The 57,671-nt window shown below is 62.3% G+C and carries 47 protein-coding genes and 3 pseudogenes (2 of these 50 running past the window's edge); 15 read left to right on the forward strand and 35 right to left on the reverse strand.

The features are described from left to right. The 6 genes and pseudogenes from IPM84_00535 to IPM84_00560 all read right to left on the reverse strand — a co-directional run. Positions 1 to 431: the 5' portion of an FAD-dependent thymidylate synthase gene (locus tag IPM84_00535; GenBank protein ID MBK9091282.1), read on the reverse strand. Its footprint begins 34 nt before the window's first position; 431 of the gene's 465 nt are visible here — the first part of the coding sequence; the start codon lies at positions 429 to 431; its stop codon lies beyond the left edge, outside the window. Positions 432 to 625: 194 nt separating this feature from the next. After that, positions 626 to 1,098 (reverse strand): annotated as a pseudogene (locus IPM84_00540) (CBS domain-containing protein). Between the two features lie 300 nt (positions 1,099 to 1,398). After that, positions 1,399 to 2,289 (reverse strand): glycerophosphodiester phosphodiesterase, encoded by an 891-nt coding sequence (locus IPM84_00545; protein MBK9091283.1) that lies wholly within the window; start codon positions 2,287 to 2,289, stop codon positions 1,399 to 1,401. Positions 2,290 to 2,320: 31 nt separating this feature from the next. Then, a pseudogene (era, locus tag IPM84_00550) lies at positions 2,321 to 3,252 on the reverse strand (GTPase Era). 55 nt (positions 3,253 to 3,307) lie between these two features. After that, a complete protein-coding gene (locus IPM84_00555) occupies positions 3,308 to 4,048 on the reverse strand; it encodes a queuosine precursor transporter (GenBank protein ID MBK9091284.1) in 741 nt (246 codons plus the stop codon). 25 nt (positions 4,049 to 4,073) lie between these two features. After that, on the reverse strand, positions 4,074 to 4,523 hold the full coding sequence (locus IPM84_00560; protein MBK9091285.1) for a phosphopantetheine adenylyltransferase: 450 nt from the start codon (positions 4,521 to 4,523) through the stop codon (positions 4,074 to 4,076). 421 nt (positions 4,524 to 4,944) lie between these two features. Between IPM84_00560 and IPM84_00565 the strand changes: the two genes are divergently transcribed. From IPM84_00565 to IPM84_00595, 7 genes are all read left to right on the forward strand, one after another. Further along, a complete protein-coding gene (locus IPM84_00565; protein MBK9091286.1) occupies positions 4,945 to 5,865 on the forward strand; it encodes a cellulase family glycosylhydrolase in 921 nt (306 codons plus the stop codon). After that, positions 5,862 to 6,026, forward strand: coding sequence for a hypothetical protein (locus IPM84_00570; protein MBK9091287.1), 165 nt, complete (start codon positions 5,862 to 5,864; stop codon positions 6,024 to 6,026). The genes IPM84_00565 and IPM84_00570 overlap by 4 nt, the downstream gene beginning before the upstream one ends. Continuing rightward, positions 6,008 to 6,355 carry a hypothetical protein gene (locus tag IPM84_00575; protein MBK9091288.1) on the forward strand — a complete coding sequence of 116 codons (348 nt, stop codon included), beginning with the start codon at positions 6,008 to 6,010 and terminating at the stop codon, positions 6,353 to 6,355. The genes IPM84_00570 and IPM84_00575 overlap by 19 nt, the downstream gene beginning before the upstream one ends. An 8-nt stretch (positions 6,356 to 6,363) precedes the next feature. After that, positions 6,364 to 6,927, forward strand: coding sequence for a hypothetical protein (locus IPM84_00580; GenBank protein ID MBK9091289.1), 564 nt, complete (start codon positions 6,364 to 6,366; stop codon positions 6,925 to 6,927). Between the two features lie 38 nt (positions 6,928 to 6,965). Then, on the forward strand, positions 6,966 to 7,427 hold the full coding sequence (locus tag IPM84_00585; protein MBK9091290.1) for a YqhA family protein: 462 nt from the start codon (positions 6,966 to 6,968) through the stop codon (positions 7,425 to 7,427). 137 nt (positions 7,428 to 7,564) lie between these two features. After that, positions 7,565 to 8,449 carry a Dam family site-specific DNA-(adenine-N6)-methyltransferase gene (locus tag IPM84_00590; GenBank protein ID MBK9091291.1) on the forward strand — a complete coding sequence of 295 codons (885 nt, stop codon included), beginning with the start codon at positions 7,565 to 7,567 and terminating at the stop codon, positions 8,447 to 8,449. An 87-nt stretch (positions 8,450 to 8,536) separates the two neighbouring features. Beyond that, on the forward strand, positions 8,537 to 11,047 hold the full coding sequence (locus IPM84_00595; protein MBK9091292.1) for a M28 family peptidase: 2,511 nt from the start codon (positions 8,537 to 8,539) through the stop codon (positions 11,045 to 11,047). A 166-nt stretch (positions 11,048 to 11,213) separates the two neighbouring features. Here IPM84_00595 and IPM84_00600 read toward each other — a convergent pair whose 3' ends face one another. Both IPM84_00600 and IPM84_00605 read right to left on the reverse strand, forming a co-directional pair. Continuing rightward, positions 11,214 to 11,525 carry a hypothetical protein gene (locus IPM84_00600; GenBank protein MBK9091293.1) on the reverse strand — a complete coding sequence of 104 codons (312 nt, stop codon included), beginning with the start codon at positions 11,523 to 11,525 and terminating at the stop codon, positions 11,214 to 11,216. Between the two features lie 66 nt (positions 11,526 to 11,591). After that, positions 11,592 to 12,077, reverse strand: a complete 486-nt coding sequence (locus tag IPM84_00605) for a PaaI family thioesterase (protein MBK9091294.1) — start codon at positions 12,075 to 12,077, stop codon at positions 11,592 to 11,594. Positions 12,078 to 12,319: 242 nt separating this feature from the next. Between IPM84_00605 and nadC the strand changes: the two genes are divergently transcribed. Genes nadC through nadB form a run of 3 tightly spaced genes read left to right on the forward strand, consistent with a single transcriptional unit; the run spans position 12,320 to position 15,837 of the window. Then, on the forward strand, positions 12,320 to 13,192 hold the full coding sequence (gene nadC, locus IPM84_00610; protein ID MBK9091295.1) for a carboxylating nicotinate-nucleotide diphosphorylase: 873 nt from the start codon (positions 12,320 to 12,322) through the stop codon (positions 13,190 to 13,192). A gap of 29 nt (positions 13,193 to 13,221) precedes the next feature. After that, positions 13,222 to 14,265: a quinolinate synthase NadA gene (gene nadA, locus IPM84_00615; protein MBK9091296.1), complete on the forward strand. Its 1,044-nt coding sequence runs from the start codon at positions 13,222 to 13,224 to the stop codon at positions 14,263 to 14,265. Between the two features lie 3 nt (positions 14,266 to 14,268). Further along, positions 14,269 to 15,837, forward strand: coding sequence for an L-aspartate oxidase (gene nadB, locus IPM84_00620; protein ID MBK9091297.1), 1,569 nt, complete (start codon positions 14,269 to 14,271; stop codon positions 15,835 to 15,837). A gap of 2 nt (positions 15,838 to 15,839) precedes the next feature. On the opposite strand, the gene IPM84_00625 is transcribed toward nadB, so the two are convergent. The 11 genes from IPM84_00625 to galK all read right to left on the reverse strand — a co-directional run bounded on the left by IPM84_00625 (position 15,840) and on the right by galK (position 28,711). Next, positions 15,840 to 16,847, reverse strand: coding sequence for a branched-chain amino acid ABC transporter permease (locus IPM84_00625; protein MBK9091298.1), 1,008 nt, complete (start codon positions 16,845 to 16,847; stop codon positions 15,840 to 15,842). 60 nt (positions 16,848 to 16,907) lie between these two features. After that, complete coding sequence (locus tag IPM84_00630; protein MBK9091299.1) at positions 16,908 to 18,293, reverse strand: branched-chain amino acid ABC transporter permease; 1,386 nt, start codon at positions 18,291 to 18,293, stop codon at positions 16,908 to 16,910. Positions 18,294 to 18,321: 28 nt separating this feature from the next. Continuing rightward, positions 18,322 to 19,053 carry an ABC transporter ATP-binding protein gene (locus IPM84_00635; protein MBK9091300.1) on the reverse strand — a complete coding sequence of 244 codons (732 nt, stop codon included), beginning with the start codon at positions 19,051 to 19,053 and terminating at the stop codon, positions 18,322 to 18,324. 32 nt (positions 19,054 to 19,085) lie between these two features. Then, positions 19,086 to 19,865 (reverse strand): ABC transporter ATP-binding protein, encoded by a 780-nt coding sequence (locus IPM84_00640; protein ID MBK9091301.1) that lies wholly within the window; start codon positions 19,863 to 19,865, stop codon positions 19,086 to 19,088. 174 nt (positions 19,866 to 20,039) lie between these two features. Then, entirely contained in the window at positions 20,040 to 21,353 is a 1,314-nt protein-coding gene (locus IPM84_00645; protein ID MBK9091302.1) for an ABC transporter substrate-binding protein, read from the reverse strand. A gap of 114 nt (positions 21,354 to 21,467) precedes the next feature. After that, on the reverse strand, positions 21,468 to 22,268 hold the full coding sequence (locus IPM84_00650; protein MBK9091303.1) for an alpha/beta fold hydrolase: 801 nt from the start codon (positions 22,266 to 22,268) through the stop codon (positions 21,468 to 21,470). A 50-nt stretch (positions 22,269 to 22,318) separates the two neighbouring features. Further along, positions 22,319 to 23,110 carry an alpha/beta hydrolase gene (locus IPM84_00655; GenBank protein MBK9091304.1) on the reverse strand — a complete coding sequence of 264 codons (792 nt, stop codon included), beginning with the start codon at positions 23,108 to 23,110 and terminating at the stop codon, positions 22,319 to 22,321. Then, on the reverse strand, positions 23,101 to 23,829 hold the full coding sequence (locus tag IPM84_00660) for an HAD hydrolase-like protein (protein ID MBK9091305.1): 729 nt from the start codon (positions 23,827 to 23,829) through the stop codon (positions 23,101 to 23,103). Before IPM84_00660 ends, IPM84_00655 begins: the two co-directional genes overlap by 10 nt. A 182-nt stretch (positions 23,830 to 24,011) precedes the next feature. After that, positions 24,012 to 25,706, reverse strand: coding sequence for an AMP-binding protein (locus IPM84_00665; protein MBK9091306.1), 1,695 nt, complete (start codon positions 25,704 to 25,706; stop codon positions 24,012 to 24,014). Positions 25,707 to 25,789: 83 nt separating this feature from the next. Further along, positions 25,790 to 27,529, reverse strand: a complete 1,740-nt coding sequence (locus IPM84_00670; GenBank protein MBK9091307.1) for a hypothetical protein — start codon at positions 27,527 to 27,529, stop codon at positions 25,790 to 25,792. A gap of 12 nt (positions 27,530 to 27,541) precedes the next feature. Beyond that, positions 27,542 to 28,711, reverse strand: coding sequence for a galactokinase (gene galK, locus IPM84_00675; GenBank protein MBK9091308.1), 1,170 nt, complete (start codon positions 28,709 to 28,711; stop codon positions 27,542 to 27,544). Positions 28,712 to 29,014: 303 nt separating this feature from the next. On the opposite strand from galK, the gene fabF reads away from it, so the two are divergent. The 3 genes and pseudogenes from fabF (at position 29,015) to IPM84_00690 (ending at position 32,454) form a co-directional block, all read left to right on the forward strand. Continuing rightward, a complete protein-coding gene (gene fabF / locus IPM84_00680) occupies positions 29,015 to 30,274 on the forward strand; it encodes a beta-ketoacyl-ACP synthase II (GenBank protein ID MBK9091309.1) in 1,260 nt (419 codons plus the stop codon). 92 nt (positions 30,275 to 30,366) lie between these two features. Further along, positions 30,367 to 31,745, forward strand: a pseudogene (locus IPM84_00685) (RsmB/NOP family class I SAM-dependent RNA methyltransferase). A 196-nt stretch (positions 31,746 to 31,941) separates the two neighbouring features. Then, a complete protein-coding gene (locus IPM84_00690; protein ID MBK9091310.1) occupies positions 31,942 to 32,454 on the forward strand; it encodes a divergent PAP2 family protein in 513 nt (170 codons plus the stop codon). Positions 32,455 to 32,715: 261 nt separating this feature from the next. On the opposite strand, the gene IPM84_00695 is transcribed toward IPM84_00690, so the two are convergent. The 11 genes from IPM84_00695 to IPM84_00745 form a co-directional block, all read right to left on the reverse strand. Beyond that, complete coding sequence (locus tag IPM84_00695; GenBank protein ID MBK9091311.1) at positions 32,716 to 32,901, reverse strand: hypothetical protein; 186 nt, start codon at positions 32,899 to 32,901, stop codon at positions 32,716 to 32,718. A 35-nt stretch (positions 32,902 to 32,936) separates the two neighbouring features. Further along, entirely contained in the window at positions 32,937 to 33,383 is a 447-nt protein-coding gene (locus tag IPM84_00700) for a hypothetical protein (GenBank protein ID MBK9091312.1), read from the reverse strand. Next, on the reverse strand, positions 33,380 to 34,483 hold the full coding sequence (locus tag IPM84_00705) for an RHS repeat-associated core domain-containing protein (protein ID MBK9091313.1): 1,104 nt from the start codon (positions 34,481 to 34,483) through the stop codon (positions 33,380 to 33,382). The genes IPM84_00700 and IPM84_00705 overlap by 4 nt, the downstream gene beginning before the upstream one ends. 59 nt (positions 34,484 to 34,542) lie before the next feature. Then, positions 34,543 to 35,802, reverse strand: a complete 1,260-nt coding sequence (locus IPM84_00710; protein ID MBK9091314.1) for a M23 family metallopeptidase — start codon at positions 35,800 to 35,802, stop codon at positions 34,543 to 34,545. Positions 35,803 to 35,815: 13 nt separating this feature from the next. Next, a complete protein-coding gene (locus IPM84_00715) occupies positions 35,816 to 36,955 on the reverse strand; it encodes a PD40 domain-containing protein (GenBank protein MBK9091315.1) in 1,140 nt (379 codons plus the stop codon). A gap of 364 nt (positions 36,956 to 37,319) precedes the next feature. After that, positions 37,320 to 37,499 (reverse strand): hypothetical protein, encoded by a 180-nt coding sequence (locus IPM84_00720; protein ID MBK9091316.1) that lies wholly within the window; start codon positions 37,497 to 37,499, stop codon positions 37,320 to 37,322. A 78-nt stretch (positions 37,500 to 37,577) separates the two neighbouring features. Beyond that, on the reverse strand, positions 37,578 to 38,018 hold the full coding sequence (locus IPM84_00725; GenBank protein ID MBK9091317.1) for an RHS repeat protein: 441 nt from the start codon (positions 38,016 to 38,018) through the stop codon (positions 37,578 to 37,580). A 113-nt stretch (positions 38,019 to 38,131) separates the two neighbouring features. Then, entirely contained in the window at positions 38,132 to 38,794 is a 663-nt protein-coding gene (locus tag IPM84_00730) for a hypothetical protein (GenBank protein ID MBK9091318.1), read from the reverse strand. 5 nt (positions 38,795 to 38,799) lie between these two features. Continuing rightward, positions 38,800 to 44,283 (reverse strand): RHS repeat-associated core domain-containing protein, encoded by a 5,484-nt coding sequence (locus IPM84_00735; protein MBK9091319.1) that lies wholly within the window; start codon positions 44,281 to 44,283, stop codon positions 38,800 to 38,802. Between the two features lie 18 nt (positions 44,284 to 44,301). Further along, the gene (locus IPM84_00740) at positions 44,302 to 44,982 is read right to left on the reverse strand and encodes a DUF11 domain-containing protein (GenBank protein ID MBK9091320.1); all 681 of its coding nucleotides are present in this window, start codon (positions 44,980 to 44,982) and stop codon (positions 44,302 to 44,304) included. Positions 44,983 to 45,444: 462 nt separating this feature from the next. Beyond that, a complete protein-coding gene (locus tag IPM84_00745) occupies positions 45,445 to 47,934 on the reverse strand; it encodes a tetratricopeptide repeat protein (GenBank protein MBK9091321.1) in 2,490 nt (829 codons plus the stop codon). Positions 47,935 to 48,230: 296 nt separating this feature from the next. Here IPM84_00745 and IPM84_00750 point away from each other — a divergent pair, with 296 nt between their 5' ends. Both IPM84_00750 and IPM84_00755 read left to right on the forward strand, forming a co-directional pair. Continuing rightward, complete coding sequence (locus IPM84_00750; GenBank protein MBK9091322.1) at positions 48,231 to 49,178, forward strand: ribonuclease Z; 948 nt, start codon at positions 48,231 to 48,233, stop codon at positions 49,176 to 49,178. 238 nt (positions 49,179 to 49,416) lie between these two features. Continuing rightward, positions 49,417 to 50,400, forward strand: coding sequence for a class I mannose-6-phosphate isomerase (locus tag IPM84_00755; protein MBK9091323.1), 984 nt, complete (start codon positions 49,417 to 49,419; stop codon positions 50,398 to 50,400). Positions 50,401 to 50,443: 43 nt separating this feature from the next. Here IPM84_00755 and IPM84_00760 read toward each other — a convergent pair whose 3' ends face one another. The 5 genes from IPM84_00760 to IPM84_00780 all read right to left on the reverse strand — a co-directional run. Then, a complete protein-coding gene (locus tag IPM84_00760) occupies positions 50,444 to 52,120 on the reverse strand; it encodes a methylmalonyl-CoA mutase (protein MBK9091324.1) in 1,677 nt (558 codons plus the stop codon). A gap of 461 nt (positions 52,121 to 52,581) precedes the next feature. Further along, on the reverse strand, positions 52,582 to 54,063 hold the full coding sequence (locus IPM84_00765; protein MBK9091325.1) for a phosphoenolpyruvate kinase: 1,482 nt from the start codon (positions 54,061 to 54,063) through the stop codon (positions 52,582 to 52,584). A gap of 11 nt (positions 54,064 to 54,074) precedes the next feature. Further along, positions 54,075 to 55,235, reverse strand: a complete 1,161-nt coding sequence (locus IPM84_00770; protein MBK9091326.1) for an acyl-CoA dehydrogenase family protein — start codon at positions 55,233 to 55,235, stop codon at positions 54,075 to 54,077. Between the two features lie 26 nt (positions 55,236 to 55,261). Next, a complete protein-coding gene (ccrA, locus tag IPM84_00775) occupies positions 55,262 to 57,154 on the reverse strand; it encodes a crotonyl-CoA carboxylase/reductase (protein MBK9091327.1) in 1,893 nt (630 codons plus the stop codon). 193 nt (positions 57,155 to 57,347) lie between these two features. Then, positions 57,348 to 57,671 carry the 3' portion of a hypothetical protein gene (locus tag IPM84_00780; GenBank protein MBK9091328.1) on the reverse strand. The gene runs 1,824 nt beyond the window's last position, so the window shows 324 of its 2,148 coding nt (coding positions 1,825–2,148); its start codon lies beyond the right edge, outside the window; its stop codon occupies positions 57,348 to 57,350.

The raw sequence follows: 57,671 nt of genomic DNA on the forward strand, positions 1-57,671 counted from the left end.
ATGGGCCACGTCTGCGCGGCCAGGATCAAGAGCTGGCGGGCCAGCTCGGAATCAGAGTGCCTGATGATGTCGCGCAGCGTGCGTGCGTTCATGCTGAGGATGACCGACTGCGGACGCCGCGTGAAACGCAGACCGTGAGCCACTTGGTAGGCATGCAGAATCTCCGCATCCGGCACCTCCCAGGCCTCGAAAACCATCTGCAGATGTTCGATGATGTCCTCGTGCCCTTCACGGACGCGGGCGCTGATGAAGCCCGGCGCCGTGCCCATCTTGTCGGTGGAACGATAGCAGACGCGGCCCGCATATTCGATCAGGGCCGGCCCAAAAGCCTGCGTCCCTTGCGCCACCAGGTAACGCACATCGCTCGCAGCCAAATCCTGTGTCAACAAATCGGGGTTCACCTGGGTCGCCGCCAGTAATGTCACGCGCATGTCGAAATCCGTCCTCGGGGGCGCACGTCTACGCTTCCCGAATGTCAATGATCTCGCCGCTCAAGCGTTCCAGGGTGTCTCGCACCGTGGCCATGTCCAGGTCGGTTTTCATCATCACCTCGAAGGTGCCGGGCTTGATGCCCTCCAACGTGGCGAGGGCCATGATGTTACCGCCCTGACGGCAATGGCCGAGGTCAGCGTGCCAACTCACCCTTGACGTCGGGCACAACCACGGTGACGCGCACGCCGGGCTTGCGCGCGCCAATAATTCCACAAAAATCTTGAAGAGGTCCGATTCGGTGATGATGCCAACCAGGCTGTTTCCTTCGATCACCGGCAGGCCACCGATCTTCTTGTCGGCCATGATACGGGCCGCCTCTTCCAGTGGCGTCTTGGGGGTGACGGTGATGACCGGGGTGGACATGATCTTCTCGACATTCAAACGGGAGAGAAGATAGCGCAATCTAAAAATGTCCAGCGACGTCGCCGGTGAGGGAGAGGCCAGGTAGAGGTCCTTATCTGAGACAATACCTATCAGGCTGCCGTTGCTGTCCACAATGGGCAGGCGACGGACGTTCCTGTCACGCATCAGACGCAGGGCATCATCAACGCCTGTTTCACGGGTGATCACGACGGGGTTCTTGGTCATGCGCTCGCCGACTAACATGGTATCCTCCTTCGTACGTTGGTGTCCAACTGTAGAAAATGCGTCGCCACTCCAGAGGTGCGACCCACGAAAAACGACTTTAGGGTTCAGACCCTCACCCCCTACCCCCTCTCCCGACGACGGAACTGCTGTCGTCGGGGAGAGGGGTGCGCCTTCCCTCTCCCGTCGGCTTTCCACGACGGGAGAGGGGGCCGGGGGGTGAGGTGTGGCCGCTCCCCCTCTCCCGTCGTGTGCTTTTCCACGACGGGAGAGGGGGCCGGGGGGTGAGGGCCTGAACGCTTACCTTTTACGAACCCTCAGCTAGGGGGCCTTGCGTCCCAACACCTCCAGCGCCAGGTCGGGCCGGTCGGTGATAATGCCATCCACACCCATGTCAATCAGGCGGCGCATGGTCTCGGCATCGTTGATGGTCCAGGCATGAACAGCCACCTCCCGCGCGTGCGCGGCCTGCACGAAGTGCGGCGAAAGCACCTGGATGTTACCAAAATACTCTGGCACCTGCAAAGCGTCGGCCGTGGGGCGATAGAAGGCCGAGACGCGCACGGTTTGCGCGTAGAAAAAGCCGCGCACTTCGCTCTCGGAGGCGCCTGTCGCCACGGCCGACCGCAGCGCCCGGAAGCGTTCGATCACGTCGTTGTTGCTGGCCACCACCAGCACTCGCTCCTGCGCGCCGGTCTGCTGAATGAGGTCTGCCACAGCCTGCTCCATGGGCGGATCAGCCTGTTTGATTTCGATGTTGATGCGCAGCGCGGGAAAGGCCGCCAGTACCTCCTGCAGCGTGGGGATGACAACACCCTGACCGCGGAAGGGGTAGGTTTGGCCGTTGTCGTTGCTGAACTGATAACCGGCGTCCAGGGCTTGCAGCTCAGGCAGGGTGAAGTCATGCACATGCCCGTAGCCGTTGGTGGTGCGGTCTACGGTTGCATCGTGAATGATGACCACCACGCCATCTTTGCTGGTGTGTACGTCCAACTCCAGCACGTCAACGCCCATCTGCGCGGCGTTGCGAAACGCGACCATCGTATTGCTGGGCGCCAGGTCGGCGCCACCTTGATGGGCCATCACCAGGGGCCGCGAGGTCTGCAAATAGGCTTTGTAGGGCCGCGGCTTGATTGTGAGCAGGCGATAGATGGCGAAGAAAACCACTACCACGAGCAACGTCAAGGCGATGCGGCCGATGATACGCTTCATATTCACCTCTTCCCCTCTTCACCTCTTCACTTTACTCGGCGGCGTAACCAAAGCGGCGCAGATAGGTCAGATCGCGGCGCCAGTGCGGAACGACCTTGACCCACAACTCCAAATAGACCTTGGTCTCAAGCATCTCTTCGATACCCACACGAGCCTGTTGGCCGATCTGTTTCAACATGCGCCCGCCCAGGCCGAGTACGATGCCCTTCTGCGACTCGCGCCCACGTAGACGGTGGCCGCGATGTAGGTCATCTCCGGCCCGCGCGTCTTGAACTCATCCACCACGACCGCGACGGCATGCGGCACTTCCTCGCGCAGATGATGAATCACCGCTTCGCGTACTAACTCCGCGGCAATGAAACGCTCCTGCACGTCGGTCACCTGATCGGCCGGGTAGTAGGGTGGGCTGAGCGGCAGCAAAGGCCGCAGCACGGCAATCAAGTCATCTATGCCCTGGCCCCTGGCGGCCGCCAACGTCACTAGCGCCGTAGGTGCGACCAGGGCACTGAACACAGCCTGGCGTTCAGCCAACGTAGACGCATTGACCAGGTCAACCTTGTTGCAGCCGATCACCACGGGGCGGCCGGCGGCTTTTTGGGCCAGGAGGAGTGCAATCTGTTCATCCTCGGCAAAGGGCGGCTCTGCGATATCCACAATCCACAGAATCACGTCGGCGTCGGGCAGCGCCATGACCGCCTGCTGCACCATGTATTCGCCCAGCTTGTGGCGTGGGCGATGAATGCCAGGGGTATCCACGAAGACGATCTGGGCCTCGGCCAGCGTCAGAATACCCAGCAAACGGCTGCGGGTGGTCTGCGGCTTGGGCGCGGTAATGGCGATCTTCTGGCCCAAAATGGCATTGAGCAGCGTTGATTTACCCACATTGGGGCGACCAATGATCGCTACAAACCCGGCGCGGTGTTCAGGCGCCGCGCTGCTGTGGTCATGCCCGGCTGTTTCCACGGGCAACGGTTGCTTGTCGGCGTCGCTTTGATTCTGGCTCACAGATTACGTCCCATCATCCAGCCTGTGCTTCGAGATGAAATGGGTTGAAATTGGTGTTGATGTCGTAATAGTCCTCGTTTTCCAGGCGCTTGAGCAGGCTGACGATTTGGTAGGTCAACGGCGTGAAGAGCACCTCGATGCCCACCTTGAAAAGATAGTTAGTGACCACCAGGGTCAGTGCGATGGCCCAGGGAAAGACTCCGGCCAGGCAGGCGATGGCCACGAAGAGCAGCGAGTCAACGCCTTCGCCGATCAACGTGGAGCCAATCGTGCGTAGCCACAGCCAGCGCCCGTGAGTCAGCACCTTGAGGCGCGCCAGGGTGTAAGAGTTAGAGAATTCGCCGGCAAAATAAGCGAGCAGGCTGGCCACAATGATCCCTCCGCTGCTCACGCCGCCGAGGATGGCATCGTACGCGCCCTGACCCACGCTCTGCTGCCAAAGTGCTTCGCCGGGCATACGGCTCACCAGCCACAGGGTGGCACTCAGCAACGCCGCGGCGCCGAAGCCCACCCAGATCACACGCCGGGAGCGCTGGTAGCCATAGACTTCGGTGAGCACGTCGCCGAAGATATAGGAAATGGGGAAGAGCAGCGTGCCGGCATCGAAGGCCAACGGCAACCCGCCCAGCCACGCCGGCAGGGAAACGCCCCAATCTACGATTTTGGCTGAAGAAGCGATGTTGCTGGTCAGCAAAACGGTGACAAAGAGCACCATGACCAGGTCCAAGAAACGATACGTCCGTGCAAAAGTCATGCCAACATCCTATGCCGATCTGTCCCTAGCTGACCAGGTGTCCATATTCATCAATTTCCCCCGCCCAGATGCGTGTGCTGCTGATGGGATGGCCGTCTTCGGCCAACACCCAGGCAATCTCAGCGATGCGCAGCGGGGGCTTGCCTGCCTCGCGGCGTTTGATGTTGATGCGTTGAGCGCCGACCAGTGTCTCTGGCGAGACGACAAGCAGGTCATAATCCTCACTCACGGTGTGCCCGTACGTGTCATGCAGGGGGGCAATCGTCACCGGGAGATCGGGAGTCAGGGTACGCACAAAGTCCAAAACACCCTCGACCCGCTCGGCGAAAGGAGCAATGGGGTGCTGTTTGCCCTGCACCATGCTGTTGACCGTGACGCCAATGACTAATTCGGTGGCCTGACTGGTTGCGTAGCGCAGCAGTGCCCGGTGGCCGTCATGCAGCGGAGAGAAAGTCCCGCCGAGTACCACTCGCATCTGTTAGTTCACCTCACTTTCAGCCCTGCAGCCGGCCATCCGTTCACACAACCTGACACCGGGATGCGGCATAAGCGGTCTGCTCGCTGCCAGGGGCGAATCCAGGCGTAAGTGCGGAGATTTTACTCGATTTAGATGCAAATGACAATTGCGACTCACGAGATTTGACTACTTACTGAAGGGGCAGAACGGCTCGATGGACATTTTGTCAGCAACCTGTTAGGGTTGCGCGGCGGGCGGCTGTGTTATACTGTCAACATGTTATTTGGATCTTATGAGTTGAATTTTTGTACAGGCAGCGAGGGTTAGACCGCCAAGACGCGAAGGTCGCGAAGTTTTTTTCTTGGCGCTCTTGGCGTCTTCGCGGTTCCTGTCTCTCTGTTTGGTTCCGGCATGCCCGGGTTAGGAGACGATCACCAACTTGCTCGAACTCAGAAATTTGTCCCAATTCTGCGCTCTGCTCCTCATTCTTACGGCTGCAGCCAACGTCTCTCCTCGCCTGCAGACTTCCGAAACTGCCCGGCAAGCGCCAACGATGACCGCCAGCGCTGCGGGCGCTGACGTGCCGACCGGGGAAACAAGGATCGCCGGCCGCCAGGCGCTGCCGATTTGGCCGGCGGGGCCGCTATCGCCCGCCTTTTTTGGTATGCACATTCAGCGGCCGGACATTGCCTGGCCGAAAGTGAACGGCGGCCTGGGCGCGGTGCGCATCTGGGACGCCGGCGCACAGTGGGCTGACATCGCCCCGGCCAAGGGGGTTTTCAACTGGGATGCGCTGGATGCCCATGTCAGCCGGGCGCGAGCCAACGGCGCCGATGTCATCATGAACCTGGGGCGCACGCCGCGTTGGGCCAGCGCCCGGCCAGCTGAGCCGAGCGCGTATGGCCCCGGCCAGGCCGCGGAGCCGGCGCTCGATCAGTACTGGCAGGATTGGGTACGCGCGGTTGCGACCCGTTACCAGGGCAAAATTCGCTATTGGGAGGTTTGGAATGAGCCAAACGACACGGCGTTCTTTTCGGGCAGCGCCGAGAAACTGGTTGACCTGGCGCGCCAGGCCTACTTCATCCTGAAGACGAGCGATCCAGACAACCAGGTGCTCAGCCCCAGCCCCTACAATGTCAACTATCTCGATTACTACCTGTCGCTGGGCGGCGGTGACTATGCCGACGTGATCGGTTACCATTTCTACCTGGCCGAAGCGCCGGAGGCGCTGGCGACCTGGTATATTCCGAGCGTCCGGGCCGTCCTGACGCAGCGTGGTCAGGCGGACAAGCCGCTGTGGAACAGCGAGGGCGGTTATCTGCGGCCCGCAGGTGCCCGGCCCCAAGACGCTGAGCGATGAGACGGGCGCGGCCTACCTGGCGTGCTTATCTGCTCAACTGGGCGGGCGGCGTCAGCCGGTTCTATTTCTATGCCTGGGACAACCACACAGCGACCAACATCGAATTGACCGCGGCCGACAACACGACCTTGACCGCGCCGGCGTGGCCTACCGCGAGCTGAGCGGCTGGCTGCTGGGCGCACAACTGAGCGAACTGCGCGTGGATGAGGCCGGCGTCTGGATCCTCGCCTTCGATCATCCAACTCACGGCCAGGCGTACATCGTCTGGCATCCAACCGAAACGATCGTGTTCGACTTGCCCGCGGCGTGGCAGGTGCAGGCCATGCGCTCCCTGGCTGGCGCCCACATGAGCCTGAGCGGGCAAAGCCAGCTCGCGGTGGGGCCTGCTCCCTTGCTGCTGGAATCGTCCCCGGTACACAGCCTGTACCTGCCGACCGTCAGCGGGCCGACGCAATCAGGGGCTTTGGGCTGCCAGGAATGGGGGAGATGACAGGCGAGATGTTGACAAGATGGGTGAAAGCGGCGGCTCTCATGGTGGGGCCTGTGCTCTGGCTGGCGCTGCCCTGGGTTTTGACTGCCTGCCAGGCGTCGCCGGCGCCAGCGGTCGTGACAGCCACGCCGAGCCGGCCCGATGCGCAGATTGCAGTGACGCAGACGCCCACGCAAACCGTGTTGGAGGTGGTCAGCCAGGGCGGTATTGGCGCAGCAGATGTCGAGATGGGGCCGGGTGCGCGGCCTCCGCGCCTGGTCATTCGCCTGCACCTGGCGGGTTTGGAGCAATTTCGCCTGATCTACGGCGACACGATCATCACGGCCGCGGTGGCGAGCGTGGGCCAGCCCATCGTCAGGCAGCAGCGCAGCCTGCTCAGCGCGCCGGCGACCGAAGAAACGCTGACGGACGCCAGCCGCTTCTGGCTGCCGCTGCGCCTGGTGACCGACACGGCGACCGCGGCCCAGATTCCCCTGGAAAACGGCGCCTTCGAACTGGAGCTTTCGCCCGATTTCTGGGCCAGGGACTACCGCAGCTTTCATTTCGAGTGGATAGATTTTTTCCGCGGATAAGCAAATTTAGTATAATAGCCGCATCGAGGTACATCAATATGCTGGCCAAACTACTGCAAAGCGTGCGCTACGTAAACCTGGTGGGAGTGGTCGCCCTGCTGCTGGCGGCGATGGCGGCCCTGGGCTGGGCGTCACTCAAATCGTTGACCACCATCATGCTCATCATCAACAGCGGCGCCCAGGACGCCAAGATTCCCATCGCCCTCATCGAGGTGGTGGACAGTTTCTTGATCACCACGGCGCTCTTCGTCTTTGCCTTCAGCCTGTATGAACTGTTCATCGGCGGGCTGAAGGTGCCGGGCTGGATGCTGGCGCATAACCTGCAAGAGCTGAAAGCGAAGCTGAGCGGCGTCATCGTGCTGGTCATCGTGGTCAAATTCGTCGAACGCCTGGTCAAGTGGGAAAATCCCAGCGACACCCTCTTCTTTGGTCTCGCGGTTGCCGTCGTGTCGGCCGTCCTGATTGCCTTGACGAACGTGGGCGCCAGCGGCAAGGATTAGTGACGATCCCGAACTGCAACAGACGAATTCAAGAAGTAGAGGAACGATGCAGGCGTGTGGCTTCTACCCATTCGGAGACTAATAGCGGCAGCCGCTCGATCACCTCATAGCCAAAAAGAGCTTCATCGAGATAACCCATGCAAAAGCAATTTAGTTTGTTCGATAACATCCCCGTTGCCCCGGTTCCGCCGTTCACGAGGCAGTTGCTCAAATGGGTCGGAAACAAGCAGCGCTTTGCGCACGAGATTGCTTCGTATTTCCCGGCTGAACTCGGAACCTATTTCGAACCGTTCCTCGGCAGCGGCGCTGTCTTGGGAACGCTTGCTCCGCGCCGAGCGGTGGCATCCGATGTTTTTCGCCCATTGATGGAAATCTGGCGGACCTTGCACAACGATCCGGCCTTATTGAAACATTGGTACGCTGAACGTTGGCAACAGATGGCAAACGGCAACAAGGTTGAAAAATACGAACGAATCAAAGCCGCGTATAATGCCAACCCCAACGGTGCGGATTTGTTGTTTCTGTGCCGATCATGCTATGGGGGCGTCGTGCGTTTTCGTCAAGCTGATGGGTATATGTCTACGTCATGTGGGATTCACACCCCCATTCCTCCAGCTAAGTTTGCACAAAGGGTGAATGAATGGCAGCGCCGCACTGCCGCGACCCGATTCCTGGTCATGGATTATTGTGAAGCGATGGATTTGGCACAGGCAGGCGATATGGTTTACTGCGACCCGCCCTACACGCACAGCCAGTCCATTCTATACGGCGCGCAATCATTTGACCTGCTTCGTCTGTTCAAGGCGATTCATCGTTGCAAGCAAAGAGGCGCCTATGTGGCACTCAGTATTGATGGGACCAAGCGTTCTGGCGATACGATTTGCGACATTCCCCTGCCAGATGGTCTGTTCGAGCGCGAGGTGTTCGTCAATTGCGGGCCTTCGATGCTCAGGCGATTTCAGATGAACGGGCAAACGCTGGAAGGGGAGATGGTGGCGGATCGGCTGCTGCTGACATACTGACGAGATAATGGGCGACAATGGCCGTGGAGTCGGTACAGCGAGCCAGGTCTGGCCATTGATGCAAGCAGGCGACAGGAGGACTTTCGGATGAAATGCTCAACATCTTCGACGCGGAGACTGTCAGCCGCCCTGGCCGTGATCTTCCTGGCCGCGCTCTGGCTGCCGCAAGCGCCGGCGCAGGCCGCCAACCGCCGCCTGGATGGCGTACTCGGCCCGCAGTTGTTCCGCATCGGGACCCCGCCAGCGCGCCAGGCCGAACTGGCCGCAGCCGGGCTGGTGCTGCACACCCGGCTGGCTGACGGCGCCTTTCTCGCCAGCGGCCCCGCCGCGGCCGCGGCCGCGTTGCAGACCGCGGGCCTGGCCTTCGAACTCCTGGCGACCGACACCGGCGGTCAGGTCTACTACCTGGTGGATGCGCAGGCGCCAGACGCCGCGGTCCTGGCCGGCCAGTTCGGCCATATCCTCTATCAGGATGCGTTCGATCTGCTGGTGGCCGTGCCGTCTACCGCCGAACAGGCCTTCGTCGAAACGCTGCCGGCGCAGGGGGTGGCGATCGTCCTCGTCTCCAGCAGCCCGTTCTTCGCAGAGACCGGCGCCGGTCTGCCCTCGCCGCCTGCCAGCACCGACCCGGTCATCGTCGCGCTGTTGAACCAACTCACGACCGCGGCCCTGTCGGACCGCATCGCCGACCTGAGCGGCGTGCGTCCTGTCGTCATCGGCGGCAGCAGCGTGACGTTGACCACGCGCTACACCTTGGCCAGCCGTATCCGCGACGCGGAAGCCTATCTCCTGCAGGCCTACCAGCAGATGGGGCTGCCGGCCAGCTATGCCAGTTGGACGTACGGCTCCTACAGTGGGCGCAATGTCATTGCCGACATCCGCGGCGTGACTCATCCTGAGCGCCTGTGGCTGGTGGGCGGGCATTTCGACAGCATCTCCGAGATTCCCTACACCACCGCGCCGGGCGCGGACGACAACGGTTCGGGCACGGCATCCACGCTCGTATTGGCCAACCTCCTGCGCGGCCAGCAGTTCAGCGACACGATTCGCTTCGTCCATTTTTCGGGCGAGGAACAGGGGCATTGGGGCAGTCAGGTCTACGCCGCGGCGCTGCGCAATGCCGGCAGCCAGGTGATGGGCTACATTGATCTCGACATGATCGGCTACGATGGCAACGATGACCGCGTGATCGAGCTGCACAGCGGCGCCGGCAGCAGTTCGATCGGCCTGGCGAACGCGTTCATCTCGGCCAACAGCCGCTACGGCCAGGGCCTGACGGTGGAGCTGAAAACGAGCAGCGCCAGCCGTTTCTCGGACCATGCCTCGTTCTGGGACAAGGGCTACGCTGCGACCCTGGCGATCGAGAACTTTTTCGACGACAGCCGCCCGCGGGACCGCAACCCGTGGTATCACAACAGCGGCGATACGCTGAGCCGGGTTGATCTGGATTACGTGCTGCGCTACGCACGCACGACGCTGGCCTCACTGGCCGAATTGGCCGGCATCGTCAGCGGCCCTACGCCCACACCGACGGCCACGCGCACCAGCACACCGACCGCTACGAATACGCCCACGCGCACCAGCACGCCGACCGCTACGAACACGCCCACGCGCACCAGTACGCCGACGCCGACCGCCACGCGCACCAGCACGCCGACCGCCACGCCCATCCCCGGCGGCTGCACGAATCTGCTGGTCAACGGCGATTTCGAGGGCAGCAGCGGCTGGGCGTTCGGCTCGACTGCGCGGCCGGCCGCCTATGTGACATCGCCGATCTACAGCGGCGCGCGCGCCCTGCGCCTGGGCATTGCGCCCGGCACGGCCAACGCCACCGCGCACTCCTCCGCCTATCAAACCGTGGTCATTCCAGCCTGGCCTACGGGCGTTTTCCTGCACTTTTGGCAGCGGCCCGGCGGCGGTGAAGCAGCCGATTACCGCGAAGTGCTGCTGCTCAACACCAGCTACGGCCTGGTAGCCACCATCGAACGCAGTTCGGCCGTGGGCAACGATCAATGGCAGGAGAAGACCTTCGACCTGACCGCGTATCGCAACCGCACGTTGGTGCTCTATTTCAACGTCTACAACAACGGCGGCGGCAATCTGACCCGGAACTACCTGGATGATGCGGCGCTGTTGGCCTGCGTGCCTACGCCAACGCCGACCCTGACGCCCACGGCCACAGCCACGCCGACCGCAACGCCCACGCCTACCCCGTCGCCCACGCCGACCGATATTCCGACGCCGACCGATATTCCGACGCCGACCGATATTCCGACGCCGACCGAGACGCCAACGCCCATGCCAACCGAAACGCCGGTGGACACGCCCACGCCGACCGGACACCCACGCCGGGGCCACCACGAACGCCCACGCCGGACGATGGCACGCCCACGCCGACAGATACGCCGACGCCGGACGACGGCACACCAACGCCCACACCCACGCCGGGTGACGCCTCACCGACGCCCACAGTCACGCCCACGCCGGGCGAGGCTACACCCACGCCAACGCCAACCGACACACCCACGCCGGGCGAGGCCACGCCAACGCCCACAGAAACCCCGCCCACACTGCCCCCGCGTCAATTCCTGCCGCTGATCGTGTGGCAGATGGCCGCCTGAACAAAAACACTGGGATCAAGAAATACTAAGCCGTACCGCCAGTCAGGTAAAAGCCGGTCTGTTGCCCGGCAACCAGCTGAAGCACTTCGTCTTGCAGAGGATAGAGTTGCGTCAGGTAAAATTCGCGACTCGCAATTTTCTGACTAGTCAAGCGATGGTTTGTCATTGAGTAGGTCTGGATGTTTCAGAGAAATCCAATCGGTCAGGAAGTCGAGTCCGCGCTGAACTTCCAGCATGCGCACCCGTGAACGCCACCGCGGCCATCCTTCGACGATCGCCTTGTAGCCAAGTAAATGAATCATCTCATCATACGGGGCATACTCGATCAAACGTAGAGCGGCCCAATCACGGTTCAGGCGCCCAATCTCCAACGTGCCGTTGAGAATGCCCTGAAATTCTTCGTGCGTGATATTGTGATCCCACAGATAAGGAGGCCGTAGATAGCGGAATGTCATTCGCTCATCTACAGGCTGCGAGGATTTGGTCGGGTGTATAGTCGTTGACGCCGTCATGAGGGTGTCCTATTTTGTGTTCGCCATGTCATCCGGCATCTGCACGGCGACGACTTCGCCGCGTACGCACAGTTGGCCGGCTGCGTAGAGTTGAACGCTGACGATGGTCTTGCGGCCTTTGATCTCTTTGACCTGGGCGCGCAGGGTCAACGGGCCGGCCAGGGGCGTGGGGCGCAGGTAATCCACGTGCAGCGAGCCGGTGACATAGCGGAAGGGCGGCTCGGTATCCATGTCGCGCCCGGCCGCGCGGTAGGCCGCGGCGGCCGCGGTGCCGGTAGCGTGGCAGTCCACCAACGAGGCCAACAGACCGCCATAGACGTATCCGGGCACGGCCGTGTGCTCCGGTCGCGGCTGAAACGTGCAGACCGTCTCATCGCCATCCCAGTAGCTCTTGATCTGCAAGCCGGTTTCATTCAGCCGGCCGCAGCCGTAACAGTAACTGGTGTGATCGGGGTAAAAATCTTGAAAAGCTCGTCTCAAAATCGGTTCCTTCATCGTGCAAACTCAACTATACGATCCTCGAGATGAGTCGCGGCATAAACGAGCGCCTGACGAATATCTTCATCATCCAGTTCGGGATAATCCCAAACACTATTTTACCCTGATGGACGCGACTGCGCCAATCACGTTGGGGCGCGTGACTTGGCATTGCGGGGCGAACGGTGGTAAACTGACCAGCAGCCAGGGGGCGAAATGGGGGCTGAGATGAGGGCTGAAATCAAGGAGAGAGAGCGATCATGAAGTTGAAACCGTTTGATTTCACCACGGACGCGGCGCAGGCGGGGATCGCGCAGATCGTCTCCCGAGGCCTGGCCGAGGATGTGGGCGACGGCGATGTGACATCGCTGCTCACCGTGCCTGAAAATGCACTGGTGGACGGAGATTTCATCGCCAAGGAGGCGGGCGTGGTGGCCGGCCTGGCCGTGGTGATCCAGGTCTTCGCGCAGGTGAGCGACCAGGTGCAGGTGACGCCCCTGCTTGCCGATGGCGAGCGCGTGGCGGTGCGCCAGGTGATTGCGACGATCCGCGGCGACGGTCGCGCCATTCTCACCGGCGAGCGCGTGGCCTTGAACTTCTTGCAGCGCATGTCGGGCATTGCCACGGCCACACGGCGCTATGTGGATGCCGTGCAGGGCACGCGCGCGGTCATCCTCGACACACGCAAGACCGCGCCGGGGCTGCGCGTGCTGGACAAATGGGCGGTGCGCCTGGGCGGCGGGCAGAATCACCGTTTTGGCCTGTACGATATGGCGATGATCAAGGATAACCACATCGCGGCCGTGGGCAGCCTGACCGCGGCCGTGCAGCGCGTGCGCCAGGGCGATGCGCGCCAGCGGCCCATCGAGGTGGAGGTGACCACGCTGGCGCAACTGGCCGAGGCGTTGCAGCAGCCGGTGGACCGCATTCTGTTGGATAACATGCCGCCGGAGCAGATGGCCGTCGCGGTGCAAATGACGGCCGGCCGCATCCCGCTGGAAGCCTCGGGCAACGTGAATCTGAACACGGTGACGGCCATTGCCGCGACCGGCGTAGATTACATCTCGATCGGCGCGCTGACCCATTCGGTCAAGGCGCTCGATATTAGCCTGGATTTGAGGGATAGCACATGACCACACTACAACGAGTGGATCGTTCCCGCATGACCGTGGACGATATTCTTGCCGACCTGCAGGCCAAAATTGGCGACTATACGCCGGCGTTCGAGCTGCGCCTGCAAGCAGAGCTGGCCTATGAGATCGGCCAGCTCAAGCGCCAGCGCAACGCGGTCATCCTGGGACACAATTACATGGAGCCGGCGCTGTTTCATTCGGTGCCCGATTTTGTGGGCGATTCGCTGGACTTGAGCCGCAAGGCCGCTCAGACCGAGAAGGACATCATCGTCTTTTGCGGCGTCAGGTTCATGGCCGAAACGGCCAAAATCCTCAACCCGACGCGCACCGTGCTGATTCCGTCGCTCGAGGCGGGTTGTTCGCTGGCGGCCAGCATCACCGCCGCGGACGTGCGCGCGCTCAAGGCCCGCTTTCCCGGCGTGCCGGTGGTGACCTATGTCAACACCTATGCCGATGTCAAGGCGGAGAGCGATATCTGTTGCACCTCGGGCAACGCGGCCGCGGTAGTGGACTCTCTGGGGGTTGACACGGTCATCTTCTTGCCCGATGAATACCTGGCGCGCAACGTGGCGCGCGACACTGGCAAGCACATCATCCTCCCGACGCTGCTGCCCGGCGGCAACATCACCTTTCAGGACACGGACGTGGACTATCAGATGATCGGCTGGCACGGCCGCTGTGAGGTGCATGAGCAGTTCACGGTGAGTGACATTGATGCGGTGCGCGCGCAATTCCCCGATGTGGTCATCCTGGCGCACCCCGAATGCAGCCCGGAGGTGGTGGCCGCGTCGGACTTCTCCGGCAGCACCAACACCATGATTCGCTACGTGGAGCAGACCAAAGCCCCGCGCTATCTGCTGCTCACCGAGTGTTCGATGGGCGAAAATGTGGCCGCGGCCAATCCCGACAAGGAAATGCTGCGCCTGTGCATGGTGCGCTGCCCGCACATGAACCAGATCACGCTGCAGATGACCCGCGACGCGCTGGCGAATATCCAGTATGTCATTGACGTGCCTGAGGAGATTCGCGTGCGTGCGGCCCGCGCGGTGCAGCGCATGATTGCGATCGGATAATCCATGAACGATTACCTGGAAACGGACGTTCTGATTCTCGGCAGCGGCATTGCCGGCGCGACCGCGGCCCTGGAATTGGCCGATGCCGGCCTGGCGGTGACGGTGGTGACGCGTGCGCTGCAGCCGGAAGATTCCAACACCTATTGGGCGCAGGGCGGCATCATCTACCGGGGTGAGCATGACGCGCCGGCCGCGCTGGCGGCCGATATCCTGCACGCGGGCGCAGGGCACAGCTACCCTGCGGCGGTGCAGATCCTGGCCGAGGAGGGGCCGCCGGTGCTCAAGCGCGTGCTGCTGGAGCGGGTGGGGGTGCAGTTCGACCGTCATGACGACGGCGCGCTGTCGCTGGCCCTGGAGGGCGGCCATTCGATGCCGCGCATCCTGCACGTGGCCGACCACACCGGGCAGGCCATCGAGGTGGCGCTGATACGGGCGCTGACCGCACATCCCAAGGTGACGCTGCTGACCGGCCACACCGGCGTGGACCTGCTGACGCCTTCGCACCATGCCCTAAACCGCCTGGCTGTCTACGAACGGCGCTCGTGCGTGGGCGCGTACCTGTTCGAGCAGGCGACGGGCCAGGTCAAGCGCTGCCTGGCGCGCGCCACCATCCTGGCGACCGGCGGCCTGGGCCAGATTTTCCTGCGCACGACCAATCCCGCCGGCTCGCGCGGCGATGGCGTGGCGATGGCGCAGCGGGCGCAGGCGCGCGTCATCAACATGGAGTTCGTCCAGTTTCACCCGACCACCTTCTACCACGTGGCTGCGCCCAACCTGCTGATCTCAGAGGCGGTGCGCGGCGCGGGCGCACGCCTGGTGGACGCCAACGGCGAGCCGTTCATGCAACGCTATGCGCCTGAATGGAAGGATTTGGCCCCGCGTGATGTGGTGGCGCGCAGCATCCGCCAGGAGATGCTGGCGCGTGATCTGACGCATGTCTACCTCGATCTGCGTTCGACCGTGCCGGAGAGTGAAATCATGCAGCACTTCCCCACGATTCGCAGCAGTCTGTTGCCCTACGGCGTGGACATCGTCAAAGACCTGGTGCCCGTGGTGCCTGCGGCGCACTATCAGTGTGGCGGCGTGTGGGTGGACGCATGGGGCAAGACCACCATCCGCCAACTGTACGCAGTGGGTGAGGTGTCATGCACCGGAGTGCATGGCGCCAATCGCCTGGCCAGCACCTCGCTGTTGGAAGGGTTGGTGTGGGGCAGCCGGGCCGCGCACGACATCGCCCGACATCTGCCGCCTGGCCTGACGATCGCGCCGGACGGCATTCCGCCGTGGCGCGATGATGGCCTGGACGAACCGGACCCGGCGCTGATCAGCCAGGACATGAGCGCGATCAAGCATATCATGTGGAACTACGTGGGGCTGGCGCGCACCGCGCGGCGGCTGGACCGGGCGCTGAGCGAGTTGTACCATCTGGAGACTGAGATCGAGAGCTTTTACCGCACGTCACGCCTGACCGACGGCCTGATCGGTCTGCGCAATGCCGTGCGCACCGCGATCCTGGTGGCTTCGGCCGCCTGGCAGAATAAGCGCAGCATGGGCGCGCACTACCGGGAGTAGGCTCAATGGATCAATTCAAGCAGACGACGCCAGCCTTGCCGCCATTGGAACGCGTGCTGTTGCCAGGTGCCGACGATGCCGTAGGGGACGAAGAGCACGAGTAGGATGTAGATGATGCCGATGACGAGCACCGAGGCCTGACCGAAGGTGTTGGAAAGCCAGTAGCCGAGCAGTTGCAGCACGCCGGCGCCCAGGGCGGGGCCGATCAGGGTGCCCACACCGCCAATGATGGTCATCAGTAAGGCGTCAATGGTGCGGTTGATGCCCAGCAGCGAGGGCGTGGCGCTGCTGTTGAGCATGACCTGCAGGAGTCCGGCCAGCGCGGCCATCAGCCCGGCCACGATGATGGCCAGCAGCTTGAAGACCGTGGTGTTGTAACCGATCATCTGCGCACGGGCTTCGTTTTCGCGCACGGCCACGAACACCTTGCCGGTCGGCGAGTTGACGATGCGGCGCAGCGCCAGGTAGACCAGCACCAGCAGCAGCAGCGCCAGGTAATAGAAGCGCAGGCGCTCGTTGGTCGGGTCAATGAAGGCCGGCACAGCCATCCCGTGCAGCCCATCTTCCGCGCCCGTGTACGCGCGCAGGTCTGAACCGGAGGCCAGGATGGCGAAAAATTCGGCGAAGGCCAGGGTGGCCATGGCGAAATAGACCCCTTTGACCCGCAGCGAGACGATGCCCACGATCAGCCCCTGCACGATAGCCACCACGATGACCAGCAGCACGGCCAGGCCAAAGGGCCAGTGCAGGTGCTTGACCGCAATGCCGGCGGTGTAGGCCGCGGTGCCAAAGAACATGGCATGGCCGAATGAAAGAATGCCGGTGTAGCCCATCAAGATGTCGTAGCTCATGGCGTAGATCGCCATGATAAAAACCTCGATCAACAGGCTCTGCCAGAACTTGGAGCTGCCTTCGCCCACGGAGGTGCCGGTCAGCGCCGCCACCAGGTAGGGAAACAGCACCAGCCCCGCCAATACCGCCGCCCCCGCGCCCCACTGCTTGATCTTCATGCTTTGATCCCTTGATCCCTTGATCCCTTGATCCCTCGATCCCTCGATCCCTTGATCCCGTCATTCCTTCTTTCCCAACAGGCCGCTTGGTTTGACCAGCAGGATCAGGGTCATGATGAGCACGGCCGAGGCGCGGGCAATGGTGGCGCCGGCCACATTGTCGCCGATGGCGCGGGCCAGGCCGAGCACCACCGCGCCCAGGGCTGTGCCAGGATAACTACCCATGCCGCCGATGACGACCGCGATGAAACCCTGCAACTGAAATTCCAGCCCCATGTCGGTGTAGACGCCCAGGAAGGGCGCCGCGATGACGCCGCCCAACGCCGCCAACGCCGCGCCGGCCGCAAAGACCAGCGTGAACACCTGGCGCACGTTGATACCGAGCGCCTGCACCATCTCCGCGTCCTGCACGCCCGCGCGGATGATCATGCCCAGGCGTGAGCGCTGCAGCACCAGGGCCACGATGAGGGCAATGGCAAGCCCCACGACGATGATGAACAAGCGATAGGTGGGAAACGGGCGCCCCAGCATGTCAATGCGGCTGCAATGGTTGACCGCCCAGTCGAGCAGGGTGGCGGCGCGGCAGTTCTGATCGAACAGCTCGGGTCGCGCCATGCTGAAGCCGGCCGGGCCCCACAGGGCGCGCACCACCTCGTTGAGCACGAAGGCCAGGCCCAGGGTCATCAACACCTGAAAGATCGGTCGCGCATAGAGCGGGCGGATCAGGCTCCATTCGATGAGCGCGCCGAGCAGCCCGCCGCTCAGCGTACCGATGACCAGAGCCAGGGCAAAGCGCCAGTTGCTGTCGAGACCGATGATGGCCTGGCTCAGGGGCGCCTGTTGCCAGGTGATGAGCAGCGCCAGGCCCAGCAAAACCAGCGGGCCGGCCCAGACCCCCGCGGAAGCCGGGCGAGACACCTGGTTCCGGGGCCTTTCACCGCCCACGGCCGCGCTTAGCCCAAAGAACGCGCCGCTCAGCACGCCGCCCAGCAGGCGCGCCAAGCTGGCCCCGCTCTCCCATTCACGCACGCTCAGCAGCGCCACCACTACGGCCAGGACCAGGCTGACGACCGCGATGCCCCGTTTCTTGAGGAAACCGGGTATCTTGACCAATGGCGCCACGAAAAGGCCGGCCAGCAGCCCAAGCAGCAGCGGCAGCCCGGTCAGCAGCACGCCGCTGCGATCGAAGAGGGTGTAGCCGATGTACGCGCCAATCATGAAAATGGAGCCGTGCGCGAAGTTGAGAACGTCCATCAGGCCGAAGATGAGCGAAAGGCCCGACGCGACCAGGAAGTAGAGCGCAGCCAGGGTCAAGCCACTGAGCACAATGTTGGTCAGCGTTGGCACGCCGCGGGTCTGCGCAATCACAGCCAGGACAGCAATCATCAACAGCACCAACGCAACGGCGCCCCAAGAAACCCGGGTTCTCAGCGTCAAGTATTTCATGCCGGGCACCTCCTCTCAAGCTGTCATTTCAGGCAACGCCCAGGAAGCGCTGGATGAGCGCCTTGTCCTGCACCAGGTCGGCCATCAGGCCATGATGACCATTCTTGCCGTCGTCAATGATGTAGTAGCGGTCGCCCAACTGGCTGGCCATGGTGAAGTTCTGCTCCACCAGCAGCACCGTCAGATGATCGCTCAGACGCCGGATGGCTTCCATCATCTGCTCGATGATGACCGGCGCCAGGCCCTCGCTCGGCTCGTCAATCAACAGCAGGCGGTTTTCAGGCACCAGGGCGCGGGCAATGGAGAGCATCTGCTGCTGTCCGCCGGAGAGCTGCCCACCCTTGAGCTTGATCAGACGCTGCAAATCAGGAAACAGGCCAAAGATCAACTCAGCACGCCGCGCCAAGTCACCCTTGCGGCGCTCGGCCAGGCGCAGGTTCTCATCCACCGTCAGATCGCGGAAGATGGCGCGATGCTCCGGCACATAGCCTACGCCCAGGTTGGCAATATCGAACGGCTGCCAGCCCTCGATGGCCTGGCCGTCGAAGACGATGCGCCCGCTGCGCGGCGGGGTCAGGCCCATGATCGAGCGCAGAGTGGTCGTTTTGCCGGCCCCATTGCGTCCCAGCAGCACGGTGATGCTGCCCTCCGGCACCTCCAGGTCCACACCTTCCAGGATGTGAAACTGACCGATGAAGGTATGCACGGCGGAGACGCTGAGCAAGGGGGGGCCGTTTGCCTGGTTTGAGTTGGTTGCCATGTCCTGTCTCCAGACTCCAGAAACCGGGTTTCTCAGGCCGGTTTCTCGACATCCCGATAGAGGCCGCCCAGGTACGCGTGCTGGACGACTTCGTTAGCGGCAATCGCGGCCGGGGTGCCGTCGGCCAAAATTTGGCCCTGGTGCATCACGGTGATGCGATCCGAGGCGCGCATCACCACGTCCATGCGGTGCTCAACCAGCAAGACGGTCTTCTGACCCTGCATACGAATGGCGTTGATGACCTCCATCAGATGCGGCACCTGTTCCGAGGCCATGCCGGCCGTTGGCTCATCCAGCAGCAGCACGGCCGGATCGGGTGCCAGGAGAATCGCCAGCTCCAGTTTGCGCTTGTCGCCATGCGGCAGGGTACGCGCCAGCACCTGCTCCTTGCCCCCCAGCGCCACCTGCTGAATCACCTCCCCGGCGCGCGCCACGTACTGCGGAAAATGACGCGCATCCCGCCATAAAGTCAGGTTGTCGCGTCCCAGCGCCTGCACGGCCAGACGCACATTTTCAAGCACAGTCAGGTTGGGAAAGATGTTGGTGATCTGAAACGAACGCCCCAGGCCCAGGTGAACCATGCGATGCATCGGCACATGGGTGATGTCGCGTCCGCGGAAAAAGACCTGGCCGCTGGTGGGCTTGAGCGTGCCGCTGAGCAGGTTGAAGAAGGTGGTCTTGCCCGCGCCGTTCGGCCCGATGATCGAATGCAGCGATCCTGCCTGCACCTGCAGGCTGACCCCGTCCACCGCCTTGAGGCCGCCGAAGTATTTGCTGACGTTACGCGTCTCCAGGATGATATTTTCCAGCATCGTAACCTCAGTTGGGGGGAGAGAGAGCAGAGATCAGAGAGCAGAGACCAGAGACCCACGTGGAAGGCGGTTGATTTGTGGTTGAAAGTGAGGGGTGAGACCGGAGGCCGGAGAACTTCCGCCTTCCACGAAACCCGATCTCCGATCTCCGATCTCCGATCCCTGATCTCTGTCCTACTGCGCGCAGCGCTTCAGCTCGGCGGGCACGGCGCAGGGCGGCGTGGTTTCGGCCGCGCTGTATTCCTTGATCAGCTCGATGTTCTTGAACTCAGGGTCATCGGCCTTGATGATCTTGACCAGGTACAGCGGCTGTAGGGCGACGTGGTCTTCCTTGCGGAAGGTGGTGGTGCCCTTGGGGCCTTCGAAGCTCAGGCCCTCGAGCGCGGGAATCATCTTCTCGGCCGTTGCGTCGCCGCCGGTCTTTTCCAGGGCCGCCACGATGGCCTGCGCCGCGCTGAAGCCACCCTCGGTGAAGAGGTCGGGCGGGCTGTTGAAGCGCTTCATGTGTTCGGCCACCAGCCAATCGTTGGCCGCGGTCTTGGGCAGCGTATAATGGTAGACGTTGACGCCGACAACGCCAATGGCGCCGCTATAGACGGCCTTGAAGGTGGCGTTGTCGCCCACGCCGGTGGCCACGGTCATGCTGTCGAAGACGCCGGCATCGGTCATCTGCTGGAACAGCGGCAGGAAGCTGGCGCCGGCCCAGGTCACGATCAGAACCTTCGCCTTCGCGGCCAACACCTGGTTGATGTAGGACGAGAAATCGGTGGCATCGGCCGGGATGAAGATGGAGCCAACGCCTTCGGCCGTATCGTTGGCGGTGAACTGGCCGCCCTTGGCCTTGACCACCGCGTAGAAGCCGGCCGCCGAGCCGCGACCAAACGCATTATCGGGCGCAATCTGCACGAAAGGCCCCTTGTACTGCTCCACCAACGCGCCGCCCATCGTCAGCGCGTCCTGCACGCTGGTGCGGCTGGTGCGGAAGGTGAACTCGTTGAAGTTGGCGCCGGTGATGGCCGGGCTGGCCGCGGGGTTGACCATGAGGATCTTCTTGTTAGCCTTGGCCACTTCCATGATGGCCAGGGTCACCGATGAACTGGGCGCGCCCTGCAGGAGGTCCACGCCATCCTTTTCGATCAGTTCACGCGCCATCGCCGCGCCGGTCTCAGCCTTGCCGCCGGTGTCCTTGATGATGACCTCGATTGGGCGGCCAGCCACCGTCATGGTGCCCTTGGTCGCGTATTCCAGGCCCAGTTGGAAACCGTTGACCTGCTGCGTGCCGTAGAGCACCAAGCCCGAAGCCTGGTCGGTCAGGACGCCAATCTTCAGGGGCGCGCCGGCGGTCGGTTCCGGAACCTTGGTGGGGTCCGGGGCTTTGGTCGGTTCAGGGACCTTCGTTGGTTCTGGGGCTTTGGTCGGTTCCGGGGCCGTCGTGGCGGCGGGGGCGACAGTGGGCGTCGCGCCGCCGCAGGCGGTCAACGCAACCATCAACGCGATCAACAAAATGGGCAGTAATCTCTTCACGATTTTCTTCTCCTATACGAATCATATTGATCCGGCCGGCACACGGTTTCCGGTCGGAAGGGCACACAATACAGCCCTCTACCCGCGGCTTTGCTTGCGCAAGAACCCGAGCAGGATGCTGTTGAACTCGGCCGGTCGTTCCCAGAAGGTCGCGTGGCCGGCGTCACGGATCAGGTGCAGCTCTGCATTGGGGATGGCATCAGCGATCATTTGCGCAAATTCACGCGGCTTGAGCACGTCGCGCTCACCCACCACCACGCAGGTGGGCGCCTTGATCTCTGACAGGCGCTCGGTCAGGTTTAAGTCCAGGAAACAGGTGAGCAGACGGGCCACGGCCGGAAAATCGAGGCGCTGATAGCGATCATGCGCCTGCGCCAACGCGGCCGGATTGGCCCGCATCCAGGCGGGCGAGAAATTATAAGGCGTGGTGACATTGAAGAACAGATCAGGGTCACGGCGGGTAGCGGCATCGCGCCAGGCCGCAATGATGGTAGCCAGCGCACTGTCCACATGACTGGCGCTGTCGGCCACAAACAGGCTGAGGGTGCGCGCCGGGTAACGCAGGGCAAAGGTCAGGCTGATTTCCCCGCCGTATGAAATGCCGGCGATGTGCGCGCGCTGGATGCGCAGACGGTCGAGCAGGGCGGCCAGGTCATCCGCGTGTTGCTCAAAGGTGTAAGGCCCAGGCGGATGCGCCGATTGCCCCTGACCACGACAATCGTACAGGAGCACACGAAAGTACGGCTTGAGCACCGGCACCTGGTTGAACCAGCTCGAAGTAGCGGCCAGGATGCCGTTGCTGAGGACAACGACCGGGGCGTTGTCCGCCCCATGCAGTTCATAATAGAAATCAATTCCGTTGACGTTCAAGGTCGGCATGGCGGTAGGTTGATCCTCAGACACCCGCTTTGTCTCAAGAGTCGGGTTTCTTATTCGATAAACTGAACGACAGAGTCCACAAAAGCATCAGGCTGCTCGATCATGGGACAATGACCGCAGCCCCGAAAGACCTCGAGGTTGCCTGCGCCGGGAATACTCAGAAAAGTCACACGTGTCGCCTCTGCATCTACCATCATATCCTGATCGCCCCGAATTAGCAAAGTTGGCAGGTGGATATTCGGAAGCTGCGCCATCACGTTCCATTGAGCCAGGGCACGCGCCGGGCCGGTGAACGCGGCCGCTGGCATGGTCCGCGCATCATCCACCAGGCTCTGAAAGAAATCATTGGGCGGGTGGCCGGGCATCAGGCTGGCAAACGCCCGCACCAGCAGACCGCGATCGGTGCGCATCTGCACCAGGTAGGGGTATGCCTCCGCCGGCGTCACCACGCCCAGGGCCGGCGCGGTGTCAACCAGGATCAGAGAGCGCGGCCGCAGCAGGTCGCTGACGATGCCCTCCAGGGCAATGGCGCCGCCAAAGGCATGAGCCACCAGGTGGTAATCATCCAGGCCCAGGGCTTCCACGAACTGCGCCAGGTCAGCGGCCAGGCGCGGGATGGTGTAAAATGCCTCGTCATCGTCCGCGCCGGGCCGCCGTGAGCGCCCGCTGCCGCGCTGATCGGGGGCGATCAAGCGCCAGGCGGCCGGCAAACGTGACATGACCGGCTGCCACCAGCGGCTGCTCGCCAGGCTGCCATGCACGAACAGCACGGTTTCGCCCGCGTCGGCTGGCCCCTGCTCAACATAATAAAGCTCGATGTCGGGCAAGGCAATCAGCGGCATGGCGAGCCATTCGGTTTCTGGCTATCATGGAGCAGCACAGACAGCAAGGCCTCCGTATCCCGCAGGTCTTCGAACACCCAATCGGCGCCGGCCGCGGCCAGAGCATCCATGGGGTAAGGCCCTGTCGCCACGGCGACCGTGGCCGCGCCAATGGCCTGACCGCAGGCGATGTCCGCGGGCGTATCGCCGATGACCACCACCGCTTTGCCGGTGAACGACTGGCCGGTGAGCGCCGCGGCCCGTTCCACGGCCAGCCGCGGCAGCACGTTGCGATCGCCGCTGTCGGAACCGTAGCCACCCAGGCGGAACTGCGCCGGGTTGATGCCCGCGCCGCGCAGTTTGACCGGAGCCGTGGTTTCCAGGTTGCCGGTGACGAGTCCCAGCAGCGCCCGGTTGCGCGCCACGGCTGGCTGCAGCGCGGCCAGCAGTTCCAACGCGCCCGGGCAGGGATCAAGACCGCGCTCGACAATCGTCTGCTGCAGGTAGATGGGCGCCAGGCGGCAGAATTCGGGCCAGCCGGCCATGATGTCCGCTTCGCTCAGGCCGGCCGGGGTGAGCGCCTCACGCACCGCACGCCAATCGGTGGTGCCGGCCAGGGGAATCACCTCGATCTCACCGGTCATCCCGTAGGCGGCCTGCAGCGCCCGCGCCAGCGCCAGGCGCCCGGCGCCGCGCGAATTCACCAGCGTGCTGTCCACATCGAACAAAAGTAGTGACATTGATGTTCTGACCATTTTGGTAACTGCTCACCCTGCAGGCCGATTTGGACAGGATGAACAGGATGTACAGGATTCTTGCTCTGTGGTGTGCAAAACTACCGCCACGAGAGTTCGAATATCCTGTCAATCCTGTGAATCCTGTCTGAATTCCAGGCAGGCTGAGGAGTTACGGATTTTCATCTTCAGGCCGCATCGGGTCGCGCCTTGAGTTCGTGCTTCAGGATCTTGCCCGCGCCTGAGAGCGGCATGGCGTCCAGGATCACCACGCGGCGCGGGGCCTTGAAACGGGCCAGGTTGGCCTGCATGAACGCCAGTAGTTCATCTGCCGTGGCTGTGGCGCCCGGCTTGAGCGTGACGAAAGCCCGGCCCACTTCGCCCCAGCGCTCATCGGGCACACCGATCACCGCGGCCAGGGCCACGGCCGGATGGCGGTAGAGCACCGCTTCGATCTCCGCCGGATAGACATTCTCGCCGCCGGAGATGAACAGATCTTTCTTGCGCCCCACGATGAAGAAATACCACTCGGCATCGTAGCGCGCCAGGTCGCCGGTGTGAAACCAACCTTCGACATCCAGCGCGGCCGCGCTGGCCGCCTCGTCGTTGAAATAGCCGGAGGCAAAAGACGGACCTTTCAAGACCAGCTCGCCCACCTGGTCCGGGCCAAGCGGCCGATTTTCGGCGTCAACGACGCGTGCGTCCACGTAGAAATTGGGGCGACCGATGCTGCCCGCCTTGCGGATGGCATCTTCGGGCGCCAGGGCAAAGACGCCAGGGCCAAATTCGGTCATGCCAAAGCCCTGCTTGAAACGCACCTGCTTCTCCGCGGTGTATTTCTCCACCAGGGGCACGGGCAGGGGCGCGCCCCCGCTGGTGCAAAAACGCAGGGAACTCAAATCGGCCGTGGCCCAGGTGGGCGCCTGCGTCAACAATTCGTACATTGTGGGTACGCCGGCAAAAACCGTCACCCGCTCCTGTTCGATCAAGCCGAGCACCTGCGCCGGGTCGAACTGCCGCGTCAAGACGGTGGCGCCGCCCAGGATGATCTGCGGCAGAGTATACACGAAAAGACCGCCGGTGTGAAACAGGGGAAAGACATTGAGAAAGATGTCGTGATGCTGCAGGTCATGAATGACCGTGTTGAGGGTGTTCCAGGCAATCTGGCGGTGGGTGATGCGCGCGCCTTTGGCATGGCCGGTGGTGCCGCCGGTGAAGATCAGCGCGGCCGTATCTTCCGGTTCTAACGCCGGACAGGTGACCGGTTCCGGCGCCGCCTGCGCGATGATGTCCGCATACGCCTGGCGAAACTGCTCAGGCGGCGCGCCATCGCAGGCGAGCGAGGCGAGCGATCGAAATCGCGCCTGATGGGCGTCCCGCCGGGCGTCCACCTGCGTGGACGCAGTGTCGGTCGGCGCAGGCCGACCTTGCGGCGGAACGCCCGTTCGGCCCGAATTCATTCGGCTGTGGTCGGCGCCATCCAGGGGGATGAAGAAGCGCAGTTTTTCGGCGAGCGCGTCAGCCAGAGACGTCACCGTGTCGTGAAACTCGTCCGAATAGAACAGGATACGCGGGGTGGTTTCCTGCACCACCGTCAACAGTTCGCACGGGTGCAGACGCCAGTTGAACGCGGTGTGGATGGCGCCCAGCTTGCCGCAGGCAAAGAAGATGTCGAGGTGTTCCACGCCGTCACGGGCGAGGACTCCCACCCGATCCCCCTTGCGCACGCCGGCCACGCTGCGCAGCCAATGGGCCACGTTGTTGGCGCGGACGTTCAATTCGGCGTAGGTCAGCCGCAAGGCCGGCGTCTTGCCGGCATCTACGATAGCGAGGCGCGCGGGCGAATAGATCGCCCGACGGCCCAAATAATCACCGATGACCATGGGCTATGGCTCCCCTGGGAAAAATCTCGAACCGCAAGCCGCCAAACGAATTGGGAATGAATTCGGCGGTGCGATGGCAATCACTACTCCGTCCACGTGCTGACATAGATATAGCCGCTGTTGGCAAAGGCCAGGAAAAGGCGCTGCGAGCCGGCCGCGATGATACGCGGGTCATCGGTCGGCACGGTGCTGAGGCGACTCGGCGCCTGGCGCAGGACACCGGCCGCGTCCAGGCGCGCCAGCCAGACGCCGCCATTGCCGCCGGAGCCGCCCCAAATCACGTCGCAGTTGCCGCTGCTGCTGCACGCCACATCAGGCACAGGCCAGGGCGCAACCTGGCTGACAATCGTCGTGGCCTGCACGGCGCCATCGGGCGCCAGGCGCGCCAGGCGCAGGTTGGTCGGCCCCGGATCAGGCGCGGGCGGCGGGTTCGGGTAATCCTGCCAAACTACCCACACCTGGCCGGTGACCGGGTTGAAGGTGGCGCGCGGCTTCTCTTGCGCGCCAGGGGCCGCATAGGTCACGGTGTTGGTCACAGACGCGGTCACGCCGCTGCCAAGCATCTGTTGGTAGATGTCGAACGCCTCTTCAGCGCCGGCGCCGCTGCGATCATCGCTCCAGAACAAGTAATGCTGGCCGGCATGGTAGGCCATCGTGGCGTACTGCTGGTAGCGCGGGGCCGGATCGTGCGGCGGCGCGCGGTCCGTGGTGACCACGAAGTTGCCGCCATCTTCCAGGCGCAGGGTGCCGAAAAGATAGCCCAGCCACTGGCCGAAAATCTCTTTGGCCGTTTCGGGCGGGCGCGGCGGAGTCATCCCCATGCGATAGCGGTGATCGTGCCAGATGATGAGGAACTGGTTGCTCTGCTCATCGTAGCTGATCACCGGCACCCACTGGCAATCCACCGCGTCGGCGATGACCAGCGGCGAGTCAATCAACTGCCCGTCGGCGCCCACGCGCTGCGCCTTGATGTCATAGCAGGTATCGAACCAGGTCGCGGATGTGGCCTGCGGGCTGACCTCCTGCCAGGCCACCAGGTATTCTTGCTGCTGTGGGTTGTAGACCACAAACGGCCACTGTGCATCCTGCGCCGTGCGGTTGATCTCGATGTCCATCGTGCCCAGCGGCGTCCCGTCCGGGCGCACCAGGCGACCGTAGATATCGCCGTTGTTTTCCAGCCCATAGCCCAAGGTCCACTCGCGGCCGGGGTCGTTGCGCTTATCCTGCCAGACGACCAGGAAACGGTCGTGCTGGCCGTCGTACGCGGCGTGCGGCTGAAAGCGCGCCCAGGTTGGAGTGCCGGGGTTGATCGCCGCCGGCGCCGGTGTGGCGCCAGGCGTCCAGGCGGAGGTCACAGTCGGCGTGGGGGTTGGCGTGGGCGACGGCATCATGGTCGGGGTTGATGTAGACGAAGGCGTCAATGTCGGCGTCAGGGTTGCCGTGGGCGATGGTGTGTGTGTCGGCGTTCGTGTCGGTGTGAGTGTCGGCGTGAATGTGAGCGTCCATGTCGGTGTGAGGGTCGGTGTCCGTGTCGGCGTTCGTGTCGGTGTGAGTGTCGGTGTGAGTGTCGGCGTCCGCGTCGGCGTGAGTGTCGGCGTTCGTGTCGGTGTGAGTGTCGGCGTCCGTGTCGGCGTTCGTGTCGGCGTCGGCGTGACCGTGGGCAGCGGCGTCCAGGTCGGCACAGGGGTGTGCGCAGGGCCGCCGTCCAGCACAAGCAGGAGCGGGAAAAAAGTCGTGGTGCGTACCGCGGGCGCGGTCACAGCCAGCGCCGCAACCAACGCGCCCAGGCTCAAAATCGTCAGGTAAAGATTCCGTATGCTCAAGTTAGTGACCCGTCATTCGCCTAAGATGATGCCGGCGCCAGCTTCTGCGCCGCTCAGGTAAATCTGCGGCGTCAATCCGGTGCGGCGCGCCACCTCGCGCTGCAAGGCATCCACCACCGCGGGGACGCAGGCGTTGACGACCAGGCTGACGGTGCAGCCGCCAAAACCGGCGCCGGTGAGGCGCGCGCCCAGGCAGCCAGGCACGGCCCGGGCCACCTCCACCATCGTGTCGAGGACCGGATGGCTGACGGCGTAGAGATCGCGCAGGCTGGTGTGCGATTCGTCCATATCGCGACCAAAAGCCGTCACATCGCCCGCACGCAAGGCCGCCACGCTGTGCAGCACGCGTTCATTTTCTGCAACCACATGCCGGCAACGCTGCGCCACCAGGTCAGGCAACGCCGGCGCGCGGCGCTCGAACTCGGCCAGGCTGACATCACGCAACGCCGGCACGCCCAGGCGCCGCGCGCCTTCTTCACACTGGGCGCGGCGCTCATTGTAGGCGCTGTCCACCAAGCCGCGGCGCACCGTGCTATCGGCAATGACAAACTGCACCCCGGCCGGCAAGGGCACGGCCTCGAAACCGAGACTGCGGCAGTCAATGAGCAAGGCATGCCCGGCCTGGCCCAGCGATGAAATGTATTGATCCATGATCCCGCACTTGACGCCCACAAAGTCATTCTCGGCCTTCTGGCTCAAGAGCGCGGCCTGCACCGCGTCGAGCGTCAGGTTGCCCAGGGCGCGAAAGGCGGTCACCGTCGCCAGTTCGGTGGCGGCAGACGATGAAAGCCCGGAGCCGATCGGTACGTTGCCCTCCATCACCGCATCGAAGCCGGTCAGTTCGAAGCCGGCGCCCTGCAATGCCCACGCCACCCCGCGTAGATAGTTGCCCCAGGGGCTTGTGGTCGTCAATTGCAGGTCGTCCAGGCTGAAGCGATCGTGCTGCTGGAAATTGAGCGAGAAGACATGCACCTGACGATCCGTGCGCGGCGCCAGGGCCAGGCGCACATCGCGGTCAATCGCCATCGGCAGCACAAAACCGTCGTTATAATCGGTGTGCTCGCCAATCAGGTTGACACGACCGGGCGCACGCACCAACCACATGGGCATGGCGCCAAACTGCGCGCTAAATGTGCGGCGCAGGATTGCATGACGTGATGACACAGTTAAACCTCTTGCCATTGAACACGAGACATGATGCGGCTGCTATTGCAATGGCTATTGTACGCCGGGGCTTGCAGACTGGCAAGTACGGGTCACTTTTCTTTTCGCCCTGGTCAGGTATCATCGTCCTACCCAAATAGGTGGGCATGAACCACCCTGATAGTGACGCAACTTTTTGACAGGTAATCCATTTCTCGTTATGATGCTTGATAATGCTGCATCAAGGGTGCAACCCGCTCCGCCCCGGTCTTTCAACCGGCGCCAGCGGGGCGTGCAAGATGGATCGAAATCATTTGTGACATGAGAGAGGAGTATCACGGCATGACACGTGTTTTTGTGACCGGGATGGGGGCTTTGTCTGCACTGGGTAACGATGTGCCAACCTACTGGCAAAACCTATTGGCGGGCAAATCTGGCGCCGGCCCCATCATAGGCTTCGATGCCAGTGATCTGCCCGTCCGCATTGCCTGCGAGGTCAAGGACTTCGACGCCAGCCAGTTCATGGATCGCAAGACGGCCCGGCGCACTGCCCGCTCCATTCAACTGGCGGTGGCAGCGACGCGCCAGGCCCTGGCCGACGCCCACTTCGAAGTGACGCCGGAGAACAGCGAGCGCGTGGGCGTGCTGCTGAACACCGGGGGCGGCGGCATCACCGAGATGGAGCCAGGCACGATCGGTCTGATCGAAAAAGGCCCGCGTTCGGTCGGGCCGTTCCTGGTTCCCAACGTAATGTCCAACGCCGTCGCCTGCGTGGTCTCGATCGAATTTGGCGTGCGCGGCCCGGTCATGACCTCCACCGCGGCGTGCGCCAGCGGCAACTACGCGCTGATCGAGGGCTACAACCTGATCCAGCGCGATGAGGCCGATGTGGTGATTGCCGGCGGCAGCGAGGCGGCCATGTCGCGTCTGACGATGGCGGCCTTTGCCCGCATGGGGCCACTTTCCTCACGCAATGATGACCCGGAACATGCCTGTCGCCCGTTCGACAAGGAGCGCGACGGGTTCGTGTGCGGCGAAGGCGCCGGGGTGATGATCCTGGAAAGCGAAGCTCATGCGCGCGCACGCGGCGCGCAACTGCTGGCCGAAGTGCGCGGGGGCCGCATCACCGGCGATGGCTATCACATCACTGCGCCCGAACCGAGCGGCAACGGCGCTGCCCGCGCCATTCGCAACGCGATCAAGGCGGCCGGGCTGCAGCCGGAAGACATTGACCTGATCTATGCCCATGGCACCGGCACGACGCTCAACGATGCCGTGGAAACGACCGCCATCAAGAAAGCGCTGGGGCAACATGCCTACAGCGTGGCGGTGACAGCCACCAAATCCATGATCGGCCACACGCTGGGCGCGGCGGGCGCCTTGTCGGCCATTGGCGCGGTGCTCAGCCTGCATGAAGGCATCATTCCGCCCACCATGAACTACAGCGTGCCCGATCCTGAGTGTGATCTGGATTATGTGCCGGACGTGGCGCGCCAGAAAACCCTTCATCACGCGCTGGTCAACGCGTTTGGCTTCGGCGGCCAAAATGTCGTCGCCGTGCTCAGTCGGGTCAACGACTCCGAGATGACGGCTCCGAGATAATAACTCCTACGATAACAGTTCCTGGAATAGTGAAGAAACACGAAATCAACCCAGCGCACACAGAAACCCGTTTTCTTGCAGAAAACGGGTTTCTGACAGCATTGGCGCCACTGCTGGGCGCGGAGCGCGACGCGTTCGAGGCGACGTATGCGCAGCCGCCGACGATCGGGCTACGCGTCAATACGCTGAAGCTGGCGGCTGCTGCGCTCAGGGATCGCCTGACGCCGTTGGCACTGGCGCCCGTACCGTGGTGCGCGGCCGGTTTCTGCATAGACGCCGGCGCCGCATCTCCTGCGGATTTTAGCCTGGGAAAATCTCCGCTGCACGCCGCCGGCCTCTACTACCTGCAAGAACCGAGCGCTATGGCGGTGGCCGAAGTGCTGGCGCCACAGCCCGGCGAACGGGTGCTCGACTTGTGCGCGGCGCCGGGCGGCAAATCCACGCACCTGGCCGCGTTGATGCAAAACCAGGGCCTGTTGGTCGCCAACGAAACCGTGCCAGGCCGGGCCGCCATTGTCGCCGAAAACCTGGAACGCTGGGGCGCACGCCATGCCATCATCACCAGCGAGACACCTGCACGCCTGGCAGCACGCTGGCCCGGCTTCTTCGATCGGGTCCTGGTTGATGCACCCTGTTCGGGCGAGGGGATGTTCCGACGCCTGCTGGCCGATGGTGCGCGCGTGGAATGGAGTGCAGGGCAGGTGGCCGGCTGTGCGCTGCGCCAGATGGATATCCTGGCGCGGCCGCGCTTCTGCTGCGCCCCGGCGGAATCCTGGTCTACAGCACTTGCACCTTCAACCTGGACGAAAATGAACGAGTGATCGCACATTTTTTGCAGAGCCATTCCGATTTCGAGTTAGCCGCGCTGCCGATCGTCCCCGGTTGGGCGCCCGGACTTGGTCCGCTGGCAGGGCAGCCCGGGGTCGCGCGGCTGTGGCCGCACCGCGTCGCCGGGGAAGGACACTTCCTGGCGCTCCTCCAGCGTCGCCCCACAACAGAGACACCTCCACCCACGCGGCGCGCGCTGAGCGCCGGCCGGCCAGGACGCGCGGCCCAACGCGCTTGGGAAACCTTCTGCGCGGCCAATCTGGTGGCTGAGCCGCCGGGCACGTTGCTGCAAACCGGAACCTACCTGTACCAAGCGCCGGAGCCCACGCTTGATCTGGCGGGCTTGCGCGTGCTGCGACCGGGCTGGTGGTTGGGCGAAGGTCGCGGCGAGCGCCTGGAGCCGAGTCACGCCCTGGCCCTCGGCCTCACCCAGGCCGATTTCCAGCGCACGCTTGACCTGGAGCCAGATGACCCGGCCGTGATGGCCTATTTGCACGGCGAGGCGCTGACTGCGCCCGGTGCGGCCGGCTGGCTGGCGGTCTGTGTGGATTCTTTCCCGCTGGGCTGGGGCAAGCGCAGCGGAGGGACCGTGAAGAATCATTACCCCAAAGGGCTGCGGGTAACAGGCGCCAGCCACAAGTGACCTCACCTCGACCCCCCTCTACGGATGGCCGCGCCCAACCCGGCTTGACGGCGGGACTGTTTGGACTACAATTCAAGTCAAGGGCTGCCCTGTGCGCCTCGCAACGCTGACCGATCAGGGGACCGGCGGGAAGCGAGAGGTCAGGAGACCGACCCGCACAAGGCAAAGGAGATGGGCTACGACACTTTCTGACAATCTGGCTGGGCTGTTGCGCAATGATATTTTGCTGACGGTTTTCTGCGCATGGCTGGCGGCGCAGCTCATCAAAGCCGCGATTGAGTTCTGGTTTACCCGGCGCATCACTTGGCGCGTCCTCTTTGGGATGGGCGGCATGCCCAGTTCCCATTCGGCCTCAGTCACTTCGCTCAGTACCGCCGTGGGCCTGCACGTCGGTTTCAACAGCGCACTCTTTGCCGTGACCGCCATCCTGGCCGCGATTGTGATGACCGACGCCGCCGGGGTGCGCCGTGCGGCCGGCCGCCATGCCAGCGTTCTCAACTGGCTCCTGTCCGATTTCCTGGATGAGGAGCAAACCGACCAAACACCGCCCGAGCAGCCTTCCAACTTGCCGCCAGAGCAGCCTTCCAGCTTCGAGATGAACATTCCACTGCCGCTGCAGGAACTCCTGGGCCACACCCCGGTGCAGGTGGTGGTGGGCGGATTGTTGGGTATCGTGGCTGCCGTCGTCTACTACACCATCGCCATGTAGAACAACAGTCACTGCTGGCTCACACCAAGACACCAAGATGCCTTTTCTTCTTTGTATCTTGGCGTCTTTGGATGAAAACTCCTTTGGCTCACACCAAGACACGGAGACACAAAGGCTGATCTTCTTGCTGCAACCGGTTCTCCGCATCGTAGACCAGGGTGTAGGTCACGCCGCCCACTGTGCGCCCGGTCATGTTGCCGTTGCAGGACGGAATCAGCCACGAATTTCACTAATTTGCACGAATTCCAGGGGCCTTTCGTGTCAATTCGTACAATTCGTGGCCGAAAACCGGCCAATGGTCTCCTTGACCCGGTTGCCGTCGCCGTCGTACACATAGCTGGCCGTGACGCCGCCGGACATCGCAGTCAGCCGGTTCTCGGCATTACAGACCAGGGTGATGTATGATGGGGGCGCAATCTCTCTGTAAGTGCAGCGGCCACTAATCATCACCTATCGTGCCGGTCATGCGCCAGACAACATCGTTATCCAGAAACAAATCCCCACAAAAATACTCGATCACCGTTAAGATCGTAGGCGCAACGATAATAGGTCAGTTCCAAACGCGGCACATAGGTGGGTGGTTCACATCCATACTCATAACGCCCTAGCTTGGCTTTGACATCATCACGCGTGGATACCCCGCGTTCGAATGTCGAAAGAATAATCGGAAAGAAATCAGGAGCATACACGGGCCGATCTTGTGTGCATAAACGGTTGTCCTTAATCTCGAAGTTCATGCAGATATCCTGGATCGTTTCCGAGTCCAGGGGCGTGGTGTATTTCGACAAGTCTGGTTTTCGCAACCTGGCGATCGAAATCGGTAGGGTGCATCCGCATGAGATCGCCAGCAACAATGCCAGGTTGACGATGAATAAACGTCTGCTCATGCCGTTCACTGTGGTTTCGCCAGCAGCCATCTGCTTGTTCATGGCGAACCTCGCAATTTTCCGTAGTTCGCTTCCATCTGCTGAAGCCTGCCGCGGCTGCCAGGGCCCAGTGGGCCGAGATCTCGTCTGAGCGTGTCACCCAATTCCACAGGGGATGTAATCAGGCCATAGGTGATCTGGTAACCGATCAATACCCCAGCCTCAGAAAGAACCCAGTCCTGCCAGCTGGTACCCCATCCGCTGTCCCAGTTGAGCTTGCTTTGCACTTGCTCGTGTATGAGATTGCCCCACTGAGATAGGGTGAAGTTCAGTTCGAAACTGATGGTATCTCCAGGTGTCGTCGTTTGGGCGATGTACCCCCAGATATGATACGGTTGGTTGTGCCTATCACGAAAGTTCGAATGGAAGCCAGTATCATGAAAGTAGACTGTGTTGCTTGGGCAATCGTGCGGTTCTCGACCGACGCCGGCACAGCCGCCGCCTCCCAATCCGAGCATGGTTGAGAGAGCTGGCGCTATCAGGCCGAAGGTTCCGTAAGCGGGCGATCCCGTGAATATCTTGCCCATTTCAGGCATGAAACGGTCCCAAGTTCGATAGAGGCCAGCCGCCACGTCAGAAATCACAGCCATTGCTTCGAGATCGTTGATCCCGCCCAAGTCAGCGACAATGCTCTTGGCAACACTGCGAACACCAGGCGCGCCAGGGCTGATCATATAGCGATGTTTGGTGGGATGCCAGGTGACTGCACAATCTGTGTCCACGCAGTGTGCGTGTCCTGTTGGGTCAACATAGGCGGTCGGTTGATTCCCGACGTAGCTGTATCTGTTGAGATTTTGCGGATTTTGGGGATTAGGCACGATCGTATCCGCGCTGATGAATCGCCCCAGCGCCGGGTCGTAGTATCTGGCGTTGTAGAAATACAACCCGCCCGCCACCTCGTCCAGCACCTGCCCGGTGAAACGGCGCTTCGTCGGCGTCGCGCCGAAGGGCGTCCCGCGAGTCTCGCCCCACGGCTTGTACCACAACTCCGCCTCGCGCACACCGTTGGCGCCATTGGCCGTCACCGTCGTGCTGCCCAGGTGATCGCGCAACAGCCAGTACAACACCCCAGCCACGCGCTGACTATTGAAAAGGTGGGACATAAGATCAAACAATTCCTGGTTCGCGTCCGATGTCCTATATGCCCATTCCAACTACTCAATCAGTAGTTGTTCATAATCGCTGACACGAACGTATTGTTGAATGCAGGTTGATGAGCCACAGTGATCTGAAACGTTTGGTTGGAATACACTTCAGCGGCGCCCGCAAAGCTACTGGTCATATCTTGAAGTGCATGTTGTGCGCTCAGTACCCAGGTGGAGCCGCTGGGCAAGGCTAAATACGTGCGCGAGTCTACCACGCGGCCATTTTCCACAAAGATAACGCTGACCTGGGCCGAAACGCCGCTGATATTCTGAATGGAGAGAGTTGTATTCCAGTTGCTCGTCTGAAAATAGAACACTTGACTGATCACGGTTGAAGCGTAGTCGTAATAGAGGGTTACATTGTTGATGTAATCCCAGCGGAGATACCCTCTCTCGAAAAACTGGCAGTCGCCGTAGGTGCCAGGGCAATTGTTGCTACCTCGATTACCAATGGGCGAACCTGGCAACCCGTTCAGCTCATACCATTTGCTCTCCATCACGCCGGTAAGTTGATAGGGACCCTGGGTATTGTGGTTTTGATCACGGTAGCCCATCGGAATGGGGTCGCCGCTGCGCCACCACGGCTCGGTATGCCCAGATGGTTGGTTCCAGGGGTCAGTGTACCAAGGTCCCCGCCAGCCGTAAGGATCGAATACGATGCCATCCTCGCCACTGTATCGGGCTTCGAAGTGTAGATGGGCCGCCCCTGTACCCGTGTTGCTGCTGAGCGCAATCTGTTGCCCACGGATTACTTGAGTATTGTGGGCAATTCGGGAGTTGCGGTCAACGTGACCGTGCTTGGTAAAGTAGTCGTTCCCATGGTCAATCACAACAGCGAACCCCAGAATATCGCGCTGCAAGGCAGTCCCCGGTGCTGCGGCGGCGATTGCAGTGTTCAAGGGAAAGCCATAATCAATGGCCGGATGCATATCATAATAGACACGTCGTCCGCCAGCCGCACCACAGTTGGCTGCGTCTTGAAGAACCGTGTAATATCCGCAAACCTGTACGGTCCCTGACCAGAAACAATCAAAGCAGTTATTGGAACGCAACCCTCGTTCAGTGGTATAAGCCGCTATCTCGTCGTCGATGGTGTTATAGAGCACATCAGGATGAGTATGGTCAAAGTAAGACGTGATAGCAAAACGTCGCGCGCTTGGAAATGAAAAGCGAGGTTCACCTCCCTGAGATTGGGCCAGCCGTAGCGGTTGCACAGAGCAAATGACCACAGCAGCGGCCAACAAGCAGAAAACTGCGAGGCGTGTCCTGTGTTTCATTTTCGGAGACCTCCTACGGTATCACGCTCAAGGCGCGAGGCATTATTGGACTGTCGACTGCCAATTGCTGTAAGCTGCGATCGTCGACGTTAATCAGCCAGCCGTTTAGTTGGTTACCCATATTCGACATGAACGCCACCGCTGACCCATCTGGCGTCCAAACGGGTGACCAAGCCCCTTGACCATTGAGGTTGGTTAGCTGTCGCCATTCTTGCGTGTCCGCATCCACAACCCACAAGTTGCTGACCAACTTGTTTAGATTAAAGTCAGCTGATTCGTCATCCATATTCTCCCGTCGAACAACAAGGATCCGATGACCCTGGGGAGCCCAGGTCGGAAAGCTGTCAAACACTTCGTCTGGGCTGAGTTGCCACTGCTTGCCCGTCTGCACGTCAAGCACCCAAAGCGGTCCGTAGTTGTTGAATTGACCAACGATCTGATCCCAGATGTAAGCAATGAATTGTCCATCAGGGGACCAAGTGACAAGATCCGGCGTGGTGCCGGGTCTGGGTGAAGGAGCTAGTCCCTCGCGGAGCAAGTTGCCAGCTGTGTCGATGATCTTCAGTCTGTCACCCTGAATGATCGTGTAGGCAACGGCCTTCCCGTCTGGCGACACGGCGGCGTCGGTCACGGTTTCACCTTCGGGCGTGATCCTGCGGGCCTCGCCTGTGTCACTGTTCAGTATCTCCAAATGGTCGCCCATCAATAGCCATTGATTGGAATCTGGAAACCAGCCGCGGAACCAACCACCTCTCGCCTCTCCCACGGCTCTGCCCCCACTCACAGGAGCGATGATTACCAGTGACATGCCTTCAGTGTTGCACAGATGCAAAGCGACCTTCTGCCCATCAGGAGATGGGCGCATATCGCACAACTCGCCTGACCCTGTGTAGTCTTTGGAAATGAATACCGGCCTGAAGGTATTACCTCTAGCCGTGCTCATCTGTGGTCCAACGATGACGGTAGGCACGATAGGGGTTGGGCGCGGTGCTGGGGTGAAAATCTCGATAGGCTCGGCTGGCGGCGTCAAGTAGTCAGGACAAGGCGTCAGACTGATTGGATAGGGTGGCGTGGGATACCTGGCGCAGATCGCGGCGTCGGTTGGGTTAGGTGTCGGTGCAACTGCGGAAGGCAGCGGCGACTGGGGTTGCATCGGTAGTAGAGGAGGGCGTCTCGACGAGTCGCCGACAGGTCCGCAGGCGACTGCGAGCACGCCCAATACTATAACGCTGAATACCGCCAGCAGATGAACCAACGATGACAGGCGCGGCGCGAGCCGGCCGCGAGCAGAATGTCGAGAAGAGAGGGGAGAGAGAGTAGAACACCGGCGTAACATAACAACAGACTCCTTTCGTGCAGCAATCGAAACGGATGGGGTCAGGGACATTTTCCTGACTGCTGAAGGAGGTCGCGGGCGGGAGAGAGAACTCACGCCAGGGACTTCCGGCGGCGGGAGACGACTCGGAAGGCGGGGGACAGACTTGTGGCTGGTCACAGCATACGCGCGCGGCGCTCTGTCAAGAGGCAAAATTTGGGCGCAGCAATTCCGAATTGGGCGGACGATTGACCACAAGGAACGCATAGAACACAAAGCAACGGCAGAAGATTCGCAGATTGGCGGCGTCTTTGCGCTCTTTGTGTTCTATGTGGCAAAAATCCGCCCAGCTTTCTCTGCCACGAATTTCACCAATTTTCACGAATCGAGCTTCTGTCTTCGTGTCAATTCGTGCAATTCGTGGCGAAAGTCGGGCCGGCTTTCTCTGCCACGAATTTCACTAATTTGCACGGATTTTAGGACCCTTTCGTGTCAATTCGTGGCAAAGATCCGCCCAGCTTTCTCTGCCACGAATTTCACTAATTTGCACGAATCGAGCTTCTGCCTTCGTGTCAATTCGTGTAATTCGTGGCAAAAATCCGCCCGTCGTGCTGCTGCCCATCACCGCCTTGACCCGGTTGCCGTCCGCGTCATAGGTGTAGCTGGCCAGCACCGTGCTTCCCTGCTTCACCTGCTGCAGCCGGTTCTCCGCATCGTAGACCAGGCTGTAGGTCACGCCGCCCACCGTGCGCCCGGTCATGTTGCCGTTGCAGTTGTAGCTGTAGACGTTGCTGCTGCCAGCCTGCTGCACCGCATGCGGCTTCGTCGCAGGCGTTCCCGTCCGGCAATTCCCCGGCGACGACGCACCGTACACAGTGCTCCCCACACTCGCTTTGCTCACCGTGCAATTCTCCCTGCGTGAATTGCAGACTTAGTTCAACCGCCAGACTGGCCCAGGCTTCATTGGCACAGGGAGTTGCAGGCAATTCAAACTTCTCGGGTCTGACAGTTTTGTTACTGGATCTTGGGCTCTGTTTTGATCGAGTCCCAATATCCTGGCCACGGCTTGTAGCTGTTCACAATCCGGATATAGGTTTCCTGTGGGTACAGCCCGAATTGCCGTTGAAGCAGATCATCCGCCGAGCCTGGTTGCCTGAACATCAAGGAATTGATAGGAAAATCATCTGTGATCGCCGGCGGTTGTTCGGTATTTGTGGGATAGAACTTCGCTCCACCAGCGATAACGCCTTGATCTAGAAACAGCAGATTGAAGTCAAGCTCCATCATCCCCTCGCCAGTCAATCCATAGGTGGCAGCATAATATTCAGGTTCTCCAAGGCAAACGATCAGATCTCCAGCTGAGAGCCATTCAGCTGTTACATCTATGTTTGTGATCATGCTTTCCTCGAAACCTGCACTGTACCACAGGCTATTCTGGCGCCATCGCACGACATATGCGTGCAACTGCGGCAGTTGCGTAATTGGCGTCAGTGTGACGCCTTCAGAGGGTAGATGATAAGTTTCTTCCACCCACATCTTGAACTTTTCCGGTGTCATTACCGTAGAAATCTTGATACGCAAGGCAGACATCTCGTCGCAGTCGGGTTGTGCTGTACCGATGCCGACGCAACCCGCCAGGATCACGCTCAATAGGAGAATCGCTACAAATTTACTCATAGCGTTCACCTCCCACCCAATAGGGCTGTGAGGCGATCCATCTGTAGCGTTAAATCTTGTAGGAGATCGATGTTGGATAGTAACTGGATGTTGGGGCTACTCCAAATGCCAGTACTCGCATTTTTATCCGAGAACACCCAAACCGTTACCGCCTCAGCCCACACATCCCACCTTGCCGGATAGAAATGGGACTGCGCGGCATAATTCGTCAGGGGTTTCTCATTCCAGACATCTGAAAAACGCCCATACATGGAATTTCCGTAAGGCCCGATTCCAGTCTGGATGTGGCTATGCCAGTCAATGATGTGTGCGAGTTCATGCACGACAGTATGCATCAGCCAGGTTGCATCATTCACGGCATTGGATATGCGCACAGTATCGGTGCCTGGTGGCAACGCACAGGGATGGCCGAAACATGATCCCGACCTGATCTGAGCGCCCCCACCGAGCAATCTTCGTAACTGCGCCAAACCCCCGCTGAGCCTGTTGCCGAACCGAACGATCCCGGTGGCCATGGGGATCAACTGAGAGGCGAAATCCCATACGCCAGCGATGCTGATGCCCGCTTCGCCCACGGTTTCACGCAGAATCTGTTCATCCTCGAATTCGGGATTGCCAGGGTTGCCAAACCAATTTCCGCCGGTGTGGCCATGCGCTTTGTACCAGCGGTCTTTCCAACGCCATTCCTCTTGCCAACAGGTCATGTCGCCGGCCGCACAGGCCGCATAGCCTGATGGATCAACGAAAACGGTGGGTCGGTTGCCGACATAGCTGTAACGGTTCAGATTCTGCGGATTTCCTGCATTGGGGATCAGCGTATCCGCCTGAGTGAACCGCCCCAGCGCCGGGTCGTAGTATCTCGCGTTGTAGAAATACAACCCAATGCTCGCATCCTCGCGTTGACCCGTGAACCGGTAGGTCGTCGGCGTCGTCTGGTAGGGCGTCCCTCGATTCTCACCCCACGGCTTGTACCACAACTCCGCCGTGCGCTCACCGCTGGCGCCATTGGCCGTCACCGTCGTGCTGCCCAGGTGATCGCGCAACAGCCAGTACAACACCCCCGCCACGCGCACGGCCACCCGCTGACCGTTGAAATAGTAGTATTTCGTGTGCGTCGTTGCGCCGCCAACCACCTTCTTCTCGTACAGATTGCCGATAGCGGTGACCGTCTCCCCGTTCATCACGCTCTTCACCCGGTTGCCGTCCGCATCGTACACGAAGCTCGCCGTCGCCGCCCCACTGATGCTGACCAGGCGATTCTCGTCATCATACGTCAGCGTGTAGGTGTTCCCCCCGATCGTGCGCCGCCGCATGTTGCCGTTCTGATCGTAACAGTAACTGCTGCCGTTGCTTGTGCTCACCACCGCATGCCTCTTCACCAACGCCCCCTCCGGGCAGGTGCTTGCCTGCGCCACCCCGTAGCCGTACGTCCCCTGCCCCGTCTTGCTGATCAGGTTCCCCGCGTTGTTGTAGCTGTAGTTCTCATCGTACACCCAGCTCCCGGTCCCATCGTCGTAGCCCGCGCAAATCGCATCACCCGTGAAGCCGCTCAGCAGCCGATCCAACCCGTCGTAGCTGAAGCACTGCCGCTGACCGTTGTTGCGCGCATCCACGATCCAGCGCACATTGCCGGCCGTATCGTAGCCATACGTCAAGTCCTGCAAACTGCTGTCATTCGCCGACGTTCCTGCCTTCACCTTCTGCAAGCGCCCCAGTCCGCCGCTCGCTGTCCAGGGATGGTAGGTGAACGCCATCTGCACCACCGGATTGTTGTTGGTGCTCTGCTTGCCCAGCTTCAACTGCGTCAGCCTCCCGGCCTCATCATACACCGCATTCCCACTGCGCACATAATCCACACTGCTGTACATCCGCCCCGGCAGCCCCTGCGCTGTGTACGCCACGTTGACCGTCTCCGCACTCTGGGTCGGGTAAACTACCCGCAGCACCCGGTCCGCCGAATCATAGGTGTAACCGACGGTGTACGCATCCCCATCAATCGTGTGCGTTTCCGCCGTCACCCGCCCGCGCTTGTCGTATGTCCAACTCGCGCTGTTGTTGACCTCGCCGCCTACATACGCCCTCATCCCGGTGCGCCGACCCTTGCCGAACTGCGTGGCCCCATCGGACGCATCATAGCTGTAATCGGCCAACACCATCCCGCTGCTGCTGCCGCTCTGCCATTTCTGCGTCAGCCGGTTCAGCCCATCGTAGCCAAACCCTATCGTGACATTCCGCGCATCGGTCTGCGTCAGCAGGTTCCCGGCCATGTCGTACGTGTAGCTCCACGCGCCCATGTCCGGATCGTTCATGCTCATCTTGCGCCCCAACAGATCATACGTGATCGTGGTCACCGCCCCATCCGGCCCGGTCATCTGCACCAGCCGATCGGCGATGTCGTAAGCATAGGTCGTCACGCCGTTCGCATTCGCATTCCAGGCTGGCGTCGGACACGTGGCCGTGCCGCTGCCCACCTGCCCCAGGTACTCCTTGACGCTCAGCAGCCGCCCCCACGCATCGGTCTCCGCAAGCGCCTGCAAGTACCTGTAGGTGATATCGTTGCCCTGGATCGTGCTCTGCTCACGAATCACCGCGGTCTGCCGATTCTGGTAGAACGTACAGGTCTTGCTGCCATCCGGCTGCGTCACTTGGTTGATGCGCCCCAACCGATCGGACGTTGACTGCGTCGCGGCCAGCCCACTCCAGTTCACCGCCCGGTACGTCACTCCGCTCACCGTACTCGTGTACGGCGCCGAGGCCGCAGCCAGGCTGCCCAGCCCATCGTAACGCTGGCTCACCAGGCTCCACTGGCTGCTGCTGTACTCCTTTTGCACCTGCCGCACACGCCCCAACCCATCGTAGAACGTGCGCTCCTCCAGGTAGGTCGCACTCGCACTGGCGTCGCCGTTGCCGTCATCGCGCAGCAAATGCCGCTGCACATACAACCCCTGGTCAGTCGTGTAGACGATCTGCTCCGTCGCCGGATTGCCGAACCCCGCCCCCGACTTGCGCACCTCCGTCAGCCGGCCAAACGCATCGTACGTGTAGAGCGTGACCGCCCCGTTGGCGTCGGTCTCGCTCTGCACCTGTCCCACCAACCCGCTGCCCCCCGCCGTCGCATTCATGCCGTAGCGCGTGTAAGTCGTCGTCAGCGTCGCGCCGCCCAACTGACTGTCCGGCTGCACCGTCACGCTCATCGCATAGGCATGAAACGTGTTGTCGAAGGCCGTCGTGACCACGCTGCCATTGGCCGCCGTCTCGCTCCGACGGTTGCCCCATGGGTCATAGTCGTAGGCCACCAACCGCACCCAGTTCGCGTCACACGCCGCGCCCCCCTGTCCCGCCTGCCACACCTCCTTCAATTGCCCATTCCTCGGCGCCTGGTTGTACGCCGCATAGCCGCTGTAGTCGTCGTAGATGGTGCGCGTCTGCCCTTGACATGTCCCGCTTTCGCTCCCCGCAAACAGCTTCTCCTCCGCCACCCGATTGACGATGTAGGTCGTGCCGTCATTACGCGGGTAATAGACCCGCTTGATCGTTCGGTAAGGCGTCGTTGGCGCAGCCTCGCTGGTCAGCCGGGTCAACAGCAGATTGCCATACGCCGCATCGTAGGTGTTGACGCTCTTGGTGTAACGCAGCGGCGGGTTCGTTCCGTTCGGGTCCACTACGTATTCGGTCTTGTCTTGCAGATAAACGAAGGTCATTCCGCCTGGCGTGCCCGCGCTGGTCTCATTCCAGGTCTGGTCGCTGCGCGCCAGCAAAGTGCCGCCGGAACCTGCACGCGTCTCTGTCTTGTACAACCTGCCCTTCCAGCGGTGCTGGTTGGTCGTGGTGTGGAACCATTGCTTCAGCCGCGTGTCCGGCTGACCGCTGCCGATCAAGGCGCCGCTCCCCACCAGCGTCATTTCCGCTTCGGCAAAGCCCCCCGCCTCTTCGTCCCAGGTCGTCGTGTACCAGTAGCTCGTCACGATGTCGGGATCGCTCCCGCCCCCGCGCCACCGCTCCTGCTGCACTACCATTCCGCCGCTCGAACCGCCGTACGTAATCTCCACCCGCCCCTGGTAGCCGTTGTTCACCGTCACCATGTGCCCATCCGTCGTGCCGCTGCCGTAGGTGTAGCTGGTTGGCGGCAGCGCATTGCTGCCGGTCCCATAGCGCGTGATCGTACTCAAGTACAGCCGGCTCTGCGACGGCGCCTCCGGGTTGGTGAATGCAGTCATGCCCAGCACGGCCTTGTGCAGCAGCGTATTGTTGGCCATTACCTCCACCCGCTGCAGGTATTTCCGTGTCCAGAAAACCTGGTAACCGGTCTCGTCGAAGTGCTCGGCCCGATCCTCCCGGTTCAGATAGAATAGCTTCAGCTTGAAGATGCCGTTTGGCCCATAGCTGATCTCCTTCACCCGCGCCGCGCGCACCTGGATGAGCTCATCGGCCGTGTAGTCGTGGTTCGAGCAGACTGCTGGCTGGGACCCCGCTTGCCGTGTGCCTTCATAGTCATAGTTGAAGGTCAGGCGATTGGGGACGGTCGGCGTGGTGTCGCGCACCTCGGTCAACACCCACTTGGTGAAGCGATGCACCACCCGCAGTTCCGAAGGCGTCCAATCCCCGCCACTGCAGTCACGCACATACAGCGCCGGCTCGAAGTGATAGGTAATGCCGCCCTCGGTCGTTACTTCCCACACCAGGTTGTCCCGGTTGTACTCCCCTGGCGTTTGGGGCAAATCAATCGTCCTGAAGGGCGTCGGCGTACTGGGGTCGAAATATTCCATCGTTGGATAGTCAGGGTTGGAAGCGGTGGGCCGGCGAATCTTCAGGAAGGGGTCCTGCACGCTGTAGAAGGTCCCGCCGTGTTCCTCCAATTCATGGGTCACGCCGTTCAGGGTCAGGGTGTACTTGCCCGTGTCCAGGCTACGCAAGATGTAGCTCAATCCGCCGATGTCCCAGCCCCACCCGGCCAGTTGATGATGTCCGTCGCCGGCCAGGCTGCGGCTGCTGTAGTCCAGGCTCAGCCCAGGCGTCAGTCCACCCGGCCCCGGCGGCGCTGCGATCGGGTAGCTCACGGTCCAGGCCCCGTTGTACAACTGCGACTGCACCCCTTCGATCCCCGGCGCCGGTTCCGGCACAATGGTGTTGCCTTGCGCAAACAGCGTGAAGTGCGTCAGGGTGGTGGTCAGCGCCCTCTGCTCCTGATCCACGCTCGTCGGCAAGACCACCCAGCGCCCATCGGCCGCATCCTGGTAGAACAGCGAAGCGCCCGGCGGCCAGGGTGTTTGCTCATCGCCGGCCGCCGGATCGCGATAGCGCAGCGTCAACCCCACCGCAAACTGCGTCACCGGCAGCCCCGAGATCTCCGTGGCGCTCAGCTCGAACAGGAAATCAAGGTTCGCCGGCTGATCGGGATCGCTCTCGTGCGGCGTGTAGCGCAGCATGGTTGGTGTACTGACCGCTCCGGCCGGACCTCCACCACCACCCGCCCATCCGCTGAGCAGCACCCGGCTCTCCGCCCGGCATCAGCCACACCTCATCCAGCCCCGGCCCCGGCGTCGCGGTGGGCGTCGGCGTCGGCGTACACTCCTCATCATCCTGGCAGGGCAGGCCGCGTCGGCGTCGGTGTGGCTGGTCGGCGGCACATCCGTGGGTGTGGCCGTCGGCGTTGGCGTACACTCGAACCCCAGGCAGGGCACCTCAGGCGTCGGCGTCGCGGTCGGCGGCGCATCCGTCGGTGTGGCCGTGGGCGTCGGCGCACAGTCCTCACCCAGGCAGGGCGTCGCGGTGATCGTGATCGCCACGCTGGCCGCCACCGCCGCGCCCACCTCCTCGCCCACCAGGGCCGCGGTGTTGGTGATGACCTGGCCGCTGACCTCCGCCAGCGCCTGCGCCTGGAACGTGCCGGTCAGCGTTGCCCCCGCGGCCAGTTGGCCGATGACCCATTCCAGCCGGCGCTCGGCCTCCAGGTAGCTGAAATTCCCCTCCCCGGCCGGCCAGTAGGCCAATTCCAGCGGCAGGGTATCGCTCACCACCAGCCCGCTCAGGGCGCGGTCGGCCAGGGTGTTGGTGATGACCACCGTGTAGGTCACCACCCCGGCCGGCTCGATCTGCTGCGGCGCCGCGGCCAGCGTCAACTGCACCGGCGCAGGCGCGGGCGTCGCATCGGGATCGGAAATGAGATCGAAATTGGGATCAGGGGACATGAATTTAGTAGCGGTATTTATCTGGGGGGGGCAGCAGCCGCCGTGGAAAAGAGCAGGCTGAATACTACCAACAGATGAACCAACGACGACAGGCGCGGCGCGAGCCGGCCGCGAGCAGAATGTCGAGAAGAGAGGAGAGAGAAAGTAGAAGATAGAAAAGAGAAAGTAGTAGATAGAAAAGAGAAAATAGAAGAGCGGCGTAACATAACAACGGACTCCTTTCGTGCAGCAATCGAAACGGATGGGGTCAGGGACATTTTCCTGACTGCTGTAAGGAGGTCGCGGGCGGGAGAGAGAACTCTCGCCAGGGACTTCCGGCGGCGAGAGACGACTCGGAAGGCGGGGGGCAGGCTTGTAACTGATTACAGCATACCACGGCCGCGGCGCTCTGTCAAGAGGCAAAATTTGGGCGCCAGAGAATACTCCTTTGTGTCTTGGTGTCCCTGTGTGAAAAAATCTCTGCTACCGAGAACCGTAAAGCCGCGTGTAATGAGCCAGATGCGCGGTGATCAGGCTCAGGTATGCGCGCGGCTCGGCAATAGAGATGGTTTCGTAGAAGAGGTCCTCATCCGGGCCGCTGCGGTCGCGCCAGAACTTGGCATTTCCCGGCCCCGCGTTATAGCCGGTGAGCGCAGTCGCCACATTGCCATTGGCCGCGCGTAAGCCGCGCATCGTGTAGAAGACGCCAAACTTCACGCTGATCCAAGGGCGGTAGAGATCGCTCTCCTGAAAATCGAGCATCCCCAACTCGCCGGCAATCCAGCGGCCGGTGCTTGGAATGACCTGCATGAGGCCACGCGCCGCGGCGGAGCTTTCCGCGCCTGGCTCGAACAGGCTTTCCTGGCGAATCATGGCATAAACCAACAGCGGGTCAACGGCAAAGCGCGTCGCCTCTTCAGCCACCAGGTCAGCGAAATGCTGCGGATAGGCCAGCCGCTGGATGAAGATCGGCGTGTCGCTGACCGACTTGCCGGGCGCCAGCGCGATCACCCGCGCCGCGCTGATCACACTCAGGCGGTACGTTCCCAGTTCCTCGAAGGCAAGGGCCAGTTGATACACCAACAGGGGATCGTTCCAATAACGCGTCCGCACCAATTCCAGAGCCTCAAGCGCCGGCCCGCGCAGACGCAGCGCCAGGTAGGCCTGTCCGCGCTGCCAATCCTGATCGCGACCGATGCGCTGATCGAGGCGGGCCAGGTCCGTCACCCCACTGCCCGTTTTTGCCCAGGTGCGCAGCCAGCGCTCGGCAAAGGCCCGGCTGCCATCGTCGGATTGGCTCAGAAGCCCGGTTTCTCCGAGAAACCGGGCTTCTACCGTCAACGCCAGACCGGCCTGCAGGGCCAGGGTGCGCGCCCGTTGCCCGGCGTAGCTCTCCGGCGCCTGATTGACAACGGCTTGCCAGGCAGTCAACGCCTCACTGCGTTTGCGCTGCGCCAGCAGTCCCTTGCCCAGCCACAGGCGCAGGGTCGGCGCTTCGGCCGCGGCCGGGTAATCCTTCAGCCCGCGCTGCCAGAGGGTCAGCGCGGCGCTGACTTCGTTGAGACGATAACGATTGATGCCGGCGCGCAGGAGGGCATTGGCCGCGGCCTTGTGCTGCGGGAAAGAGTCAGCCAACAAGGCTTGGTAGGATGCAGCCGAACGGTAATCTTCGCTGCGCTCCAACTGGCGGGCCAGTTCCAGCAGAACATCCGGCGCCTGCGCGTGCTTGGGAAAACGCTGCACGAAGGTGCGCAGGGTGGCGATGGCGCCGCTGCGGTTGTTGGCAAAGCGCTGCGTCTCGGCCTTGCCCAGCCACGCGCTCGCCCAGGCCGCATCGTTCGGGTATGAATTCAGCAAGCGATCCCAGGTGGCCAGCGCGGCCGGGTAGTTTTCCAGGCCCTGGTAGCTGCGTGCGCTGAGGGCCAGGGCGGCGCCGCGGCGCTCACCCGGCTGGCCGGCGAGGAACGTCTCGAGGGCGTTGATGGCAGGCTGGTACGCGCCGTTGTCGTAATCCACCTGCCCGCGGGTGAACGCGTCCACCGGCAGATCGTTGTCCACCAGGTGAATGAGCGCCTGGTAGGCATAGCTGCTGCTCGGCGCCAGGGCGATGGCCGTGCGCCAGTGCTTTTCCGCGGCCGCGCGCTGCCCCAGACTCCAGGCGGCGTCGCCGGCCAGGGCGTGCATCTCCGCCTGGTAGGGTGCATTTTGCGCAACGGTCAGAATCGCCTCGAGTTGCGCCAGGGCGCCGGCAAAATCAGCGCGGCCCGTTGCATACGCGGCCCACTGCTCGCGCACGCGTAATGCCAGCACGCGATTGGGCGCCGCGCTGACTGCCGCTTGATAGGCCGCGGTCACCGCGCCCGGCTGCTCCTGCGCAGCCGCAATCTCGGCCAGGCGTTGATACACATCGTACGCCAGCCAGGGTGAACCGTTTTTCAGATAGTCCTGATAGGCGCTGCGCGCCGCTTCCCACTGCGCCAGCGCCTGCTGAGCCTGGCCCAGGTGAAACTGCGCATCCGCGCGGCGCGCATGGGTGGGCGCACGGCGCAGAAAATCCTGAAACGCGGTGATGGCTTCGGCGTGCAGGCCATCCGCCTGAAAGCTCTCGCCCAGGTGGAAAAGCGCATCTGCGGCCTGGGGATCACGTGGGGCGCGACTGAGGAAGGTCGTGAAGGCGGCGCGGGCTGCGGCATGGTTGCCGTTGTGCTGCTGGCGCAGGCCCTCTCGCAGCCAGTCCGCCGGGGCCAGCGGCGTTGGCGTCCCGGTGGGCGTGGGCATCACGGTCAGGCCGGCGGGCGCCGATTCGAGCGGAATCGTCGCAGCAAAACCGGGCGCTGCCAACAGCCCCAGCAAGATCGAAATGGCTGCGCAAAAAAGGAGCCATTGCCCCGGACAGTAAAGGGCTGGACGCCGATGCCGGCATGTCTGACCGCCAAGACGCAAAGGCGCAAAGGCAGGATAATCTGTGTTCATCTGTGAAAATCCATGGTCTTATCCTGTTGGACCCGGACCTCTTTTCGGCTCATCCGAGTCCAGGACTTCGCGCTTAACTAGAAATCCATGTTGATCCGTGTACCCCATGTTCATCGTAGAGCTATTCTACCATAGTGTGCGTCAGAGAGCGGTTCGTAAGGTGCGATTTCTCTGCGTCCTCCGCGATCTCTGCGGTGAATGCCCTTGAAATGGCTGTTGACCAGGCGCGGGGCTTTGTGCGCTCATTGGCGCGGTGGTATAATCTGATAACGATTTGCTTGAAAGAAAGGTTGCACATGTTCGAGGTGGTGTTTTTGGGTACGTCGGCATCAGCGCCGTCGGTTCAGCGCGGCTTGTCGTCCGCGGTGGTGATGCATGGCGAATACCGGTTCATGATTGACTGTGGCGAAGGCACGCAACGCCAGCTCTTGCGCAGCCGTTTGGGCTTCAAACGACTGGATCGCATCTTGATTACGCACGGCCATCTCGATCACATCCTGGGCCTGGGCGGGCTGGCGTCCACCCTGGGGCGCTGGGAAACGCTCGACCGGCTCGACATTTTCGGAGGACGGTCGGCGTTGAAGCGCATCGAGGGCCTTTTGCGGGTAGTTTTTGGCGCGGCCAAGTTGCCAATGGCCGTTTCGCTCAATCCGTTGGAAAACGGCCCCGTGCTGGCGACACGCGATTTCGTGGTCAGCGCCTTTCCGGTCAGCCATCGCGGGCCGGACTGTTTCGGTTTCGTGTTCGAAGAGCGGGCGCGGCGTCCTTTTCTGGCTGAGCAGGCCACGGCGCTTGGGGTGCCGGCCGGCCCGGTGCGGCGTCACCTGGTGGATGGACAGAGCATCACGCTGGACGATGGCCGTGTCATTCACGCGGATGACGTGCTCGGCCCGGTGGTCAAAGGGGTCAAGCTGGTTTTCATCAACGATACCGGGGAGACCACAGGCCTGGCGGAGATTGCTGACCAGGCCGATGCCCTGGTGATCGAATCCACCTACTGCCAGGATGAGTTGGCGCTGGCGCGCGAGTTTGGTCATCTGACCGCGGCCGACGCGGCGCACCTGGCCGCGGCCGCCAACGTCAAACAACTGATCCTGACCCACCTCTCACGGCGTTACCACCCGCAGCAGATCCTCGACGAGGCACGAGCCATTTTCCCTGCCACCAGCGTGGCCAGCGATTTCGATCATTTCAGGATTGTCAAGGGCAAACCGGTCGAACTGCTGCGCGGCGAGAGTCTGTGAAAATATCCTGGCGGCAGTTCGGAGGTGGCATCATGACCACAACCTGTAGTGGCTTGGTGTTCGAAAACTACCACATGCGGTATGCCATCGCAGGGGTGTTACGCACCCCGGAGATATTTTCACAGACTCTGAGATCAACCACGAGTAGGCGCCTGTTCGGAAAATCGCCCTGACCCGCTCCTGGCGTCTGGGTCAACACACACCCGCGCCAGCACAAGCACGCAACAAGAAAACCACTATGAACCTCTACCCGCTGACATTCACCCCGGTCCTGAAGGATTATCTTTGGGGTGGACGCAACCTGGCGAAGCTGGGACGTCAACTCCCGCCGGCCGGCCCTGTGGCCGAGAGTTGGGAAATCGCCGGGCACGTGGACGGCGCCACGATCGTAGACAACGGCCCGTTGGCCGGCCAACCGCTGACCGCGGTGCAGCAGGCCCTGGGGCTGGACCTGATCGGGCGGCGCAGCGTCTGGGCGCAGGCGCGCGGCAAATTTCCGCTCCTCGTCAAACTCCTCGATGCCCAAACGCCGTTGTCGGTCCAGGTTCACCCGGATGACGCCTACGCGCTGGCCCATGAAGGCAATGAACTGGGCAAGACGGAGATGTGGGTCATCCTGCACGCCGAACCGCAGGCACGCCTGATCCTGGGCGTCAGGGCGGGCGCCAATGCCGCCAAATTCCGCCAGGCCCTGGATGAGGGCCGCTTGCAGCCGCTGCTGCACGTGCTGCCGGTCAAGACCGGGGATCATGTCTGTGTGCCGGCCGGAACGCTGCATGCGATCATGGGCGGACTGCTCATCGCCGAGATTCAGCAAAACTCCAACGCGACCTACCGGGTGTACGATTGGAATCGCGTCGGGGGGGATGGCAAGCCGCGCCCCCTGCACGTAGAGAAGGCGCTGGATGTGATTGATTTTGGGCAGGTGGAGCCGGCAGTGGGCCAACCGCAGTTGCTGGCAGATGTCAACGGCGTGCAGCGCTGGGAATTGTGTCGTAATCGCTATTTCGTTACCGAGCGCGTCATCATGGCGCCGGGGGCCAGCTTCGACGGCGTCTGCGATGGGGAAAGCCTGGAAATCTGGGGTGTACTGGCGGGTCAGGCGATCATCGCCGGCCTGCCGCTGGCCGCGGTGCGCTTCACCCTGCTGCCCGCGGCGCTCGGCGCATTCACGGTGCGTGCCAGCACGCCGGCCACCCTGCTGCGCACCTACGTGGCGTGAGGCGAAACAGAAGCCGGGTTTCTGCGAGAAACCCGGCCTCTTCTTAGATGACGGTCGGCGGGGTGTATTCGCCCCATTCCTGGCGCAGCACACCGCAGATTTCGCCCAGCGTGGCGTAGGCGCGCACGGCATCCAGGATAGGCGGCAGCAGATTGCTCTCCGCGCCGCCGGGCGCCTGGGCCACGCTGCGCAGCCGGGCCAGGGCGGCGGTCACCGCGGCGTTGTCCCGTTGCAATCGCAACTGTTCGAGGCGCGTGTGCTGCACGCGGTAGGTCTCTGGGTCGGGCCGGAAGATGCCGACGGGGCGCTCCTCGCCCGGCGCCTGGAAGGCATTGACGCCCACGATGACCTGGCGGCCGCTCTCCACGGCCTGCTGGTATTTCCAGGCGCTATCGGCGATCTCCTGCTGCATCCAGCCGCTTTCGATGGCCTGGATCGAGCCGCCCATCTCCTTGATTTTCTCGATCAGCGCCCGCGCCTCGGCCTCCAGCCGGTCGGTCAACGCTTCCACGTAGTATGAACCAGCCAGGGGATCAACCACCTCCGTGACGCCGATTTCATGCGCGATGATCTGCTGAGTGCGCAGGGCGGTTGCTTGCGCCTCCTCGGTGGGCAGCGCCAGCGCCTCGTCGTAGCAGCTCAGCGCCAGGCTCTGCATGCCGCCCAGGACGCTGGCCAGGGCCTGGAAGCCGGCGCGGGCGATGTTGTTGAGCGGCTGCTGCGCGGTCAACGTGGCGCCGCCGGTTTGCACATGGGTGCGCAACGTCATGCTGGCCGGTTTCTGTGCGCCGTACTGATCGCGTAGAATGGTGGCCCACAAACGGCGCAAGGCGCGGTATTTGGCCGCTTCCTCGAAGAAGTTGTTCTGGGTGTTGAAGATCCAGGAGATGCGCGCGGCAAAGTCGTCAATGTTGACGCCGCGTGCCAGCACCGCGTCGGCATACGACATGGCGTTGGCGATGGCAAACGCCATTTCCTGGCTGGCTGTGCTGCCGGCGTCGCGAATGTGATAACCGCTGACGCTGATCGCGTTCCAGCGCGGCACGTGACGGGCGCAGTAGGCGATGGTGTCCGCGGCCAGGCGCACGCTGGGGCCAGGCGGGAAGATGTAGGTGCCGCGCGCGACATATTCCTTGAGAATGTCGTTCTGGATCGTGCCGGTGAGCCTGTTGGCCGGCACGCCGCGCTTCTCACCCGCAGCAATCACCATCGCCAGCAGAATGCTCGCCGGCGCGTTGATGGTCATGCTGATGCTGACCTTGTCCAGCGGGATGCCATCCAGCATGGCTTCCATGTCGGCCAACGAATCAATGGCAACGCCGGCCTGGCCCACCTCGCCTGCGGCAAGCGGGTCATCGCTGTCATAACCGATCTGCGTCGCCAGATCGAACGCGACACTGAGACCGGTCTGTCCCTGGCTCAGCAGGTATTGGAAGCGCGCGTTGGCTTCGGCGGCCGTGCCATAGCCGGCGTACTGGCGCATAGTCCAGAAGCGGCTGCGGTACATGGTGGGCTGCACCCCGCGCGTAAAGGGGAACTGACCCGGAAAGCCGAGGCGCTCCAGGTACCATTCCTGGTCAGCCTGCGGCGGCGGCTGCGGGCCGGCATCCAGCGGCGTGAAGAGCCGCTGGACGGTCTGAGTTTCCGGCCGCTCCGGCGCCCGCCGGATGGATTCAGCCAGATCACCGGCTTCCCAACGCTGCAAACCTTCAGCGAGCATATGCTGAGTTTCTTCCTGCATAAGACACTCCACCGTTCTGCGGAACAGATCATGGGGCAACATTCATCCTGGAGTTCAGATCAGGTATCCCCATACCACCCATGTCGGAGTGCACCAGCGGTTGCAATCCACAAGGTGACGGGCCTTCGCACCGGGAGACGCCTGAGTGAGAGCTCAGGCCTCTCCCTTGGGAATCTGATCCAGCTTGTCCACGGGCTGCGCCCGAACTCAGTGTTCTGTAAGAATCGAAAATGGACGCAAGCACCGCGTCTCTGCCTGAAACGCAGAATGATGTGATCGGTCAATTCGATACCGGTGGCAGGTTCGTTTTCGGCAAAGAAGATCTCCAGCATATCGGCTTCTTGATCGTAGATCAAACGAACCGGTGTGCCATCGCCGTTTGTGGCTGGTAAAGGCTGATTCAGCTTTTACCTCTTGGAGTGGATAAGTGCGCCACCCTGTCACCACGGGGGAGGGGGGGGGGGGTGCCGGGGGCCCCGGCCGGGGGCCGGGGGGCGGCGCGGGCGGCGGGGGGGGCGGGGGGGGCGGGGCCCCGCGGGGGGGGGGGGCGCCCCCCGCGGGGGGGGGCCCGGGGGGGCAGGCAATGCCCGCAGGCAGAAGAAGTTGAGCAGACCCTGACCTGTGGCGGCATCGTCGAACATGTTGCCGCTAAGGGTGGCCTGCGCGGCCGCGTCCACGAAGCGATTCAGGCGCCGGCTGGCATCTTCCAGGCTCTCCAGGAAGAAGGTGTAGACGGCCGCGTAGCGCACGGGCAACTGCGCTGGGTTGAGGTCCCAGCCCTGGTAATAGGCGTGGCGCAAGGAATGCCCGATGTTGTCATAGTGCAGCTTCCACGCGGCATGAACAACGGCCAGGTTCTCGGCCTCCTGCTGCGGGGTCAGCGGCTTGTCTTTCGTGGCGCGGTGCGGGCCGATCGGCATGACCGTGGTGGCGCCGTCGCTGATGCTGACCCCGGTGCCGGCCAGGCTGACCTGCAGCACGTGACGGGCGAAATCGGACGCGGGGTGCGTGTGGGTCTGGTAGTGTGCGGTGATGTTGCACAGCGCGGTGTAGTCATAGGTGCCATACGCGCAGTAGCGCACGCGTCCCCGGCCGGCGCGCACCAGGTGATTGACTGTGTTTTCACCCAGGTGGTTGATGATGGCCTGCGGCGTTTCGATCATCAAGTCCATGCCGATGGCGCCGGGCGCGATACCGTTCCTGGCCTCCAGCATGTCCAGCAAGTCAGCCAGTGCAGAGACCTGCTCTGGAATGGTCACTTTGGGCAGGGTCACGACGAAGTTGGCCGGCGCCTCACCGCCGCTGGCCGCGGCCAGGGCCGTGATGGCGAGATCGAGCGTGCGCACGCCGCGCTTGTAGCTTTCCTGCGTGAACGGCTTGACACGAATGCCGATGAACGGCGGCAGGGTTCCGACCGCCATGCCCGCGGCCAGTTCCTTGCCCACGCTCATGGCATGGATGTCTTCCTCCTCGTCCGGCCGGTTGCCATAGCCATCCTCGAAGTCCACGCGGTAATCTTCCACCGGCTCGGTTTGCAGCTTCGCGCGCACGCGCTTGTGGACCGTATGCGCCATCCAGGCCGGCTCGTGCGTGAAGCTGGCGGCCTGCGGGTCCTTTTCGATGATGGCGGCCAGGTGTTCAATGTCGGCGCTGCTCTCTGGCAGCGTGGCGGCGCCCGGCAGCCCCAACGCCCTGGCAAAGATCACGAAATTCGGCGCGTAGGCATCCAGGTTACGCAGGCCGATACCGCCCAGTTTGAGCGCGGTGTCGCCCTTGAAGAGATGTGCGCCGCCATACACGGTATGCACCGGCTGGCGGGTCGTGACGTCGCCGGGGTAGTGATAGGCAAACTGCTGATTGGCGGTCGCCAGGCGCTCGATCACCGGCGCCAGGTCTGAGGTTGAAAGAGAAGTTGTGCTCATATAAAAGCCTTTCAGGACAACAGGCGCTTGGCGATGACTTCGGCCTGGATTTCGCTGGTGCCCTCGAAGATCTTGAACACGCGGCCATCACGCCAGAAGCGATGGGCCGGATATTCGAGCGAATAGCCGTAGCCGCCAAAGATCTGCATCGCGTCGGAGGTCACATGCTCCACCATCTCCGCGCAGAAGAGCTTGGCCATGCCGGCTTCCAGGTCACAGCGTTGACCCATGTCCTTCATGCGCGCGGCGTAGTAGGTGAGCTGGCGTCCGGCTTCGATCTGGGTACGCATGTGGGCCAGCTTGTGGCGGATGATCTGGAATTCACTGATGGCCTGGCCGAACTGCTGACGCTCCTGCGCATATTTCAGCGCGGCGTCGAACGCAGCCTGGGCCACGCCCACGGCGCGGGCGGCCGTCTGGATGCGCGCCCACTCATAGGTTGCCATCAACTGATAGAAGCCCTTGTTTTCGACCCCGCCGATCAGGTTGGCAACCGGAACCCGGAAATCTTCGAAGCCGAGGCTGTAGGAGCGCATGCCGTAATAGCCCACGGTTGGGATGTGCTCGCCAGACAACTGCGGCGGCTGAAAATGATCGCCCGGGTCTTTTTCCACCAGGATGATGCTCAGGCCCTTGTGGCGCAGCGAGGCATCCGGGTGCGTCCGCGCGAGCACGGTGAGGATGTGCGCGCGGTTGGCAAACGTACACCAGGTCTTGGCGCCGTTGAACACATACTCGTCGCCGTCACGCACGGCGCGCAACTGCATACCAGCCGTGTCCGAACCAGCATTTGGCTCGGTAAAGGCGGCCGCGGTCAAGATCTCGCCGGAGACGATGCCGGGCAGGAATTTTTCTTTCTGCTCCTGCGTGCCGTGCGCCAGGATCAGCGTGCCGGTGATCAGGTTGCGCGTGAGCACGCTGCCCACGCTCAGCCAACCACGGCTCAACTCCTCGGTGACCAGCGTCATACTCACGGCATCCATGCCGGCGCCGCCCCATTCCTCCGGGAAAGACATGCCGAAGAAGCCCAGGTTTGCCATCTGCTTGATGAGACCCATCGGAATCTCCAGGGCGCCCCGGTAGTATTCGTCGGCAATCGGTATCACCTTCTCCTCGGTGAACTTGCGGACGGTCTGACGCACCGCTTCGTGCTCTTCAGTTAGAAAGGACATAGAAAACCTCCCTGTTATGTGACTGGCTAGGCTGGATCACGAGGCGCCGCGGGATTGGCGTAGCCCATCATTTGGCGGATGATGTCGGTCATCGAGATGACGCCGACCGGGCGCAGGTGTTCGCCCTCCTCTTGCACCACCACCAGGCGGTGAATGCGATGGCGGGTCATGGTGGTGATCACGTCCGAAACCGACGCCGCCAGCGTGCAGGTGATGAGGTCAGGCGTCATGATGTCAACGGCCGTCAGGTGTGCTACATCGGCCGGCGCCCGTCCCTGACGCGCCATCACCATGTCGGTCTGCGAGACGACGCCGACGGCGTAGCCCTGCGCGTCCACCACGACCACGGCGTGGATGTGATTTTCGACCATGCTGCGGGCCACTTCATCCACGGTTGTGCGCTCCAGGCAGGTGATGACGCCCTGATGCATGACCTCGCCCGCGGGGCGCTGATCCACAAACTCGCCGCCGGCCGGAATGCCGTGGCGCGGGCGAGCATAGATATCTTCTGGTTCCATCTCAGCCTTCTCAGCCTTCTCAGCCTCCGCGGCCACTTCAGGCGTAATTTCATACAGGCCGCGCATGGCGGCGCGCTGGTCAGCCGTGTTGAGCAGCCCGGCGCTCACAGCGCCCACCAGGATAGACATGTTGCCGTGAGGGTGACGATTTTCGTACATCAACTGATGAGCTTGCGGCAGTTCGCCCCAGCTAAAGGTCTGTGACAGGCAGGGGTCCACCTTGCCCGCAATCACCAGATCGTTGATCCCCGTGGCCTGTTCGTCGTTGGCAAAGTGCGAGCCTTGCATGCGCTTCTGGCGCATCCAGAGATAGCGCAGATCAACCGTCGCGTTGTAGCCGGTGGTGCCGGCGCAAATGACCACCATGCCGCCGGTGTCGCACACGAACATCGAGGTTGGGACGGTGGTCTCCCCCGGATGCTCGAAGACGATGCGCGGGCTACGCCGCTCACCGAGCACGTCCCAGATGGCCTTGCCAAAAGTGCGCACCCCCTTCAGCCAGGTGTTGTAGCCGACGGTGTCTTTCCAGTGCGGCAGCATGCCCCAATGATTGAAGTTCTTGCGGTTGATGCAGCCTTTGGCACCCAGGCTCAAGCAGAAGTCCACCTTGCTCTCGTCAGAAATGACGGCGATCGGAATGCCACCCGCGGCTTTGACGATCTGAATGGCCTGCGAGCCGAGGCCGCCGGCGCCGCCCCAGATCAGGACGACATCGTCCATCTGCACATTGTGCGGCGGCCAGGCGTGTAACATGCGATAGGCGGTCGCGCCCACCAACATGTAGGCGGCCGCAGCCTCCCAGGTCAGATGCTTGGGTTTGGGCAAGCACTGATGCGCCTGCACCTTGGTGAACTGGGCAAAGCTACCCCAGTTGGTCTCGTAGCCCCAAATGCGAAAACTGGCGCCAAACATCGGGTCGCCGCCAGCCGTGACCACCGGGTCGTTGCGATCCCAGGATCCGCAATGGATGACCACTTCATCGCCCACCTTGACGTTGGTGACATCTTTGCCCACCTTGTAGACGATGCCGCTGCCATCGCTGCCGCCGATGTGGAAAGGCTCCTTTTCGCCGGCCTTCAGGCGCGCGCCGATGACATCCACCGGAACGCCCAGGGCCGCCCAGACATTGTTGTAATTGACGCCGGCCGCCATGACGTAGACCAACACTTCGTCGTCGGCCGGCTCCGGCACGTCAAGCACTTCCACCTGGAAGGCTTTGGTTGGCTCGCCGAAGCGCTCTTGCCGAATCAACCAGGCGACCATCTGCTTCGGGACATGCCCGATGGGCGGCATCTCACCGACATGGTACAGATCTTTCAGCGGTTCCGAACGATGACCGGCACTTGATGGCTTGATCGCGACACTCGATTTTATAGCTACTCCTGCAGGCAACACATCCATCTTTCACCTCCCGGCTGCTGGCGTTGTAGAGGGGCACAAAAGCAACATCTTTCATAAAATAGTGTAGGTCATCATGCCCACAATTGTCAAATCTCACAACGCAGTGCGTCATATCCTGCAAGCGGGCACGAATTGCGCCTGACCCCTTAGGCGGAAAAGTGAAGTTTATTCCCGCTTGCCGTATAGCAGAGAATCAGCGCGTCTGCACGATCCAGGGAAAATAGAAGGTGACTGGCGTTGGTGATGGGGTCAGGGTTGGGCTTGGCGTCGGGGTACACGTCGCTGTGGCGCTGGGAGTGAGGGTCGGGGTGGGCGTGAGCGTCGTAGTTGGCGTGGCCGTGCGTGTGGGAGTCGGCGTCGAAGTGGCTGTCGGGGTGGCGGTGTGGGTTGGCGTCCGCGTGGGCGTTGCGGAATACGTGGGGGTTGGCGTGGGCGTCACGGTTGGAGTGGGGGTGCGGGTCGGCGTAGGGGTATCGGTGGGCAGCGGGCCATCGCGTAAGCGCAGCGTGACCAGCCC

The organism is Candidatus Amarolinea dominans, from assembly GCA_016719785.1.
Classification (GTDB): domain Bacteria; phylum Chloroflexota; class Anaerolineae; order SSC4; family Amarolineaceae; genus Amarolinea; species Amarolinea dominans.

Bases quoted from the DNA above. Each gene is read 5' to 3' on its own strand.
- IPM84_00545 (MBK9091283.1), bottom strand. From the start codon at position 2,289: ATGAAGCGTATCATCGGCCGCATCGCCTTGACGTTGCTCGTGGTAGTG.
- IPM84_00555 (MBK9091284.1), bottom strand. From the start codon at position 4,048: ATGACTTTTGCACGGACGTATCGTTTCTTGGACCTGGTCATGGTGCTC.
- IPM84_00560 (MBK9091285.1), bottom strand. From the start codon at position 4,523: ATGCGAGTGGTACTCGGCGGGACTTTCTCTCCGCTGCATGACGGCCAC.
- IPM84_00570 (MBK9091287.1), top strand. From the start codon at position 5,862: ATGAGACGGGCGCGGCCTACCTGGCGTGCTTATCTGCTCAACTGGGCG.
- IPM84_00580 (MBK9091289.1), top strand. From the start codon at position 6,364: ATGTTGACAAGATGGGTGAAAGCGGCGGCTCTCATGGTGGGGCCTGTG.
- IPM84_00585 (MBK9091290.1), top strand. From the start codon at position 6,966: ATGCTGGCCAAACTACTGCAAAGCGTGCGCTACGTAAACCTGGTGGGA.
- IPM84_00590 (MBK9091291.1), top strand. From the start codon at position 7,565: ATGCAAAAGCAATTTAGTTTGTTCGATAACATCCCCGTTGCCCCGGTT.
- IPM84_00595 (MBK9091292.1), top strand. From the start codon at position 8,537: ATGAAATGCTCAACATCTTCGACGCGGAGACTGTCAGCCGCCCTGGCC.
- IPM84_00600 (MBK9091293.1), bottom strand. From the start codon at position 11,525: ATGACATTCCGCTATCTACGGCCTCCTTATCTGTGGGATCACAATATC.
- IPM84_00605 (MBK9091294.1), bottom strand. From the start codon at position 12,077: ATGAAGGAACCGATTTTGAGACGAGCTTTTCAAGATTTTTACCCCGAT.
- nadC (MBK9091295.1), top strand. From the start codon at position 12,320: ATGAAGTTGAAACCGTTTGATTTCACCACGGACGCGGCGCAGGCGGGG.
- nadA (MBK9091296.1), top strand. From the start codon at position 13,222: ATGACCGTGGACGATATTCTTGCCGACCTGCAGGCCAAAATTGGCGAC.
- nadB (MBK9091297.1), top strand. From the start codon at position 14,269: ATGAACGATTACCTGGAAACGGACGTTCTGATTCTCGGCAGCGGCATT.
- IPM84_00625 (MBK9091298.1), bottom strand. From the start codon at position 16,847: ATGAAGATCAAGCAGTGGGGCGCGGGGGCGGCGGTATTGGCGGGGCTG.
- IPM84_00630 (MBK9091299.1), bottom strand. From the start codon at position 18,293: ATGAAATACTTGACGCTGAGAACCCGGGTTTCTTGGGGCGCCGTTGCG.
- IPM84_00635 (MBK9091300.1), bottom strand. From the start codon at position 19,053: ATGGCAACCAACTCAAACCAGGCAAACGGCCCCCCCTTGCTCAGCGTC.
- IPM84_00640 (MBK9091301.1), bottom strand. From the start codon at position 19,865: ATGCTGGAAAATATCATCCTGGAGACGCGTAACGTCAGCAAATACTTC.
- IPM84_00645 (MBK9091302.1), bottom strand. From the start codon at position 21,353: ATGGTTGCGTTGACCGCCTGCGGCGGCGCGACGCCCACTGTCGCCCCC.
- IPM84_00650 (MBK9091303.1), bottom strand. From the start codon at position 22,268: ATGCCGACCTTGAACGTCAACGGAATTGATTTCTATTATGAACTGCAT.
- IPM84_00655 (MBK9091304.1), bottom strand. From the start codon at position 23,110: ATGCCGCTGATTGCCTTGCCCGACATCGAGCTTTATTATGTTGAGCAG.
- IPM84_00660 (MBK9091305.1), bottom strand. From the start codon at position 23,829: ATGTCACTACTTTTGTTCGATGTGGACAGCACGCTGGTGAATTCGCGC.
- IPM84_00665 (MBK9091306.1), bottom strand. From the start codon at position 25,706: ATGGTCATCGGTGATTATTTGGGCCGTCGGGCGATCTATTCGCCCGCG.
- galK (MBK9091308.1), bottom strand. From the start codon at position 28,711: ATGGCAAGAGGTTTAACTGTGTCATCACGTCATGCAATCCTGCGCCGC.
- fabF (MBK9091309.1), top strand. From the start codon at position 29,015: ATGACACGTGTTTTTGTGACCGGGATGGGGGCTTTGTCTGCACTGGGT.
- IPM84_00695 (MBK9091311.1), bottom strand. From the start codon at position 32,901: ATGATTAGTGGCCGCTGCACTTACAGAGAGATTGCGCCCCCATCATAC.
- IPM84_00700 (MBK9091312.1), bottom strand. From the start codon at position 33,383: ATGAACAAGCAGATGGCTGCTGGCGAAACCACAGTGAACGGCATGAGC.
- IPM84_00705 (MBK9091313.1), bottom strand. From the start codon at position 34,483: ATGTCCCACCTTTTCAATAGTCAGCGCGTGGCTGGGGTGTTGTACTGG.
- IPM84_00710 (MBK9091314.1), bottom strand. From the start codon at position 35,802: ATGAAACACAGGACACGCCTCGCAGTTTTCTGCTTGTTGGCCGCTGCT.
- IPM84_00715 (MBK9091315.1), bottom strand. From the start codon at position 36,955: ATGCAACCCCAGTCGCCGCTGCCTTCCGCAGTTGCACCGACACCTAAC.
- IPM84_00730 (MBK9091318.1), bottom strand. From the start codon at position 38,794: ATGAGTAAATTTGTAGCGATTCTCCTATTGAGCGTGATCCTGGCGGGT.
- IPM84_00740 (MBK9091320.1), bottom strand. From the start codon at position 44,982: ATGTCCCCTGATCCCAATTTCGATCTCATTTCCGATCCCGATGCGACG.
- IPM84_00745 (MBK9091321.1), bottom strand. From the start codon at position 47,934: ATGAACACAGATTATCCTGCCTTTGCGCCTTTGCGTCTTGGCGGTCAG.
- IPM84_00750 (MBK9091322.1), top strand. From the start codon at position 48,231: ATGTTCGAGGTGGTGTTTTTGGGTACGTCGGCATCAGCGCCGTCGGTT.
- IPM84_00755 (MBK9091323.1), top strand. From the start codon at position 49,417: ATGAACCTCTACCCGCTGACATTCACCCCGGTCCTGAAGGATTATCTT.
- IPM84_00760 (MBK9091324.1), bottom strand. From the start codon at position 52,120: ATGCTCGCTGAAGGTTTGCAGCGTTGGGAAGCCGGTGATCTGGCTGAA.
- IPM84_00765 (MBK9091325.1), bottom strand. From the start codon at position 54,063: ATGAGCACAACTTCTCTTTCAACCTCAGACCTGGCGCCGGTGATCGAG.
- IPM84_00770 (MBK9091326.1), bottom strand. From the start codon at position 55,235: ATGTCCTTTCTAACTGAAGAGCACGAAGCGGTGCGTCAGACCGTCCGC.
- ccrA (MBK9091327.1), bottom strand. From the start codon at position 57,154: ATGGATGTGTTGCCTGCAGGAGTAGCTATAAAATCGAGTGTCGCGATC.